The 45872-nt window shown below is 39.0% G+C and carries 45 protein-coding genes and 1 riboswitch; of the genes, 34 read left to right on the forward strand and 11 right to left on the reverse strand.

Annotated features, from left to right (window positions below; translation table 11 throughout):
- Positions 1-243 precede the first annotated feature (243 nt).
- The 5 genes from AC1Q59_RS23230 to AC1Q59_RS23250 all read left to right on the forward strand — a co-directional run bounded on the left by AC1Q59_RS23230 (position 244) and on the right by AC1Q59_RS23250 (position 4249).
- On the forward strand, positions 244-1089 hold the full coding sequence (locus tag AC1Q59_RS23230; RefSeq protein WP_492368251.1) for a VanW family protein: 846 nt from the start codon (positions 244-246) through the stop codon (positions 1087-1089).
- Positions 1090-1156: 67 nt separating this feature from the next.
- On the forward strand, positions 1157-1648 hold the full coding sequence (locus AC1Q59_RS23235) for a sigma-70 family RNA polymerase sigma factor (RefSeq protein ID WP_492368252.1): 492 nt from the start codon (positions 1157-1159) through the stop codon (positions 1646-1648).
- Positions 1641-2666, forward strand: coding sequence for an anti-sigma factor (locus AC1Q59_RS23240; RefSeq protein WP_492368253.1), 1026 nt, complete (start codon positions 1641-1643; stop codon positions 2664-2666). The genes AC1Q59_RS23235 and AC1Q59_RS23240 overlap by 8 nt, the downstream gene beginning before the upstream one ends.
- Positions 2651-2968, forward strand: a complete 318-nt coding sequence (locus AC1Q59_RS23245) for a hypothetical protein (RefSeq protein ID WP_492368254.1) — start codon at positions 2651-2653, stop codon at positions 2966-2968. Before AC1Q59_RS23240 ends, AC1Q59_RS23245 begins: the two co-directional genes overlap by 16 nt.
- A 117-nt stretch (positions 2969-3085) precedes the next feature.
- Positions 3086-4249 carry a DUF4317 domain-containing protein gene (locus AC1Q59_RS23250; RefSeq protein ID WP_492368255.1) on the forward strand — a complete coding sequence of 388 codons (1164 nt, stop codon included), beginning with the start codon at positions 3086-3088 and terminating at the stop codon, positions 4247-4249.
- A gap of 46 nt (positions 4250-4295) precedes the next feature.
- On the opposite strand, the gene AC1Q59_RS23255 is transcribed toward AC1Q59_RS23250, so the two are convergent.
- Positions 4296-5081, reverse strand: coding sequence for a DUF169 domain-containing protein (locus AC1Q59_RS23255; protein WP_492368256.1), 786 nt, complete (start codon positions 5079-5081; stop codon positions 4296-4298).
- 283 nt (positions 5082-5364) lie between these two features.
- On the opposite strand from AC1Q59_RS23255, the gene AC1Q59_RS23260 reads away from it, so the two are divergent.
- Positions 5365-6117, forward strand: a complete 753-nt coding sequence (locus AC1Q59_RS23260) for a TerC family protein (RefSeq protein ID WP_492368294.1) — start codon at positions 5365-5367, stop codon at positions 6115-6117.
- A gap of 35 nt (positions 6118-6152) precedes the next feature.
- Here the strand turns inward: AC1Q59_RS23260 and AC1Q59_RS23265 are convergent, their stop codons facing one another.
- Positions 6153-8204 (reverse strand): molybdopterin-containing oxidoreductase family protein, encoded by a 2052-nt coding sequence (locus tag AC1Q59_RS23265; RefSeq protein ID WP_492368257.1) that lies wholly within the window; start codon positions 8202-8204, stop codon positions 6153-6155.
- Between the two features lie 181 nt (positions 8205-8385).
- On the opposite strand from AC1Q59_RS23265, the gene AC1Q59_RS23270 reads away from it, so the two are divergent.
- The 3 genes from AC1Q59_RS23270 to AC1Q59_RS23280 all read left to right on the forward strand — a co-directional run bounded on the left by AC1Q59_RS23270 (position 8386) and on the right by AC1Q59_RS23280 (position 13137).
- Positions 8386-9750 (forward strand): MATE family efflux transporter, encoded by a 1365-nt coding sequence (locus tag AC1Q59_RS23270; RefSeq protein WP_492368258.1) that lies wholly within the window; start codon positions 8386-8388, stop codon positions 9748-9750.
- Between the two features lie 166 nt (positions 9751-9916).
- Positions 9917-11098: a sensor domain-containing diguanylate cyclase gene (locus tag AC1Q59_RS23275; RefSeq protein ID WP_492368259.1), complete on the forward strand. Its 1182-nt coding sequence runs from the start codon at positions 9917-9919 to the stop codon at positions 11096-11098.
- Positions 11099-11299: 201 nt separating this feature from the next.
- Positions 11300-11406, forward strand: a riboswitch (SAM riboswitch).
- Positions 11407-11640: 234 nt separating this feature from the next.
- Entirely contained in the window at positions 11641-13137 is a 1497-nt protein-coding gene (locus AC1Q59_RS23280) for a sodium:solute symporter family protein (protein ID WP_492368260.1), read from the forward strand.
- Positions 13138-13349: 212 nt separating this feature from the next.
- Here AC1Q59_RS23280 and AC1Q59_RS23285 read toward each other — a convergent pair whose 3' ends face one another.
- A complete protein-coding gene (locus AC1Q59_RS23285; protein WP_492368261.1) occupies positions 13350-13598 on the reverse strand; it encodes a methionine aminopeptidase in 249 nt (82 codons plus the stop codon).
- Positions 13599-13787: 189 nt separating this feature from the next.
- Here AC1Q59_RS23285 and AC1Q59_RS23290 point away from each other — a divergent pair, with 189 nt between their 5' ends.
- From AC1Q59_RS23290 to AC1Q59_RS23310, 5 genes are all read left to right on the forward strand, one after another.
- The gene (locus tag AC1Q59_RS23290; RefSeq protein ID WP_492368262.1) at positions 13788-14348 is read left to right on the forward strand and encodes an NADPH-dependent FMN reductase; all 561 of its coding nucleotides are present in this window, start codon (positions 13788-13790) and stop codon (positions 14346-14348) included.
- Positions 14349-14457: 109 nt separating this feature from the next.
- The gene (locus tag AC1Q59_RS23295) at positions 14458-14844 is read left to right on the forward strand and encodes a GntR family transcriptional regulator (RefSeq protein WP_492368263.1); all 387 of its coding nucleotides are present in this window, start codon (positions 14458-14460) and stop codon (positions 14842-14844) included.
- 30 nt (positions 14845-14874) lie between these two features.
- Positions 14875-15966, forward strand: coding sequence for a DUF1648 domain-containing protein (locus AC1Q59_RS23300; RefSeq protein ID WP_492368264.1), 1092 nt, complete (start codon positions 14875-14877; stop codon positions 15964-15966).
- Between the two features lie 87 nt (positions 15967-16053).
- Entirely contained in the window at positions 16054-16344 is a 291-nt protein-coding gene (locus tag AC1Q59_RS23305; RefSeq protein WP_492368265.1) for a phospholipase A2 family protein, read from the forward strand.
- 319 nt (positions 16345-16663) lie between these two features.
- Positions 16664-18157, forward strand: a complete 1494-nt coding sequence (locus tag AC1Q59_RS23310; RefSeq protein WP_492368266.1) for an amidase — start codon at positions 16664-16666, stop codon at positions 18155-18157.
- A 73-nt stretch (positions 18158-18230) separates the two neighbouring features.
- Here AC1Q59_RS23310 and AC1Q59_RS23315 read toward each other — a convergent pair whose 3' ends face one another.
- Positions 18231-19454, reverse strand: coding sequence for a PLL family lectin (locus AC1Q59_RS23315; protein WP_492368267.1), 1224 nt, complete (start codon positions 19452-19454; stop codon positions 18231-18233).
- 148 nt (positions 19455-19602) lie between these two features.
- Here AC1Q59_RS23315 and AC1Q59_RS23320 point away from each other — a divergent pair, with 148 nt between their 5' ends.
- The 5 genes from AC1Q59_RS23320 (at position 19603) to AC1Q59_RS23340 (ending at position 22385) form a co-directional block, all read left to right on the forward strand.
- Positions 19603-20361, forward strand: a complete 759-nt coding sequence (locus AC1Q59_RS23320; RefSeq protein WP_492368268.1) for a GNAT family N-acetyltransferase — start codon at positions 19603-19605, stop codon at positions 20359-20361.
- Between the two features lie 90 nt (positions 20362-20451).
- Positions 20452-21105 carry a carboxymuconolactone decarboxylase family protein gene (locus AC1Q59_RS23325; protein WP_492368269.1) on the forward strand — a complete coding sequence of 218 codons (654 nt, stop codon included), beginning with the start codon at positions 20452-20454 and terminating at the stop codon, positions 21103-21105.
- A 132-nt stretch (positions 21106-21237) separates the two neighbouring features.
- Positions 21238-21771, forward strand: a complete 534-nt coding sequence (locus tag AC1Q59_RS23330; RefSeq protein WP_492368270.1) for a hypothetical protein — start codon at positions 21238-21240, stop codon at positions 21769-21771.
- Between the two features lie 17 nt (positions 21772-21788).
- On the forward strand, positions 21789-22076 hold the full coding sequence (locus AC1Q59_RS23335; RefSeq protein WP_492368271.1) for a hypothetical protein: 288 nt from the start codon (positions 21789-21791) through the stop codon (positions 22074-22076).
- Between the two features lie 114 nt (positions 22077-22190).
- Positions 22191-22385, forward strand: a complete 195-nt coding sequence (locus tag AC1Q59_RS23340; RefSeq protein ID WP_492368272.1) for an IDEAL domain-containing protein — start codon at positions 22191-22193, stop codon at positions 22383-22385.
- An 85-nt stretch (positions 22386-22470) separates the two neighbouring features.
- Here the strand turns inward: AC1Q59_RS23340 and AC1Q59_RS23345 are convergent, their stop codons facing one another.
- Positions 22471-22692 (reverse strand): hypothetical protein, encoded by a 222-nt coding sequence (locus AC1Q59_RS23345; protein ID WP_492368273.1) that lies wholly within the window; start codon positions 22690-22692, stop codon positions 22471-22473.
- 195 nt (positions 22693-22887) lie between these two features.
- Between AC1Q59_RS23345 and AC1Q59_RS23350 the strand changes: the two genes are divergently transcribed.
- From AC1Q59_RS23350 to AC1Q59_RS23375, 6 genes are all read left to right on the forward strand, one after another.
- The gene (locus AC1Q59_RS23350; protein ID WP_492368274.1) at positions 22888-23703 is read left to right on the forward strand and encodes a squalene/phytoene synthase family protein; all 816 of its coding nucleotides are present in this window, start codon (positions 22888-22890) and stop codon (positions 23701-23703) included.
- 114 nt (positions 23704-23817) lie between these two features.
- Entirely contained in the window at positions 23818-23940 is a 123-nt protein-coding gene (locus tag AC1Q59_RS23355) for a hypothetical protein (RefSeq protein WP_492368275.1), read from the forward strand.
- Positions 23941-23946: 6 nt separating this feature from the next.
- Complete coding sequence (locus AC1Q59_RS23360; RefSeq protein WP_492368276.1) at positions 23947-24108, forward strand: hypothetical protein; 162 nt, start codon at positions 23947-23949, stop codon at positions 24106-24108.
- A gap of 104 nt (positions 24109-24212) precedes the next feature.
- Positions 24213-24692, forward strand: a complete 480-nt coding sequence (locus AC1Q59_RS23365) for a small multi-drug export protein (protein WP_492368277.1) — start codon at positions 24213-24215, stop codon at positions 24690-24692.
- A 572-nt stretch (positions 24693-25264) separates the two neighbouring features.
- Entirely contained in the window at positions 25265-27169 is a 1905-nt protein-coding gene (locus AC1Q59_RS23370) for a CocE/NonD family hydrolase (RefSeq protein ID WP_492368278.1), read from the forward strand.
- Positions 27170-27274: 105 nt separating this feature from the next.
- Positions 27275-27775 carry a pyridoxamine 5'-phosphate oxidase family protein gene (locus AC1Q59_RS23375; protein ID WP_492368279.1) on the forward strand — a complete coding sequence of 167 codons (501 nt, stop codon included), beginning with the start codon at positions 27275-27277 and terminating at the stop codon, positions 27773-27775.
- 243 nt (positions 27776-28018) lie between these two features.
- Here the strand turns inward: AC1Q59_RS23375 and AC1Q59_RS23380 are convergent, their stop codons facing one another.
- Complete coding sequence (locus tag AC1Q59_RS23380; protein WP_492368280.1) at positions 28019-28744, reverse strand: IclR family transcriptional regulator; 726 nt, start codon at positions 28742-28744, stop codon at positions 28019-28021.
- 204 nt (positions 28745-28948) lie between these two features.
- On the opposite strand from AC1Q59_RS23380, the gene AC1Q59_RS23385 reads away from it, so the two are divergent.
- Positions 28949-30736, forward strand: coding sequence for an acyl-CoA dehydrogenase family protein (locus tag AC1Q59_RS23385; RefSeq protein ID WP_492368281.1), 1788 nt, complete (start codon positions 28949-28951; stop codon positions 30734-30736).
- Between the two features lie 39 nt (positions 30737-30775).
- Here AC1Q59_RS23385 and AC1Q59_RS23390 read toward each other — a convergent pair whose 3' ends face one another.
- Together AC1Q59_RS23390 and AC1Q59_RS23395 are read right to left on the reverse strand one after the other, a co-directional pair.
- The gene (locus AC1Q59_RS23390) at positions 30776-31204 is read right to left on the reverse strand and encodes a hypothetical protein (RefSeq protein ID WP_492368282.1); all 429 of its coding nucleotides are present in this window, start codon (positions 31202-31204) and stop codon (positions 30776-30778) included.
- A 33-nt stretch (positions 31205-31237) separates the two neighbouring features.
- Positions 31238-31987: a hypothetical protein gene (locus AC1Q59_RS23395; protein WP_492368283.1), complete on the reverse strand. Its 750-nt coding sequence runs from the start codon at positions 31985-31987 to the stop codon at positions 31238-31240.
- 432 nt (positions 31988-32419) lie between these two features.
- On the opposite strand from AC1Q59_RS23395, the gene AC1Q59_RS23400 reads away from it, so the two are divergent.
- The gene (locus AC1Q59_RS23400) at positions 32420-35572 is read left to right on the forward strand and encodes a DEAD/DEAH box helicase (RefSeq protein WP_492368284.1); all 3153 of its coding nucleotides are present in this window, start codon (positions 32420-32422) and stop codon (positions 35570-35572) included.
- Between the two features lie 101 nt (positions 35573-35673).
- On the opposite strand, the gene AC1Q59_RS23405 is transcribed toward AC1Q59_RS23400, so the two are convergent.
- Positions 35674-36630, reverse strand: a complete 957-nt coding sequence (locus tag AC1Q59_RS23405) for a DMT family transporter (RefSeq protein ID WP_492368285.1) — start codon at positions 36628-36630, stop codon at positions 35674-35676.
- Between the two features lie 338 nt (positions 36631-36968).
- On the opposite strand from AC1Q59_RS23405, the gene AC1Q59_RS23410 reads away from it, so the two are divergent.
- Positions 36969-37481, forward strand: coding sequence for a DUF2269 family protein (locus tag AC1Q59_RS23410; RefSeq protein ID WP_492368286.1), 513 nt, complete (start codon positions 36969-36971; stop codon positions 37479-37481).
- 66 nt (positions 37482-37547) lie between these two features.
- On the opposite strand, the gene AC1Q59_RS23415 is transcribed toward AC1Q59_RS23410, so the two are convergent.
- On the reverse strand, positions 37548-38525 hold the full coding sequence (locus AC1Q59_RS23415) for a GGDEF domain-containing protein (protein ID WP_492368287.1): 978 nt from the start codon (positions 38523-38525) through the stop codon (positions 37548-37550).
- An 18-nt stretch (positions 38526-38543) separates the two neighbouring features.
- Positions 38544-39296 (reverse strand): EAL domain-containing protein, encoded by a 753-nt coding sequence (locus AC1Q59_RS23420; RefSeq protein ID WP_492368288.1) that lies wholly within the window; start codon positions 39294-39296, stop codon positions 38544-38546.
- A 418-nt stretch (positions 39297-39714) separates the two neighbouring features.
- Here AC1Q59_RS23420 and AC1Q59_RS23425 point away from each other — a divergent pair, with 418 nt between their 5' ends.
- From AC1Q59_RS23425 to AC1Q59_RS23450, 6 genes are all read left to right on the forward strand, one after another.
- The gene (locus AC1Q59_RS23425; protein ID WP_492368289.1) at positions 39715-41403 is read left to right on the forward strand and encodes a methyl-accepting chemotaxis protein; all 1689 of its coding nucleotides are present in this window, start codon (positions 39715-39717) and stop codon (positions 41401-41403) included.
- Positions 41404-41568: 165 nt separating this feature from the next.
- Positions 41569-42336, forward strand: a complete 768-nt coding sequence (locus AC1Q59_RS23430) for a TerC family protein (protein WP_492368295.1) — start codon at positions 41569-41571, stop codon at positions 42334-42336.
- Between the two features lie 86 nt (positions 42337-42422).
- A complete protein-coding gene (locus AC1Q59_RS23435) occupies positions 42423-44072 on the forward strand; it encodes a catalase (protein ID WP_492368290.1) in 1650 nt (549 codons plus the stop codon).
- Between the two features lie 380 nt (positions 44073-44452).
- Entirely contained in the window at positions 44453-44686 is a 234-nt protein-coding gene (locus tag AC1Q59_RS23440; protein WP_492368291.1) for an excisionase family DNA-binding protein, read from the forward strand.
- Between the two features lie 14 nt (positions 44687-44700).
- Positions 44701-45096, forward strand: coding sequence for a VOC family protein (locus tag AC1Q59_RS23445; protein ID WP_492368292.1), 396 nt, complete (start codon positions 44701-44703; stop codon positions 45094-45096).
- Between the two features lie 36 nt (positions 45097-45132).
- The gene (locus tag AC1Q59_RS23450; RefSeq protein ID WP_492368293.1) at positions 45133-45699 is read left to right on the forward strand and encodes a GNAT family N-acetyltransferase; all 567 of its coding nucleotides are present in this window, start codon (positions 45133-45135) and stop codon (positions 45697-45699) included.
- Positions 45700-45872 lie beyond the last annotated feature (173 nt).

The raw sequence follows: 45872 nt of genomic DNA on the forward strand, positions 1-45872 counted from the left end.
ATAGACAAAGGAGAATTTGAGTGAACTCAAATTCTCCTTTGTCACTATTTGAAGCTAATTATGTCCCAGCCTCTTTTTGTGTATTATCATTAGTACCTTTAGCCTGCAATCTTTGATTGTAGGCTTTTTTGCTATAAGTGAATGGAAGACTTTAGATTACTTACAAGAAATACTGCAGATTAAATTTATGAAAATCTCAAAAAGGGCATCCGTTATTTTTGTCGAATGTTTGGTTGAGAGCTAATGGCGAAAGGAGAGGGAAATATGTTTTTATTAAAGCCAAAATACAGAAGTCGGCTTAGAATCTATTTTGGAAAAAAGTATTATCGGACCAAGAGATATGCTGAGTGGTTTTTTGGCAAAAAGAAATATGCTTTAAAAAAGAGTGAAACCCTGCTTCCGCATGTTACTTTTACCCATCAAACGATTTTGCTTCGGCAGTTGAAGGATGTTGATATGTGGCTGCAGCATAATAAGGTGAAAAATCTTAAAATCGCCACAGAGCGGCTCCATAAAATCATTATAAAACCTGGGGAGACGTTCTCCTACTGGCGGCTGCTTGGGAATATGACTAGAAGCAAGGGCTATGTCGAGGGAATGGTCCTTCATTATGGAAAGGTGACGGTTGGGGTTGGCGGAGGGTTATGCCAATTGTCAAATCTGATTTATTGGATGACGCTTCATTCACCGTTAACTGTAACCGAAAGATACCGTCATAGCTATGATGTTTTTCCAGATTCCAATCGAAGCCAGCCTTTTGGGAGCGGTGCGACTTGTGCATTTAATTATCTGGATCTGCAAATAAAAAATGAAACCAATCACACTTATCAATTGATTGTGTATTTAAATGACACCCATCTAGTTGGAGAATGGCGGTCTGATGCTCCTGCTACCCGAAGCTATAAAGTATACGAACACGATCATTGGATCACACAGGAGTTTTGGGGAGGATACGTAAGGCACAATACCATTCACCGCAAGGTATTTAATCTTAATAAAGAACAAATCGATGATGAGTTTATCACAGAAAACCATGCGATTATGATGTATGAGCCATTGCTTGAACAGAAAAATTTAACAAAAACATAAAATAATTTTCCTGGATCTGCAACTTTTTCACAGGATGTTTCGTGGTTAGATTGGAGGGGGAAAAGCGGTGGATTTAGACGAGGCGTTTGAAGCATATGTGGATGATCTATATCGATACTTGTTTTCCCTTTCAAAAAACCACCATACCGCGGAGGATTTAGTCCAGGAGACATTTTACCGGGCGTACTTGCAGCTTTCGGAAGATACTATTGATCATATTAAAGCTTGGCTTTTTAAAGTTGCCTATTATGTTTTCATTGATTTTACCAGGAAACATAAGCGGCTTGTGATTAGTGATGAAGTACATAATCGAATCAATATGAAAACACCGGAAAGTGATTTTTTAGAAAAAGAAGGATTTACTGCACTGATGGACGACATCCATTCTTTGAAGGAAAAAGAAATGCATGCACTGCTGTTATGTGACCTGCATGGGCTAAGTTTGAGGGAATCGGCGGACATTCTTCAACTAAACTTGAATACGTTAAAAAGCCATTTATCAAGGGGCAGGAAAAAGGTGGTTGAAAGGGTCAAAGAAAGGAGGAGGCAGGATGGATAAAGAGCAAAACCAAAATGATGATGAACTTTATCAATCGTACTTAAAAGAATCGATGCAAGACTATGAAAAAAGCCATAAAGGAACAGAAAAAAGTCAAAAAAAGTTAGTTAAAGCCGGCAGAAATCATGCACTGCAAACCAATATTATGATCAGTCTGGCTGTTTTACTACTAATAGTCCCTGTACTGACACTAAGCAGCTATTTGTATTATGCGATTGGCGGTAAAGCGAATCATTTAATTGATCTTGCCACAAAAACCATCTATGTAACAGAGCCAAATATGAGCTTAGAAGAGATGGAACTGGAAGAGGATATCGGATTTTTTACAATGAATATTTATTTTGACGTATTTAAGCGGATTGGAAGAGAGGATTATAAAGCTGGGGAATACTCGGTCCGGTTTGCGCTGGATAAGCCGAATTTTCCTGAGCGGGACATGAAGCTTGAAAAGCTCTCTCCTGATATAACAGGGATGGAATCGAGTATGCTGTATCATCCGGATGGGCCACACGGGAAAATGGTCTATTCCGATTGGGATATTCTTGAGCACCTGCCAGATGGAACGGTCGCGGAAATATATCTTTCTTTAAATCAATTACTGAAACCAGATGAGCTTGAAAAACAGCTCGGGAATCATGTTCAGGTAAGATGGGCAGCTGTTGATACTGGGCTTGAAAATAAGAACTTATATGAAGCGGGTTATTCAGTATCACCAATCGGCTATCCGCTGCAGGTCGACACCACCACATGGTCGCCATTTAACGGAAGAGAAAAGACGAATGAAGAGGTTTTTTTAGATATTCTTAAATTCCTTTCCAATGATGAAAAAAAGGCAGCAAAAATCTCACACGCAAAAACGCTAGCGCTAAAGGAACGAATTCCATACATTGAGGAACATGGAATCCAAGTGTATGGCGCAGTCGTCACTGGACCAACTCCCGAATTAAGAAAACTTAAGGATAATCAACTAATCAAAATCATGAAGGTGGGGGAAGTGAAGCTATGGAATTGGAAATGAACAATAAGAACAAGGGAAAACAGCGAAAACTTCCGACGATTTCAGGCTTCCTGTCTTTCCTGATAGCTCTGATTGCGCTTGCGGGGGTTAATGTTGCATTAATCATTGATATTGATGATTTTCCGAAAATGTTTCTTGTCAATCTGCCGATAGCTGGTTTTTTCCTTGGTCTGTTCGGATTGCTTACAGTTAGAAGATCGAGATTATATGCCTTTTGGGGGATTGGCATTAGTTTGTTTATTTTGGTATTTACGTTTTTGATGATTGGGCTATCATGGGCAGCGATCAATCCCAAGCCTTGATTGTTAGTTCTGGAAAAAATAGGCCGGCTGGTAATTGGAAACTTTCAACTTACCTTAACGCAAATATTTGCTATATAATCATTAGTAGACTAAAAACAGCTAGGGGTAGTTATGACGATGAATAAAAAAGATATAGCTAATATTCGCAAGCAGTTCAAACTTGATAATGACTTATTAAAGATTCAGGATATTTTTAATGTGTATATTCGCAAGGAAAGCAGCGAAATATTTTATGAGGCATGCCTTCCTTTTCAAATGCTGGAGCATGAACAGCAGGAATTGTTTTTAAGCAATTTTAAAAAGGTGCTGACCGGTCAGCCTGATGTGAAGCTGTTTGAACTGAAATTTCGGACTCAGGCAGAAAGTCAGGAGATACTTGTTGAGGGACTTCAATCCAGTGAGGTGGAAGACTGGAAAGATCAAATGCTCTTAATGGTTGAAAAAATGTTCAAAGACGTACAATACGATACAGATATGGTCGTCACTTTTATCCGAGGAACGTATTTTAAACCGACAAAGAAATCAAATGAGGAGACAGAAGTCAGCGACCGCGATGAGGTGCTCAACCATCCGTTTATTCTTTGCAGCATCAATAAGACCGTGCAGCCAAAGAAAACGTTATTGTTCGATTATATTGAAAGAGAATTTAAGTCCAATATTGTGGTAGATGCAATTATTAATCTTAGTGCACCAATGGCTGGCTTTTTGTTCCCATGCTTTACGGAACATTTCACGGATGTGAACCATGTTCTTTATTCTGCAGGAAAAGCGAATCAGCCCGATTATCATTTTGTAGAAGAGGTTCTAAATGCTGAAGAACTTATGACGGCCCAGGAGGATAAAATCGTTTTTGAAGAGATTGTCAAAGATGTCGTCGGGGACCAAATGGATGCTTCAACACTTGCTAATGTCTATGAAGAAATTAACCGGATTATGGATGAAGAAGAGCAGGAAGACACACCAACCCTGGATTATAAAGATGTAGAGCGGGTCTTAAAGGTTAGCGGAGTAGAAGATGTGAACCTAGAAAAGGTTGAGCGGGCCTTTGAAAAAGTTATAGATGACAAGCAACATGAGCTAAAGGCTACAAGCATTGTTCCAAAATATAACGCAAAATCTATTAAAATTAACACAAAGGTCGCTAATATCTCTATCAGTCCACAGGACTTAAAATATGTAAAACAAGTCAATTACAACGGCAAGCGCTGTATATTAATCGAAGTGGATGAGGATACTGTCATTGAAGGCTTTAAAATCATTCCAGAAAATCTATTAAGCTAGTCCAAAACGGGACAAGGTGCCGAAGAAACCATGTCCCGTTTTTCTATTATTTTTCAAACATACATTTAAGTTTTTCGTAGGTGTTTGGATACTTGGCTTCGTATTGCAGGTAGGTCGGTACAGGATAGCGGACGCCGCCTTTATGGGTCATCTTAAGTCCTTCAATAAATTCGCTGACATCCTTATATGGGATGGTAAATGCCATTTCATGATCATGTGTCTGACCGAATACGCGATCGCCATAACACGGCAGAATTACCTGTGGCTTATATGATTTCATGGTTTTAATAACGATATCGGCGCAGTCAGCTCTTGCGGTAAAAGAAGAAGTCACTTCGCCGCCAGTCGTGTAAAGTGCTGCCGCGACCATTCTCATGACTTGTGCAGAGTTTCCGTATATGACAATAACTTCCGGCTCGAAGGAGGTGCGTGTTAATGGTGCCATCAGCACAGTGCCTGCTTCATCTTTTGAAAATTTAGGAACAGCTGCTTCGGTAATTGCTCCTAAATCACATGTCTTCGTATACATTCCGTCAGTTAAATTACCTTCCAGATAATATTCCAATTGATCTTCGAAACCAAACGCAATTTTTGCAATCGGACAAGAAAGATCCTCACGATCCATTGCGATGGCCCAGCCATATCTTCTTGCCATCGTGACGCCCTGACAGATGCTAAAGGTTTTTCCAAAATCCCTATAAGGACGCTTCACTCGTTCGGGGACTTCTTCACCCTTTTTCATCACTCGGATCGCAAGCGGCAATGTATCAGGTCTTACGTAGGTTTGAATCGCATTTTCTAGTAATTCTAGTATCTCATCATTTTTCTGCATTCGATCATCCCCCTTTTATATTATTTAAATATTCTATAAATTATATGATCACTTCTGGTGAGTTATATACTTTTAAAAAAATATTCCATTTCGACTATTCCAATCATCTTAATAGAATTTTAATTAATATTGCACTATAATTAAATATATGGATATGAAAACCAATTTTATGGAATCCTTAAGAAAGAAGTGTGATTAAAAAAATTCACCACTACAAATAACTCATAGTAAATAGAAATTCATCATTAAAGGAGTCGTACAAGTGGATATTTTTTATCAATTAATGAACACATATGCTCAATTTTTTGATTGGGATATGTGGGGGAAGGTTTTAACCGATCCCGTTTCTTGGGGATTCATTGGTACACTGGTTATTCTAGAAGGGTTATTGTCAGCAGATAATGCGCTTGTGCTGGCTGTCATGGTTAAGCACCTTCCAAAAAAACAGCAGAAAAAAGCATTGACGTATGGACTGTTTGGCGCTTATTTCTTCCGGTTCATCTTTATCGGGCTAGGCACGATGCTCATCAAATTCTGGTGGATAAAAGTGTTAGGGGCCGCTTACCTTGCATGGCTGGTTGTTAAGCATTTCTGGAAGGGTGAGGAAGACGAAGAGGCGTCCGGAATAAAAAAAGATTCCTGGCTTGTTCGTACACTTGGTGTTTTCTGGGCAACAGTCATTTCCGTTGAATTAATGGACTTAGCCTTTTCTGTCGATAGTATTTTAGCAGCATTTGCCGTATCTGAGGAAGTCTGGATCCTTTTAATCGGAGGCATGCTTGGTATCTTGATGATGCGGACAGTGGCAAGAGTATTCCTAACACTAATTGAAAAAGTACCTGAGCTTGAGAATACAGCTTTTGTACTCATAGGTATTATTGCTGCAAAAATGTTTGCCAGTGTATTTGGTTACGAATTAGGACACATGACTTTCTTTGGCATAATTGTCACTGCATTCGTCATCACATTTATCATTCACTTTATTAACAAGAAAAAACATGGGGAAGACCAGTTAGAAACAGCTGAAGAAAAGTAAAGGAAAAGGTGTCTGCTAGAAGCAGACACCTTTTTTTACGCGTTCATCTTTAATTTTTCAATGCCGACTTTTCCAGAGAAGAAAGTTGCTCCGCCGCCCATGTCTGAAAGCCGATCAGGGGTTAGGGCGTTTACAAGCTGTTTCGTCCCAGGTGCATCAGCCCAAATCCCTTGAGAAACCACAACACCAGGCAAAACATTCTCTCCAACAGCGGCTTTTAGTTCACATTCACCCCTGTGATTCCACACACGGACTTTATCACCGTCTTCAATTCCTAATTCTTTGGCATCCTGTTCATTGATATGAAGCTTTGGTTCTTTTTCTAGTGAAACATGCTTTTCATTATTAGAAAAAGTAGAATTTAAGAAATTATGATTTGGTGCCGGAATGAAATGAAATGGCAAGTTTCCGTCTTCCTGAAGAGGAGCATAGACTGGGAGCGGAAATAAGCCATCTTGTTTCATCTGCTCAGAATAAAGCTCAATTTTCCCGCTAGGTGTCGGGAGTTTCCCCGGAAACAGCGGCTTCACATGAGCTTTTAGAAAATGATTTTCCGCTAGCTTTTCGAATGTAAATCCTTCAATATATGGATTATTTGCTTTAGCAAGAGAATCAGCAATCATTTCTTCTTCCGTTTCATACAGCTCAGGTTCTTCAAAGCCCATTCCGCGGGCTAATAAGCGGAAAACCTCTACATTTGCCTTTGATTCACCATATGGAGGAATCACTGGCTGCTGAAGCTGCATGTAATTATGCCAATAGGATGTATACAAATCAGTATTTTCATAGGACGCAGTAGCTGGCAGTACGATGTCGGCATATTTAGCCGTTTCCGTTAAAAATAAATCATGAACAACTAAAAATAAATCGTCCCTTTTCAGACCTTTGTTCACTTTATTGCTGTCTGGTGCGACAATCGCTGGATTGCTGCTGTAGACATATAAAGCTTTTACTGGAGGATCCAATTCGGTTAAGGCATGGCCAATTTGGTTCATATTGATTAGCCGTGTATTCTTATTTTCAAGCAGCTCAGGTCTTTGCAGACGTGCTGTATTTGGAAGCAGGTAGCCTGAATTTGATTTAATCGCCCCGCCGCCTTTTTCCAGCCATTGCCCAGTTAAGGCTGGAAGGCAGGCAATGGCTCTTGTAGCCATACCGCCGTTATCATGGTGCTGAAACCCGTTGCCAATCCTGATATAGGAAGGGGAAGTTTCGCCATACATTCTCGCAAGCTTATATATATCATCAACTGGCACACCAGTAATATTTGAAACTGTTTCAGGGTCGTACTGGACTACATGTTCTCTTAACTCTTCATGTCCAACCGTATATTCTTTTAAGAATTCTTCATTCACAAGGTTTTCTGCAAATAATATATGCATAATTCCAAGAGCAAGTGCTCCATCTGTACCAGGTAAGATAGGTATGAACCAATCGGCCATTTTACCTGTTTGATTCTTGTGAACATCTATAACAACAAGCTTAGCACCATTTTTTCGAGCTTTTTGGGTCAGGGTTATTTGATGCATATTGGTACTGACAGCATTAACTCCCCAGAAAATCATTAATTTAGAATGAACAGTATCCTCTGGGTCTATACCTAAATTTCCGCCCATCGTGTAACGATAACCAGTGATTCCTGCTGCCTGACAGATTGTGCGGTCAAGAAGTGAAGCGCCCATGCGATGGAAGAATCTTCGGTCCATACCTTCTGCTGTCAGTTTTCCCATGTTTCCATAATAGCTGTACGGGAGAATACTCTCTGGGCCATCAGAGGCGATTAATTCCTTCCAGCGATCGGTGATCGTTTTGATAGCCTCATCCCAGGAGATTGGCTCAAACTTGCCTTCACCTTTTGCTCCCACACGCTTTAAAGGCGTTGTTAGGCGTTTTTCATCATATATCCGTGCAGTCACATTTCTAATTTTATTGCAAATATTCCCTTGGGTAACTGGATGGTCTGGATCACCCTGTACTTTAACAATTTTTCCATCCTTTTTATGCAGAAGCAATCCGCATTGATCGGGGCAGTCAAGTGAACATACAGCCTTGAATACTCCATTTTGCTGGTCGATAACAGAGGTCATATTCCGCTTACCCTCCTATTTAATGATAGATTTTTTTATAATGTTATAATTCTATGACAGTTTGAATGGTGAAGCAAGGATGTTTGCTCTAATTGCCATAATAATATAAATACCATTATATTATTCTAGTTTATTTGCTATGATTGATATTGTTTGAAAATGAGGTAAGGAGTTAACTTGGATGTACCAGACATTTACAGTCAAAGAGAAAGTAAAACAAATCTTTTTTCTTTTGTTTCCTATATTAATTACACAGCTTGGCATGTATTCAATGGTGTTTTTCAATACGATTATGTCCGGAAGGTATGGGTCATCAGATCTTGCTGGGGTGGCTATTGGTTCCTCGATTTGGAGCCCCATTTTTTTAGGGTTAAGCGGTATTCTGCTGGCTGTATCACCAATCTCAGCGCAACTATTCGGTGAAAAAAACCATAAGGAGATTACGCTTACGGTTAAGAACGGGATCTATATCGGGCTTGTTATCGGGCTGCTCGTTATTGTAAGCGGATTTTTCCTATTAGATCCTATATTACATTTAATGAATCTTCCTGAGCGCGTGCAGGAGGTTGCCTTTCAGTACTTAACTGGTTTAAGTCTGGGCATTATCCCGTTATTCGTTTTTAATGTGTTGAGATCGTTTATCTATGCCCTTGGGAAAACGCGGGTTGTCATGGTCATATTAATTTTAGCTTTACCTGTTAGCCTGCTATTTAATTTCGTACTGGTTTTTGGTTATTTCGGTTTTCCAGAGCTCGGCGGTGCAGGGGGAGGTTATGCAACCTCAGTTACCTATTGGGTGATCCTGGCTGTCACAGCCATCATCATTAAGAAGCAGGATCCATTTTCGTCATATGATATTTTTAAAAATTTTATTGATTTTTCTTTCAGTAAATGCAAAGAAATATTGAAAATTGGCGTACCTATGGGTCTATCTAGTTTCTTTGAAACGAGTATGTTTGCCGTTGTCACGCTCTTAATCAGCAGGTATAATGTGACAACCATTGCTGCCTACCAATCTGCTTTAAATATTGTATCTTTTTTATATAATATTCCGATTGCGATTTCTTTGGCGCAAACTGTTCTGGTAGGATTTGAGGCGGGAGCAAAACGATATCAGGACGCAAAAACCTATAGCTGGCTCGGCATTTTTTTAGCGATGATGTTTGCGCTTGTGAGCGGAATCCTAGTAGTGTTCTTCCGTTATGAGGTCGCAGGGCTTTATTCAACGGAAGAAGCGGTGATAAGCTTAACCGCACATTTTCTCATATTTGCTTTGTTTTTCCAGGTAGCGGATTCCATTCAGGTAACAGCGCAGGCTGCTCTAAGGGGTTACAAGGATGTCAATATCTCATTTATTGCAACCCTGATTGCATACTGGCTGATTTGTTTGCCTGCAGGCTATGGTTTGGCTAATTATACAAGCTTAGCTGCAAGAGGATATTGGCTGGGACTGACTTTCGGCCTTCTTGCAGCCGGTGTTTTCTTATCTATGAGACTAATTTTTATCCAGCGGAAATTTAGGGAGCTTTCAACGATTGTGGATTGATAGCTCCCTATTGGGAAGTTTTTGAAATTCACAGAGCTGTCAAAATAATTAGGATTGACGATAGGAACAAAGGACTATATGATAGAAGATATAGGTGTGGAATTATTTGACTTTTTTGAAAAATAGCTTCGTTTTAAAAGAAAACTTTTCAGTGGAAGTGTAGCATATGACGACTCCAAACTTGCAAAATATCCTAAGAATTATTATTGATTTGGTAAAGAAATTAGGTACTGAAAAAGACCTGGTCTCCAAAGAAATTCTTATGGCATTAGAACAAAACTATGTAAATGATCGGGACCGGATGGCTGTACTTCCGTTATTGGAGCAGCTGGAAATCGCTAATGAAAAAATGGAAAATATCAGCTGGCTTAATAAACATTATAAAATTTTAAATGAGTTTGCACAGGTCTGCAGTAAAACTCTAAATGAAGAGATCTTGCTAAAAGAGGCGTACGAAATGGTTTCTCAAGTTATGCCGACGGATTCTTTTTATATTGCTTTATATAATGAAGAAACAGAAAGAATTCATTTTATTATCATGATGGAAGAAGGGAAAGTATATCCTAATCATGATGTTAGCATGGGGGATAACTACACATCAGAGGTGATTAAGAAGAGAAAAATTATTCACCTGCAAAAAGAGGCCCAAGCTTATGAATCAAAGGCACAGTTTGGTGTGAAGGATTCAAGATCCTGTATTTTTGTGCCTATCATTACCGATGATCATGTCAAAGGGGTTATTTCCGCACAAAGCTTTTCAGATTTTGCTTATCGGAAGGAACATGAGGAACTATTGCAGATCATTGGTGCACAGGTAATTAACTCTATCGATACAGCAAGATTGTATAGGCAAATTTATGTGATGGCGAGAATGGATGAACTGACAGGATTGAAGAATCACCGTGCCTTTCATGAGGACTTAAATCAAATGGTAAGAGATAAAGAGTCGAAGGAGTTTTCGCTTCTAATGATTGATTCCGATCAATTAAAGAAGTTAAATGACCGGTTTGGCCATGACATTGGTGATTTGTATTTAAAGGTGCTTGCAGATGGGATAAAAAGTATTTGCCAGAACGGTGCTTTAGGGTATCGATACGCAGGGGATGAGTTTATGATTATTCTTCAGAATGGCTCGTGCTTTGATACTAGTTTTGCAAAGCTGTTAGATTATTACCAGCAGCATCCATTAAGATTCGGTAACCAAAGGGTAACGATATCTATTAGTGCAGGCGCAGCAGCATTTCCAAAACATGGAACAACCGTAGACGAATTGAAAAAATCAGCAGACCGTGCGCTTTATCAGGCAAAGGAACAGGGTGGAAACCAGCTGGTTGTTTTTGAAATCTAGTGTGTCAGCTTGTCTGGAAGGATAAAAATCCTTTTAGACGACTGGCATTTTTTTAATCCTGGTCATGATTTACGCTTAATCTATTTGGGAACTGCCACCAGAATAATGTAATTGGCGAAGAATTTTTTAGAAAATTCCTAATTGACAGATCGACGATTGTTTTGTAAAATTTTATTTATTCTTACTAATTAAATATGTATTTCCTTATCAAGAGTCGGGGGAGGAACCTGGTCCGTAGATCCCGCAGCAACCTTTTACTAATGTAAAAAGGTGCTAAGTCCAGCAAGCGTATGCTTGAACGATGAGGGAGGCTAATATTATGACCTCTTCTTATCAGAAAGAGGTTTTTTGTTTGCTGTTTTATATAAGAGCCAAAAAAATGAGGGGTTCTTTTGTAATATTTCTGATTAAGTGCATAGGAATAATATGTATTGTAGTGAGAATAAAAATATTTAGCGAGGGGGCATTACAGGAACACAAAAACTTTTGAAGTCACGAAAATTCAGATACTATATATTTACTTTTTTTGAAAGGGGAAAATAATGAATAATGTAGCTTTGTATACATGGGTTGGATTTATATTATTTCTATTGATTATGCTTGCCTTGGGGTATGTTGGGACAAAGCAAACGAAAAATATTCGTGACTTTGCAATAGGTGGGGAGAGACTCGGCCCGGTAGTGCTGGGCCTATCCTTTGCAGCTACTTATTTAAGTGCAGCTACATTTCTTGGATATCCGGGCTGGTCCTATGAATGGGGACTGACTAATCTTTGGCTTATTATCGCCATGATCGGTGGTGGTGCTATTGGGGTCCTTATGGTTGCTAAAAAAATAAAGCAATTGAATGCAGAACAAAAATCACTTTCCTTACCTGATTGGCTAGGTGATTATTATCAAAGTGATTTTTTACGTGTCGGTACAGGCTTGATCTTACTATTTAATATTTTTTATATTGCTGCACAGTTTGTAGCGGGGGCAAGGATTTTTGAATATTTACTGGGAATGGATTATACAGCTGGCCTGATTCTTATTACCGCTATTGTCGTATTGTACGTCTTTGGTGGAGGAGCATTTGCTGATATTTACACAGATGCGATTCAAGTGATTTTAATGGCTATTGCAGGTATTGTCGTGTTTGTTTCAGGAATCGTAATTTTTTGGAATGGCGGGGTTACTGAGACATTTTCAGATATCGCCAATAATTTGGCTGCCCAGGATGGAAATCTAGTAAAGGTATTTAATCCTGATTCAGCACATTTTTATTCCATTGGTGCTGTAATTGGCGCAATTACGATTCAATGGGCATTTGCTTCTGCCCCACATCTATTTAATAAAGTGTTAGGTTTAAAGAACGAAAAGGATTTAGGAAAGATGATCCTTACTTATGTTATAACAGCTTCCCTTTGTGTTTTCGTCTTGTTTGGCGGAATTTTTAGCAGGGTGGCGTTGGGACCTTCAGACATAGTTGCAGATTTGGCTTTAATGGAATACATTGCGTGGGCTTTTCCAGCCATTTTTGTGGCATTCTTTGGAGTTGTTATTCTTGCTGCAGCTATGTCAACGACTGATGGGTTGTTTGTATCTATCTCTACCGTATTTGCAAATGATATTTTTCTTAAATTTTTAGTGAAACGTGGCTATGTTCGGGTAGAAGGGGAGAAAGCGGAAAAAATAGCATTGCAGATTAGCAGATTATCGGTGCCAATTGTAGGGCTTGTTGCCTTTTTAATTGTCCTAAAACCACCGATGTATATGGGGGACGTTATGTGGATTGGCATTTCTGGTGTTGCAGCTGGAACACTAGGGCCTATTCTCTATGCAGTTTACGGAAAACATAAAGCATCACCTAGAGCAGCAGAAGCTTCTATGATCATTGGTTTATTTTCTTATTTAATTTTATATTTTGCAGGAATCGTTCCAAGTACGATGACCGCAGGGGCAATATCGACATTCATTGGGATTGTGGCCATGGTCATACTGGCTAATGTCATAAAAGATGGGAAGATAAAGGCAGATGATTTGGCAAAAGCAGAATAATATCTTTTGAGGGGGAATGATTCATGTTTGTGAATGAAATGCTTTCCGTTTGGCTTTACGGATTAATCGCAATTTATGCCATTATTGGTTTCTCACTGTGGAAATGGTATTTTGGTAAAAAGTAGTTATTAAAATAACAAGGATACTTTCACATGAGTATAAATGTCTGATGTACCTTATTGAAAAAAAGGACCGGGCTTTGCCCGGTTTTCCTATTGAAGTTCGTTCCAGTCTGTGTAAAGTCCGCTTCCGTTGCAGCCAGGGCAGTCTAAAGCATTGGATACATAAGCAAATTCGCTTGCGGGATAGGGAATGAAGCCCCGTCCATAGCAGTCTGGGCATTTTCCCATTTCTTGCATTTTAGAAACATGTTTTTCATGCCTGGACGTTCGCCAATCATTAAAGGCATTAAGCAGTCCCAATTGTTTCACCTCGATCGTTTTTTCCTTATTTTTCTTCAAATGATCCTTTTTTATACTAAAAAGAAATATTATTTACTTTCTGAAGTTAGATGCTGCTGTTTTGAGGGTAAATTTATGTTATGTAGTATGAAAAAGGTAAAATAGACAAATAAGTTGTATAATGAATGTAACTGACAAAATACAACTGGCAAGCTTTGCCTCAAAGTGTAACGAAAGGGGATTCATTTCATGAAGATTTTAGGGATTTCAGGGACGATTTTAGGAGGAAAGACAGCAGTGCTTGTCGATACTGTCCTCCAGGAAATTAAGAAAAATCACCCTGAAATTGAAATAGAACTGCTTGATTTAAGAAATTACAATATAGAATTTATGGATGGCAGGCAAACTGAATTATATAATCAGGACACACAGAAAATGATAAAAGCGGTTTCCGAAGCGGATTTTTATTTAGTTGGATTCCCAATATTCAATGGCTCATTTCCTGCTCCATTAAAAAATATTTTCGATATGGTGCCTCCTGCTGCTTTTCGTCATAAGGTAATGGGATTTGTCGCAAACGGAGGGACTTACCAGCATTATCTAGTTGTTGAGAACCAAATGAAACCAATTGCTGGATACCTGCGCTGTTACGTAGCACCAAGCTTTGTCTACGTGAATGGAAGCCATTTTAACGAACATAACGAAATCGCTGATGAAGATGTTCTAAAGCGAATTAAGGAATTGGCAGAAGAGCTTGTCATCATGCATAAAGGGATAACTGTCAAAGAAGAAGTTAAGGGGAAAAACTAAATATATACACCTAAGTCTCTATCGAAAAGGTAGAGACTTTTTTTATTGTTATACAAATAATAGAACAGTTTTGTTATAATAAGGATAGAACAGAAGGGGAGGGGAAAAGATGATTATTCAGGTTGAACCCCAGTCTGAAATCCCGATTTATACGCAGCTGACACACCAAATTATTAAGGGAATTGCCAGAGGGATGCTAAAGCCCGGGGATACCCTACCATCGGTTCGAGCATTTGCGGCCGATTTAGGTGTGAATATGCACACAGTTAATAAAAGCTATCATGAACTGGAGAAAAAAGGCATTATTCAAATTGTACCAAAATCAGGGGCAGTTATTCTCCCTCCGCAAAAAATCATGGTGGGAGATGCCATTCACGCAAGGATCCAAGCAGAATGGACACCTCTTGTTTCAGAAGCACTTGTGATAGGCATGGAAAAAGAACAAATTCTTCAGCTCGTAACAGACATGATCCATGACCTGTATATTAATGAATGAGTGCATAGAAAATAGAAGGGAGGAATTATCGTGACCTTTGCGATATTTCTTATCATCATTATTTTTATGGTGGGAGTTCAAGCATCAATTCCTTTTTTAATGAAGAAAACCGTCGTATTTGGCGTTTCTGTACCGGAAGCACATAGATATGACAATACGCTGATAGGCTATAAAAAAACGTACTCATTTCTGACATTAATGATCTCAATAACATCAGCTGCAGCGTATGTCATATGGTATCTTAATGGGAATCCCGGTGAAGCTCAGCTTGTTCTTTTCGGTTCGCTAATCGAATTTGGCATTATATTTATCAGTATGGCGCTATATTTTTATTTTCACGCAAAAACAACGCAGTTTAAGAGAAACCAAAATTGGGATGAGGATGTAAAGCAAGTAAAGATTATCGATTTAAATGTTCGTACACAAGATGAAATGCTGCCATGGTATGTATATATTTTGCCTATAGCCGTTACTCTTGGGGTGATTGGCTACACACTTGCTAACTATGCTAATCTTCCAGAGCAAATACCGACACATTGGGGCCCTGACGGAAAAGCTGATTCATTTGCGGAGAAAAATCCCTTTTCAGTAATTTCTCTGCCGCTGATTATCCTAATCATTCAGTTCATGTTCTTAGGAATGGTGGAAGCAACTAAACGTTCTGGCATTAAATTAAGTGCAGCAAATACAGAAGGTTCTAAGGTTCGTCAGCTTGCATCCAGAAAATATACAAGCTGGTTCATGTTTATGATGGCGGTTGCCATTACCATGCTGTTTTCGTTTTTGCAATTGAATACTATTCATCCGAATATGTTTAGCCATTCATTGCTGATTGCTGCTCCGCTGATTTTTTTAGGTGTTACATTAATAGGTACCATTATATATGCCGTTAAGGTTGGCAATGCTGGGGAAAAAATAACTGGGCAACCCCTCGGTGGGATGTCTGATTATAATGATGATCAATATTGGAAAGGCGGGCTTTTCTATTTTAATAAAAATGATCCATCCATTTTTGTGGAGAAACGGTTTGGCATAGGCTGGACAATTAATTTTGCTAATCCAAGGGGTTATTTGCTAGTCTTTGTCCCGCTGATTATCATCATACTACTTTCCTTCTTGTAGTAATTTTATTCATCCTAGGTATGTGAACAAGCCCTTATCCCACCCTTCCATATTTTATTAATAGGAGATTAGGAAGGGGGGAATAGGGTGTATTCAAAGAGAAGCAATGATAATTTCTGTGTTTTTCCCGGATATCGCTGGTGCGGTCCGGGCTGCAGGGGACCGGGCTGGCCAACGAATGATGTGGATGCATGCTGCATGAAACATGACCGCTGCTTAAGATCTTGTAAATCAAGATGCCATTGTGATAAACAATTGCTCCGGTGCCTGCGGCCAAAAATAAATGCCAAAACCCGAAAAGGAAAAGAAGCAGCCCTAATGTACGGCTACATGAAACTTCAGACCCGCTTCACATGCAGCTGCAAAAACGGCAAATAACATAGCAATTATAAAGCGAGGCGTCGGGAATTCCCGGCGCTTTATCACGTTAATAAGCTGGGGGACAGGCCCCCATTGCGTTAAAGTGATGAAGAGAATGCCCGTTGCCTTTAAGTTTTAAAACTTGCTGAATAGAAAAGACTTTTGGAAAACACTGTTACATATTTATGAATTTAGTCCCGTTCAATCTTATTTTCTCCCGCAACGCCTATTCATACAGCAGGAAGAATACATTAGAGTAAAGAATACATTGATAAAAGAATGCTGAGCTTCAGCAGATTATTTTCACAGCAGCCAATTCAACTTGGAGGTGCGGCTGATGCAGGGATTAGATTTTAAAGAATATGATGGGTTGGGATTAGCTGAGCTTGTGAAGAAGAAGGAAGTTCATTTAAAGGAACTTATCGAAGAAGCCATTAAACTAATCGAAAAACATAATCCAGCACTGAATGCAGTCATCCATAAAATGTATAAAAAAGGAAGGAAAGAGGCTGAGGCACCTGTGAACGGGACCTTTGCCGGTGTGCCGATGCTCTTAAAAGACATCGCCCAAGAAATAGAAGGCGAACCGCTAGCCATGGGATCAAAAGCGCTAAAGAGCTATCGGTCAAAAAGAGATTCCTGTTATGTCGAAAAATTACGGAAGGCTGGGGCAATTTTTCTCGGACAGACAAATGTTCCCGAATTTGGCTTAGTTGCTGTTACAGAGCCACAGATCTATGGTGCTGCGAAAAATCCGTGGAATACTGATTACACCCCTGGGGGTTCGAGCGGAGGTTCTGCAGCAGCTGTGGCTTGTGGAATGGTTCCGATTGCCGGTGCCAATGACGGAGGAGGATCGATCCGAATTCCCGCAGCCTATTGTGGAATATTTGGTCTAAAGCCAACAAGAGGAAGAACACCGGTTGGGCCGAAAAACGGCCGAAGCTGGCAAGGGGCATCAGTTGACCATGTTCTTACGAGATCGGTCAGAGATAGTGCTGCAATGCTTGATGAGCTGGCGGGTTATGAAAAATCTGCAGCCTTTCAGGCACCTAATTTCCATGGCAGCTATTTAAAAGCATCCCAAACGCCGATCGAAAAGAGCCTGAAAATTGCATTCTCAACAGCTTCACCAATAGGTACTGAAGTGCACGAAGAGTGTAAAGCAGCCGTAATAAAGACCGCTAGAGTACTAGAGTCAATGGGGCATCATCTGGTAGAAGCGAATGCGCCTGTTGATGGGAATAAATTAGCCAAAGCCTATTTAATCATGTATTTTGGTGAGACAGCAGCAGCCATTGCATCCTTAGAGGAGATACTTGGAAGAAAAGCAGCCTTTCATGATGTTGAACCAACTACGTGGCTTCTTGGACTGCTCGGAAAGGCAACATCTGCAGAAGAGTTTGTTCTCAGCATAAAGGAATGGGACCTTGCAGCCTATCAAATGGAAGCCTTCCATGAAACCTATGATTTCTATATTACACCAACAACGGCTTTTCCCCCGCCAAAAATTGGGGAGCTTGCACCCACCTCATCGGAAAAATTCTTAATTAGTACAGTTGGGAAATTGGGTTTAGGAGGACTTCTAAAAAGGGCAGGAGTTGTTGATGAAATTGCTCAGAAAAATTTAATGAGGACGCCATTTACTCAGCTAGCCAACTTGACAGGGCAGCCCGCCATGTCCATTCCGATTCACCAAACCGCAGATGGATTGCCAATTGGCGTCCAAATTATGGCGGCAAGAGGACGTGAGGACCTCTTATTCCAGCTGGCTGGAGAGCTTGAACACATGGAAGAATGGATCGATGTGCAGAAAAATCCAATGTTTTAAAAGACCAACAATGTTTCAAATATCTCGCTCAGTAAAAAAAACAGGGCCCCGTGGCGGGCCCGAAGCTTAAATTTTATCTGCCTTTATACGTGTGAAGAACATTCTCAACGGACCCGCGGGCGAATACATCAATTCGATTTGGTCCCCAGGACACCGCTGCTGGAGCTGAGTAAATATTGCCGTCGAGATTCTGCCAATCAGACCAGCGGGAGCCATTCCATGTTTTCATATAAAGATTACGTCTTGGACTGGCCATAAAGACTTCCAGCCGATTTGGACGTGTCGAAGAAACAGCAGGTGCAGAGCCTAATTGCCCGCCAAGGTTTTCCCACTCATTCCAGCGACGGCCATCCCACCATTTATGATATAAGTTATTGTTGGCTCCCCTAGCAAAAACATCAATCCGATTAGGCCCCCATGACACCGCTGCAGGTTCCGAAGTCAGCTGTCCGCCAAGGTTTTCCCAATCGCTCCAGCGACTGCCGTCCCACCATTTATGGTACAGGCTATTATCTGTTCCTCTTACAAACACATCTAACCGGTTCGATTGCCAAGAAGCAGCAGCAGGACCACTGGTCAGCTGCCCGCCGAGGTTTTCCCAATCGCTCCAGCGGCTGCCGTCCCACCACTTATGATACAGACTATTGTCAGTTCCTCTCCCAAAAACGTCAATCCGGTTAGGTCCCCAGGACACCGCTGCTGGTGCGGAAGTCAGCTGCCCGCCGAGGTTTTCCCAATTGCTCCAGCGGCTGCCGTCCCACCACTTATGATACAAACTATTATCTTGACCTCTAACAAATACATCTAATCGATTAGGCTGCCACGACGCAGCTGCTGGAGCAGAAGGGGTATCACCGCCAAGGTTTTCCCAGCCTGACCAGCCCTGACCTGGCTGTTGTCCTTGACCGCCTTTTTTTATTTCATCAAGTACGACTTCAATCACCTTTGTCAAAACATTGTCAGCCGTATCTAATGGAATCTTCATTTGTCTGAATAATGTCTTAAGCCATGGGACTTGTCTTTGAAATTGTCTGTAAATCTGGCCGGATGATTGGTTCGGATTGGCTTGGTTAAGCGTATAATTGACTGCCAAGGTAAATACGTAATCAACAATTCCCTGATTCATCCCGGCTTTTTCCAATGTTTCATAAAGATTGCTGTGCTGGCCGCGAAGCACCTGCATAATCTCCTGCTGAGTTGGCTTTTGCCGCATGTACATATAAGACTGCGGATATGGATAAACCGGAACATACATTGGTACTTGATATTGCTGATATTGATATGGATATCGATACATATACATACCTCCTCTATTTTACAGGGTCAGTATATGCAAGGATTGCTAAAGAAGGGATTGAAGTGTTTTTTCTTGTAGAAAAAATATATAATGATAGTTACACAGTATTTAAAAAAATCTGCAAAAAGCGTGAGGAGAACCATGAACCATGAATCATATAACATTTGATCATATTCATCATTATGGAAAAACAGTATTTCAAAATGACCAATTTGAACATATACATAATCCGGACTTATTGACAATGTACGACAGCAATTATATCCGCTTCAAAAATGAGGATCTATCACTTGCTGAATTTAAACAGGCTGCGGAATATTTACGTTCTTTTCATTTGAAAAATGGCCAAAAGCATGTAAAATTTCATTTCTCGGACAATAGTAAAATACCAGATGATATACAAATATTTTTAAAAGAATCAGAGTTTATGGTTGGTTTTATAGAACTATACGCAATACAGCCAAAACAATTCCCTCCGGTCAAGGAGGATGCAAAAACTGAGGTAGTTCCTGTTACAGAAGAAATCTTGGAAACTTATCTGCAGATCCAGTTTGAATTTGACCTTAAATACGGAGCGGAATTTGCTGCGCAAAAAAGCGATCAGTATAAAAGGAATTTTCACAGTGATCAAATCCTTCAAGTTATGGCACTTTATGAAGGTAAACCGGCAGGCTCGGTGGATTTAATCATTTCGGAAAATACAGTGGAAATCGATGGTCTGCAAGTGCATGAAAGGTTTCAGAAAAAGGGAATTGGCTCGCGCTTGCAAAAATACGCAATGGACAACTTCCATGATAAAACTGTTATTCTAGTTGCTGACGGGGAAGACACGCCTAGGGAGATGTACCGAAAGCAAAATTATCAATATCTTGGATACAGGTATGAGGCGTTAAAAGTTTATATTTAAAGAATAATCGTGTTATAAGAGAACCAAACAGAAAAAATCTCTCCAATCAAATAGCAAAAATTGGGCAAGCTATTAAAAGGAGGGATGAGTATGTCAACTGACTACTATTCAAAGGAAAACTTAAAGCATTTCTCTAAAATAAAGAATTTAGCGCCAGAACAGCTAAAAGCCATGCTTGTGTTTGATAAGGCTGTTATGAAAGAGGGGGCCTTATCAAAAAAGGAAAAAGAAATTATAGCCCTTGCGATTACCCATGTAACCGAATGTCCCTATTGTATTGACACCCACACAAAAGGGGCAAAAAAAGCAGGGGCCACACTAGAGGAGTTGGCTGAAGCAGTATTTGTTACTGCTGCTGTCGAAGCCGGAGGAGCGATTACTCATAGCACACATGTCATTAATGCGCTAAGCGAGGACGCCTCTGACGTATTGTACGAACGGTCCAATTTAAAAAATGTTAGCCAAATAGGAAAATATGCAGAAGAGGCGTTCAATGGATATAAAGCATTCAGTGATACTGCAGTTAAAGAAGGAAAATTAAGTGCAAAGTTTAAAGAAATCATTGCGGTAGCCGTTGCACACGCTTCACAATGTCCTTACTGCATAGATGTTCATGCTAAAAATGCAAAGCGTCTTGGGGTGACAAATGAGGAGATGGCTGAAGCCATCATGGTTACTGCTCTGCTCCGTACAGGCGGTGCCTATGCACATCTGGCTAATACGATTCAAAGTTACGAGGAATAATGCTGAATACGAGTACTTCTTAAATGGGCCCCCTCCTAAGCGGGGCCTTATTTCATGAATTAGAATCAAATAAACTCATTAGTGGGAATATTTGTTATAATAATAGAAAATGATCATGGAGGACTGTAAGGCATGAAAAAAATTGTTCCAATCCTTATAATCGGGCTTTTTCTAATATCTTCATGCTCTACAGCCACAGATTCCTCAGAACATATTTCAGAAGAAAACACAAAATTAGTCGAGAAACTTAAAGTAAAAGAAAAAAAGATTAAGGAATTAACACAGAGAGTTTCAGAGTGTGAGCACGAAAAAGACCTATTCCCACTTATTAGCAATTTATCAAGGGAATTTGTATATGCACATACAACAGGAGATAAGAAAAGCATACAGCCCTTATTGCATGAGAATATCAGTCTAGAAAAAAGAAATAATGGAATATATGCCATCGTGGATGGAGAGATTGAATGGCTATTATTTTCCGAAGGACGCCATGAACGCTATGTTGACTGGGTTTTACAGGGTTTTGGCTATGATGAAAGTGAACAAACCTATATTGTACATATAAGAGAGTTTTATAAAGACGAAGCACCGCCAACGTTTTTAAATCTAACCTTTAAGAAAATCAATGATAAGTGGAAAATTATTAACCTGAGTTTTGACGTTTAATAGGGGAGGAGATCCTAATGGGTTTGTTTTTCTGGCCGTTTATGATTGCTTCTGTGTTCATATCAATAATAGCCATTGCAGGAAAAAAGCCGAAGATTCTTTACATTTGTGCAGTTCTGCTTTTGCCAATATCTCTGTATTTGGCCGCAACACCCCGGTTTCATGTATGGGGCCTTATTTTTCCGATCTTTTATATAGGGGCGGCAATTTGCCTTACAAAAAATAAAAGAGCAATGTCTGTTTTGCTGGTGATTCCAAATTATCTGCTTATTGGATGGCTTGGTTTAACGGTGTTAACTCAATAGGTAGAAGAGGCTGTGAAGGAATTCACAGTCTTTTTTTATATTTTTTAAATGATTTTATTGAATTATCTAAAAATTACTGTTAAAATAGAAAAAAGGTCAAGGAGTTGATTCACAATGGAAAAACATTTGCTTAATTCACCCCAACAGCCTGGAGAAGAGATGGATTCTATACTTGCGGAGCAATTTTTAAACAACGCCTTGCTTGAGTTTCGGAAAAAGACATTGAAAATGCAAATCGATCAGTCGTTAAGTGAGAGAAATAAAGATGAATTTATGCGCTTAACAGAGGAATTAAACAACCTTTCTTAAATTGTCAAATGTCTAGGATTTGGAAAATATACAAAGTCAGGCAGCGTCCCTCCAGATGGGATAAGCACTGCCTGATTTTTTTGGTTCAGGAAAGCTTTTTTTCGTTTTCCTGCAAAGGAATAAGGGAGCCTTTTTTCAGCCAGTACTGAAAACTATCTGATGGAAAGACACCTCGGCAATCCGGGTTATACATTTCAATCACAACACTGTTTGCAGTGACATCAACAACCTTTAATTTTTGGGACTTGCTAATATTAGGTGTAAAGCAATTTTTCATAGAAAATTCTTTATTAATATAAGAATCCAATGTATTCACAGCCTTTTTATCATATTTTTAATTAATATTTCCATAAAAAGGTACATTATCCATAAAAGAGAAAAAATCAAATTCATGCAAATATTATGCTAATCACAAGAAAAATGTTATCCTATAATAGTGTGATAAATTTAGTCAGATATGAACGATAATAAGTGTAGATATGGTAACGGGAGGGCTTTAAGGGTGACTGAAATGAACAATTCACAGAAAAGCGCGATAGATATACTAAAAGAAACAAGCCGGACTTTTTTTATTCCAATTAGTCTGTTATCCCCTGGATTAAAGGAGGCTGTTGCCTCTGCATACCTTTGCATGAGAGCCATTGACGAGATTGAAGATCACCCAAACCTGCAGCCATCGGTAAAAAATGAGCTTTTACTATCAATCAGTCAAATGCTGAAAAAACCCTTTGATGAAAAAAAATGGAACGACCTTTTCGAGCCATACAAGGGAGAGCTTCCGGAAGTCACATTGCGGTTAAACGACTGGATTGCGTATTGCCCAGAAGGGGTATTAGACCAAATCCTTGATGCGACTGCTGAAATGGCAGAAGGAATGGCAAAGTGGGCTTTAAAGGAATGGAAAATTCAGAGTGAAAATGATTTAGATGAATACACATACTATGTTGCCGGATTAGTAGGTGTTATGCTGACCGATATTTGGAAATGGTATGACAACACGGAGGCCGATAGAGACTTAGCTATTGCCTTTGGACGTGGCTTGCAGTCTGTCAATATTCTTCGCAATATTTCCGAGGACAAGACTCGTGGAGTAAACTTTTTCCCGGAAAATTGGAAGTTTGACGATATGCTGCAGTACGCAATACGTAATCTTGAGCAAGCGAATCGATATGTGAAGGGAATCGACACGAAAACGATTCTTCATTTCTGTCAAATTCCTCTTACTCTTGCATTTGGAACACTGGAAGCGCTGACTACTGGAAAAGAGAAATTAAGCAGAGCTGATGTAACTAAAATGGTCAGTCAAATAGTTGGATAAAAAGCCAAAGCCTGTCTTGTACATATATGTACTATGGACAGGCGTTTTTTTTTTGATGGTAATAGGAAATTTTTAAGTTAAGGTGAATATTTGTGTATAAAAGGAGGCGTGGATATGAAAGAGGTACCAGTTAAACTTACAGCAGATGCGGCATCAAAAATTAAACAAATGCTGCAGGAAACAGATGTCCGCCATAAAAAGATTCGTTTAAAGGCACATCCGAATGGAGGCTGCTGAGGGGGCGTGGATTTCAAATTGTCCCTGGATGGGGCAAACGAAGAAGATATACTGTTTTCTATAGAGGGAATTCCTTTTATCATCGACAAACACTCAAACGTGTTTATTTTTAAAAACTTACATATTTCGTATGATCGAGAAAATGGCTTTGTTATTGAGGACCGCTAAGATTAGAGGATTTTGTACAAATTTACATTTCTTTAAATTACTCCCATGTAAATTATGTTAAAGTATTATTTATATAGACAACATTAGAATAGGGAGAAGATTTAATGAAAGCATTTTGGGGATATGTACTAGTTTTTCTGTTGGCAGCTGCTCCATTTTTCGAAGGATATGGTGTCATACCGATTGCCTCCATTGCCGGTTTATCAGTGTTTCCAGTTATGATCCTTGGCTTAGCCGGGAATATATTAACGGTTTTCCTATTGATCCTTTTTATCAACCAAATTCAGAATTGGCGAAAGAAACGCAAAGAAGGCAAAGAACCTAAAGAGAGCAAACGGTCTGCTAGAGCACACACGCTTTGGAAAAAATACGGATTGCCCGGCCTAGCAATGCTCGGACCATTGCTTGTCGGCAGTCATTTAACAGCCTTGGCCAGTATGACCTTTGGCGGTACAAAAAAAGCTACATTTGCATGGGTATCCGCGAGCATTACAGTTTGGAGTATTGTTTTTACCGTGCTTCTTTTCTTGGGTGTCGACTTTTTAGGCTTAGAGAATCGCGGGATTGTTAGTTATTTTAAATAACAGGTTACTAGAAAAAGGACAGGACGTGGGATTTATCCCGGTTTTGTCCTTTTTGTTGTGGGGTTGTTTTTTATAAGCAGATTGTTTCTTATAAAAGCCCGCTCATGGACAACTTTCTCATTTGCAAGCAGGAACTTGTCCGTAAGAAGCATGTTCATGGACAACTTTGACTCTTGTAAGCAGGAACTTGTCCGTAAGAAGCCCGCTCATGGACAACATTGCCATTTGCAAGCCGGAACTTGTCCATTAGAAGCCCGCTCATGGACAACATTGCCATTTGTTAAGCAGGAAGTTGTCCATTAGAAACCCGCTCATGGACAACATTGCCATTTGCAAGCCGGAACTTGTCCAATAGATCCTTTCTCACATTGACAGTTAAGCAATTTTTATTAAATATTACATACCAACTTCCACATATATCAATAAGGTTTATACTTTATTGATATAGCAACTATAATACTCCGACTAAATACCTATATCCTTTTTCCCGCGAATGTCCTATTTACTTATTTTTCCTATCGATATAATATTAGTTTGAAAATTTGAAAAATAAAGAAAATGGAGGTGTGTGCATGAATAGAAAGAAAAAATTTCTTTCTATGCTGCTGACTGTTCTTTTAGTCACATCATTATTTAGCAGTGTGGCTTTTGGGCAGTCAGAGCAGGAAAAGGCAGAAGAACTTTATCAGTATGAACTTAAGACTGACGTTATGGTAGAAATGCGCGATGGTGTAAAACTGGCTACAGATATTTACCTGCCGGTTGCCAAAACGGAGCAAGAAAAGAAAGATGGTTTTCCTACGCTTGTGTTTCGAACTCCTTACAACAAGGATACATATGGGAAAACTGAAGGTCCTTTCTTTGCAAAAAGAGGCTATGCAGTGGTTGTTCAGGACACACGTGGCCGCTACAAGTCAGAAGGAGAATGGAACTTTGTATTTGATGATGCCAAGGATGGCTATGATTTAATTGAATGGGCTGCAGTTCAGGATTTTAGTACTGGGAAGGTTGGCACAATGGGCCTATCTTACATGGCCTATACCCAGTATGTGTTGGCTGAATCAAAACCGCCTCATCTTGTTACAATGATTCCGCTTGAAGGGATGAGCAATCCTGCTGAAGAAGTCTTTTTTACAGGCGGAGCTATGCAGCTAGACCGCTATTTATCATGGACTTTAGGCCAGGCGGTAGATACAGCAAGACGACTTGACGAAAAGAATGGAAATACTGTTAACCAGGATAAGATTAAAAAAGCGTTAGATGATTATGAGAAGTGGCTTAATCATATGCCAAGATCTAAGGTGGCACCATTAAACCAAATGATTGATTGGTGGAAAGAAGCGATGGATCATCCTGAGTATGACGAGTATTGGAAGAGCATCTCTCCTCAGGAACAACATGATACATGGCCAGTACCAACCTATCATGTTGGGGGATGGTACGATATTTTACTAAACGGAACATCTAAAAACTATATTGGAATTACAGAAAATGGTCCGACAGAAAGATATTTGCCTGCTTTAGAGAAAACCGTAAACATTCAAGACACGCAAAAATTATTAATTGGACCATGGACTCACGGATATCCGCAAACAGCGGTGGGGACGTTTAATTTTCCAAAAGCTGATTTGAGCGATGTGCACAATGCTGGCAATGGGGCAGATAATTGGCGGCTTGAGCAATTACGCTGGTTTGATTACTGGCTAAAAGGAATAGATAACGGAATTATGGATGAAAATCCGGTCAAGCTTTATATTATGAAGGGTGAAAATGATGGCTTCTGGCGCACGGAAAAGGAGTGGCCGATAGCTCGCACCGAATATACAAACTACTATCTTCATGATGGTAAATCTGGAACGATTGATTCATTGAATGATGGCATTCTGAGCACCGAAAAGCCAAAATCTGGTGAAAAAGCTGATTCTTATCTTTATGATCCGAAAAACCCAACGCCGACTGTGGGCGGAAATATTAGCGGAACGACACCAAATGATGAGCGAGGTCCACAAGATCAGCAGGGTATTGAAAAAGATGTGCTTACCTACACAACAGAGGTGCTGAATGAGGATACAGAAGTAACTGGCCCGATTAAGGTGAAGCTTTGGGCATCAACTAACGCTAAGGACACTGACTTTGCTGTTAAATTAACGGATGTCTATCCTGACGGACGTTCCATCATCATTCAAGACAGCATTATCCGCGGCCGATACCATGAATCCCGTGAAAAAGAAACCTTATTAGAGCCACGGAAAATCTATGAATTTACGATTGACCTAGGCTCAACGGCTAATATATTTAAAAAGGGACATAGCATCCGTGTAGATGTTTCCAGCAGTAACTATCCTAGATTCGATAATAACCCGAATACAGGACATAAGTTTGGCAATGATGCCGCTATGAAGACAGCGAAAAATACGATTTATCATGATTCAGAGCATCCGTCACATATTATATTGCCAATTATTCCAAATGAATAATTTCAAGGGGCTGGCTCACGTGCCAGCCCTGTTTTTTTTCAAAAGCTTTTGCAAAATAGGGAAAATTGCTCAATAATAGAATTGTACATAAAGGGGGAATCAGCAATGAGAGGAATTATTCACAACGCAGCACGTGAAATGTCAAAGGAAGATGTGGAAACATTTTTACAACAAGCCGAGGTGGTCCATGTGGCTACAACCGGAAAAGACGGCTACCCATATGTCATTCCTTTGGTGTATGTCTATGAAGGCGGTCCTAAGTTTTATATTCATACAGGCAATCTGAGAGAAAGCCATTTTGAACAGAATATTAAAGAAAATCCTCGAGTGTGTATTGAGGTAGAGCAAATGGGTGATGTGCATCCTGGCAAGCGCTATGCCTGCAACTCTGCACTTGTATATACAAGTGTTGTAGCATTTGGGAAGATTCATCAAGTCAATGAAGAGGACAAAAAAGTGTGGTTCTTCGACCGGCTATGGGGAAAATACGGTGATCCTAATTGGAAATTTGAAAATGAAGGTTATCCAGCAATCGGAAAAATAAATCTTTACGAAATTGACCTTGAAACGGTTACTGGTAAACATAGTGAAGGGAAAAAACACTAAAACACAGCAAGGCAGCCTGAACGGATAGAAGGGCTGCCTTTTTTACTTTTTGGCTCTGTTAAATTTGGACGTTGATTTCCGCTCCAGGCGCTTCGCTTTCCGGGGGGCATTTTGCGAGCCTCCTCGTCACATACGTTCCTGCGGGGTCTCGCTTCAATGCTGATCCCCCAGGAGTCTACGCGCCTTCCGCTGCAATCAACTAAGCGGTTAAACCAACATTAAGCTTTAAGTCACTTTACTTTATTAATATAAAGATTTTGATATTTTTTCAGCTGTTTCTAATAAAAATGGAATGTGTTCTTCCATTGTCTCTTTATTCCAGCGAAAGAAAGGGCCGGATATAGCAATCGCACCGATGACCTTGCCTTTTTGGCCAAATACTGGTGCAGATAATGCAGAGACATTTCTTGTCAATTCCTCTTCGCTTATCGAAAATTTCGTTTTTGATACTAGTTTCAGCTGTTCTGTTAGTTCAATTCTTTCATTCTCCGGAAGAAGGGATAAAACTTTATTTTTTAATTCATCCTCTAAAAAGGCTAGAATCGTTCTTCCGCTGGCTCCGAGCTGAAGCGGGATCCGATTGCCGACTCCTGCTCTTCTGCTAATCTCCTGCTGGCTTGGGTGCTCGATCACACATACCCTTGTTAAGCCGCTCAGCATATAAAATCCAACAGTTTCTTGCGTTCCATCTCTTAACTTAATTAAATCAGAATCTATCATGGCTGGAATGTCTGTAATCAGTTTATTAGCATATTCAATAAAAACGGTGCCAAGCGAATACTTTTTGGAGCCAATATCCTGGAAAACCATTCCGTCCATTTTAAGTGTGGATAGTATGCGATGAGTAACCGTTGTAGAAATGTCCAGGGCTTCGCTGATTTCCTTTATTCCCTTTGGTCCAGCTGAATCTCTCAAAAAGTTTAAAATTTTAATCGCACGAAGTACGGTTGTTGAGATACTAGTATTCATAAAATGATTCCTCCGATAAATAGTGGAAAGCAAGAGTTTTTTATTATTATAGTACATTAAAACAGTTGTTTATGGTTTTCACAAGAGGATATTTGGAACCTTTTAAAATTAATTTAAATATTCTAAATTTTATTGACAAATAAATCGATAATTTCTAAAATTAACAATATAGGAATCTGAATTCCGAAAAGTGAGGGAGGGGCTATGATGAGTGTTGCAGCGAAAACGGCGCAAGCTAATTTGGGTGCCATGCCAGATACAAAAGGGTTAAACTTTTTCGAAGAAGATCAGAATTTGTCTTTCATTCTTAAACGTTATTTATCTCCTGATGAATATGAACGTGCATTGCCTTATTTAACCCAGTTAGGAGAACTAGCAGGGGACCGGTTAGACGAACTTTCCCGCCAAGCGGACAAGAATCCGCCGGTGTTAGTTAACTTCAATAACAAAGGGGAAAGGATAGACGAGGTAGAATATCACCCATCCTATACGGAAATGCGGAGAATCGGTTTCAGTCAATTTGCTCTTGCAGCGATGTCACATAAGCCTGTATTTGGTTTTTCTGAAAAGCTGCCACATGTTCTTAAATATTCGTTTTGGTATCTATTTTCCCAATCAGAGTTTGGTTTATGCTGTCCGATGAGTATGACTGATTCTGCTGCGCGTGTATTAACTAAATATGCAGATCAACAAATGAAGGACAAATATTTACCACATATGACTTCGACCAATCTTAACGACCTATGGATGTGCGCCCAATTTATGACCGAAAAGCAAGGTGGATCAGATGTTGGAGCCAATACATTAACAGCAAAAAAAGCTGGTGATCATTGGGAGCTATATGGCGATAAGTGGTTCTGCTCCAATGTTTCAGCAGAACTAGCCTTAGTTTTGGCCCGGCCAGAAGGAGCTGTCGAGGGAACAAGAGGACTTGGCTTGTTCCTAATGCCAAGAAGGCTGTCCGATGGCTCGCTTAATCGATATAAAATCAATCGGCTGAAGGATAAGATGGGTACGAAGGATTTTGCTTCAGGGGAAATAACCTTTGAAGGGGCCGTAGCCTATGTTGTCGGCGATATTTCAAAGGGCTTTAAGCAAATGATGTCCATGGTCAATTCTTCACGTTTGTCCAATGCTATTCGTGCAAGTGCGATGATGAGAAGAACTTATTTAGAAGCACTAGTTTCAGCGCGAGGCAGAAAGGCATTTGGCAGCTCGATTGCCGAAAAGCCCCTTATGAAAGAAACATTATTTGAATTACTGCTCGATGCAGAAGCAGCACAAGCTAGCTGTTTCTACACAGCTTCCGTTTATGATAAGGCCGATCAGGGCAGTATTTCTAATGATAAGCTCTTACGAATTCTAACGCCTATATTAAAAGGATATATTTGCAAACGCGCAAGATATGCAACCGGCGAAGGGATGGAAGCACGGGGCGGTAATGGATATATTGAGGATTGGGTGGATCCAAAGCTTGTTCGCGATGCTCATTTAGGATCAATTTGGGAAGGAACAACAAATATTATTTCATTAGATATTCTAAGAGCGCTGCAAAAGGATCAGGCTGGCGAGGTGTTTTTTGGTGATATCAAACAGCGAATTAATGAGGTCACAGCCCCGTTAGCAAAGGAAGCAGCGGAAGTGCTTTTACAAATTACCAATAAAATTGAAGCTCAAACGAAAAGAATCATTAGCCTAAATGGCCCGGAAAAAGAATTGCCTTCCAAACAATTACTAAATCGCATGTACCATGTTTTTGCGGCAAGCCTGCTATTAGAGGAAGCAAATGAGCAAATTATTGCTGGTGGTAATTATCGAAAGCTGTACATGACATTGGAATATATCAATCGCTTTATGCTGGCAAATGGGTTAGATGATACTCTTTTATCAAATCCTTCTTTATTAGAATGGTTCGATGCCATTGCAGAGGGAGAGAAACTTCCTGCTTCCGCACTGGAAGGATTGTTAGCAAGGGTCCAAAATACAATATAAATGATAAAGACCGTGACACATGCTCACGGTCTTTATTATTTATCTTCTAGACTCCCAATATAAATCTTCTTCAATTGAACGGAAAGGAATCTCATCATTAACAATTTCAAAAAAACCACTTTTATACTTGGTTTTAATCCAAACATAATTTCCTTCAATAAGTTCAATTCCAAAAACATCTGACGGATACGGTCTTACAGCGTATAAACCATTGCCGCCAACCGTATGGTCAACCTTTTTAAGCTTCATTTTGGAAAAATCTCCGATAATCTTTCTGATCACATCCTTATCAGTTATCGATACCCGAACATCATCCGAATAGCGGTCAATAATCATTCTATCAATTTTAGATAACTCTTTTTCCGGAACAAGGTCTGTAAAAGATGTATATTGAGCCTGATTAAGAATAAATCCGATACTAAAAACAACAATTACGACAGCGACAAAGAATCTAATGATCCTTTTCAAAAGAAACCTCCTTTCGTTAAACTATATGTCCCATTAATTAGGAAAATGATTTGCCCAATTTTGAACAGCTGCAAAAAGAGATTCCTTATTCTGTTCGAATTGTTTTTTTCGATGACCGTTGGCTCCTGATGGATGGGGAAATCCAAAAATGTAAGTGTGATTTGGGATTTTCCCTTCATCCTGTAATTGCTTAATCACATGTTCTACTGTTTTTCCGAGCGGAACCACTAGGGCAGGGGATTGAATTAGATTAAGCTCCTCAGGAAAAATTTTAAAGGCGGAATAATAGAGCATGGCAGATTGATGAATGCGAGGCTGGTGCCCGGTGTAGTTTTTCCCTTGATAAAAAACAGGGTATTTTATGATAGATGTGGTGTGCAACAGTGATCTTTGTTCCCCAAATAAGAAGGAGGCACTTTCAATCCCTAATGCATCAGGAACTCCGCATTGATCCAGCATGTCAACTAGATTGGTGCGAATGGACCCGGCAAGTCCGCCGGCCTTTTTTGCCTCTATTAAAATCTGCTCGGTTTCCTGAGAATTCTCAAGGCTTTTTCGAACCTGCTCAAACGCTGATTTCATCTGCTTCCAACCAGGAGTAATACCTGCAATCACAACCGCAGCTTTACGATTCACATACTCGTTGTGCGGGGCGTAATACATTTCAATCGGGCCTTCCTTGTCCATTAAGAATTTTGCCGTTAGGAGATCTTTTTTAGAATATGGCCCATTGGATTTTAGGTTTTGGATGGCGGGTAGAAACTTATGGAAATGATTATTCATTAGATTGAAGGCCTCACTTTGATTCATATTGATGAAAAATTGTTTTTTCTGGAGCTCCCCTTTTTATAGAAGCGATTTCTTCCTCTGTTACATTGATAATATAGAATTCCGTCCCCCGGTGACTGGTATGAAAAGTTGCTTCAGTCACCCCGTTTGCAAAAAAATAACAGTAAACCATTTAAATGACCGGTTTTGTTAAACTAGTTATTCAATAGAAAGTTATTGAGGCATAGTTTTTACTTCCTTTAAAAAGGGAAATAGTTTCTTGTTTTAACTGATTATTACATCAAAGAGGGATTTAGTCCTGATTAAATGTAATAATTTGATATAATTGGTAAAGATAATTATATATATTTTGGGTGATTTATACTAATAACATAACGAATAATAAGTAATTACCTAAAGCGGAATATGAATGTTAGGAGTAATCTTATGCTCAAACAGGGTATTTATGAGGAAATTATCAATCAAAAACTCAAGAATGAATTAAACCAGCTTTCAGACGAATCCTTCGATGTTGGAAAGGAACAGATTGATGTTGAAGAGGCTAGAAAACTATTATCTTCTTACATTTCATTTGTTACTAGGAAGGCATTGAAATTTGTACGTGAGAATGAAAACGACGACCGCCAAGCATTGATAAATCAAATTCGAACCTGTAATGAAATTATTAACATTTTAAGTGAACATTTGGATGAAGAAGAATTCTCAGAACTTCAGATTGAAGAAGAAGGAGAGGTTCTTACTTCCGTTTATTCACGAATCAATTCTGTTCAAAGTATAAAAAAGGGAGAGGTTCTTCGTCCCATAACACCAATTTCACAAAGTTCATTATTTACAGGTTCTAGCTTTGAGCCAAATATGCTTGGTGAATTAAAAAAAGAGATTTTAACTGCCGACTCCATTGATATGCTTGTTTCTTTTATTAAATGGAGTGGTTTAAGATGCATTATTGAAGAATTAAGGACCTTTACATCAAAACCGAATAATAAACTAAGGGTAATTACAACCTCCTATATGGAGGCCACGGACTATAAGGCAATTCAAGAGCTAAGTCAGTTACCTAATACAGAGATTAAGATCTCTTTTGATGTTGAACGGACAAGGTTGCATGCAAAAGCTTATCTTTTTAAAAGAGAAACAGGCTTTAGCACAGCTTATATCGGCTCGTCAAATCTTTCAAATCCTGCCTTGACTTCTGGTTTGGAATGGAATATTAAAGTGACTGAAAAGGACTCATTTGATATATTAAAAAAATTTGAAGCCACCTTTGAAAGTTATTGGAACGATTATGAATTCAAAGTCTTCCATCAAGAAAATGAGGAAGATCATAAGCTCTTACAACAAGCATTGTCAAAAAATAAAATTCGAGAAAAACCTGAGTCTTATTACATATTTGACGTTCAACCGTATTTTTACCAAAAGGAAATATTAGAAAAGTTACAGGTGGAGCGGGAAGTATTTGGACGTATGAAAAATTTACTTGTGGCCGCAACTGGTGTGGGAAAAACGGTGATATCAGCGTTTGATTACAAACGATTTAAAAATAAAAATCAATCGTCAAAACTATTATTTGTTGCGCACCGTGAGGAAATTTTAAAACAAAGTTTGGAAACCTTCCGAGCCATATTAAAGGACCCTAATTTTGGAGATATGCTTGTAGGAAATATGCAACCACTGTCATTAGAACATCTGTTTGTTAGCATTCAGAGTTTTAACAGTAAAAAGCTTCATGAAATCACTTCAAGTGATTATTATGATTTTATTATTGTTGATGAATTTCACCATGCAGCGGCCGATTCATATCAGAAATTATTAGATCACTATCTTCCTACAATCCTCCTCGGACTAACGGCAACACCAGAGCGGATGGATGGAAAAGATATATTATCTTACTTTGATGATAAAATCTCTGCTGAAATGAGATTAACAGAAGCAATCAATCGGAAATTACTAAGCCCATTCCAATATTTTTGTGTAACTGATACAGTTGATCTTTCTAAATTGAAGTGGAGTAGAAAAGGATATGAAATTAAGGAATTAGAGAAAGTTTATACCTTAAATGACCATAGAAGCAGTTTAATTGTGAAAAGTTTAAATAAATACGTAACTGATATGGAGCAGGTTAGAGGAATTGGATTCTGCGTTTCAATTGAACATGCGAAATATATGGAAGCATTTTTTAATAAGGTCGGGATCCCGTCAGTTGCATTATACGGAAATGTTGATCGCAAAACTAGGAATGAAGCACAACATAAGCTAATTAATGGAGACATGAAATTTATTTTTGTTGTAGACCTTTATAATGAAGGTGTAGATATCCCAGAGGTAAATACTATTTTATTTTTACGTCCAACAGAAAGTTTGACCGTATTTTTGCAGCAGCTGGGTCGAGGATTGCGATTAGCAGAAGGTAAGGAATGTTTGACAGTACTTGATTTTGTGGGTCAAGCTCATAAAAATTATAATTATGAAGAAAAACTTCGTGCTCTTATTGGAAAAACGAAGCACTCTGTACAGCACTATGTAGAAAACGGGTTCTTTAACCTGCCAAAGGGTTGCTTTCTTCAGTTAGAAAAGCAAGCAAAAGAATATATTCTAAGAAATTTAAAGTCAAGTACTAATACCCGTGTAAACCTAGTGGCAAAAATAAAATATTTCGCGGAAGATACTGGTTTGGAGTTAACGTTAGCAAATTTCTTAAGACAAAATCAGTTGACATTATATGATTTATATGGGAAAAATGGGGACCGCAGCTTTTCTCGTCTAAAAGTTGAGGCCGGAGTGACACCTGATTTTATATACAAAAATGAAAAAATGATAATGAAACGATTACCGAGTGTTTTTCATTTGAATTCAAAAAAGCTACTTCTATTTTTACTCCAATATATTGAAAAACGGGATGTAAACTCAGAAGAAGAAAAATCTATGCTGGCAATTTTCTATTATTCCTTTTATCAGTCACATCCAGAAAAAGAGGGGTTTTCAAGTTTGGAGGAGGGAATTCTTCAAATACTCTCGCAATCACAATATAGAGATGAATTAAAGGAAATTCTTCTATACCTTTATGAATCAATCGAAACAATGGAAATTGAAAACGACTTTAATTTTATAAGCCCGTTGGGCGTTCATTGTAACTATACAACTTCTCAGGTTCTTGCGGGGCTAGGTTATTATAATGAATCCAGTAGCCCAGCTTTCCGAGAAGGCGTTAAATATCTTGAAGATAAAAATCTCGATATTTTCTTTATAACTCTAAATAAATCTGAGAAAGATTTTTCTCCATCCACTTTGTATGATGACTATGCAATAAATGAACGTCTTTTTCATTGGCAAACGCAAAGTCGTATAGCTGAAGGAAGTAAAACAGCAGAACGCTATATCAATCATAAGAAGAACAACCATCAAATCGCACTATTTGTTAGGGAATATAAAAAAGAAAATGGCTATACATCGCCGTTTGTTTTCCTTGGAACAGCAGATTATGTGCGCCATTATGGCAGCAGGCCAATGAGCTTTATATGGGGTTTAAAAGAGGAAATGCCTGCTTATCTAGTTCCGAGGGCGAATAAGAATATTCTTTAGTTTATGAAAAGGGTTCTACAGGCATATTTTGCAAATCAGTTTGCCAATGCAGTAATAAGCCATTTAATAAAAAGGGAGACTAGATAACCTAGCCTCCCTTTTTACTGAGCCATCTTTATGTTAGTCAGTTTTGTAGCTTGCTTGTTTAATTTTCTAATATATAAATTGTTTCCGATTAAGCTTGCAATGGTGATTAGGGCTCCGATTAGTTCGAATGCAGATAAATGGTACCCTTGAATAACGGAGATGGCAAAGGTTGTGACAGGAAGCAGGTTCATAAAGAGGATCCCATTTAAAGGGGTGAGTATCTTATTGCCATAATTCCATGTGAAAAGGGCTAATACTCCCGCAATCAAGGAAGTATATATAAGGGCTCCGGAAACATCCTCTATCATAGATACTGTTGGGATTTGCAGCCATCCTGCTAATGTTGCTGCTCCTACAATAATAATAACTGAAAAGATCCCATATAAATTCGTTATGGCGGAATACCTTAATGCTGACCAGGCAGGGAAAGAACTTCCGCCAGAAGTATAAATGACCCAGCATAAAGCACCAATCAGGATTAAAAGATTGGCAAACATATTTCCATCTTCTGAAACGAAGATACGTAAATCGCCTTTTGATATGACCATGACCACACCGATAAATCCCGTAATTATAAACAGAATGGTTCCTAATTTAGGAGCAGTCTTTTTAGTCACCCAATTAACAATGACGCCAAGAAGTGGCTGAATGGCCATCATGACTGCTGCAATAATTGCTCCTGAGGGGCCTGCTAATTTTTGTCCTAAAAATACAAAGAAACTGAAACCTGCAAAACCCATCGCCCCAAAAAACAATATTTTTCCTGTCTGGCGGTCTGTTGATAATTTTCCCTTTCCCTCTATGGCAATGAGTAAAAGCATTAAAATAATAGCCGCAGAACCATATCTTAATAGAGTGAAATAAAAGGGGTCCATGATCATTAGGGCATCACCCATAATCGGAAACATTCCACCCCAAGATATTACGGCAATTAAACACATGATTATACCGGTTAAAAATTTGTCATTCATCCCTGTTTGCTCCTTTTGATGTTTGTTTATGGAGTGCCAAAAAGATTTCCCTTTATGTATCTCTAAATTATATTACATAACCTTTTGATTTTTGTGAAAAATGGGAAAATTTATGTTCAAGCAGCGTATTTTCCTGGCAAGTGGTTAAGTTTAACAGGTTAAACTAGTCACAAGTAATCATCCGATCGAAATATTGAGTTTTGAATAATAGACAAAAAAATAAGACCACAGAAGTAGAAAAAGTTTAGACCACAGGACATGTGAAAACAATTTTATTCCTATTAAACTTAAATAGTATCAATGCTATAGCGGCAATAAACATCTTGGAGGGTAAAGTAGTGAAAAAAATTGGTCCTAAGGGCATGAAGTGGTTGAAAATCATTCACGTTTTTCTAGTAGTTCTTTTTTTCGGAGGAATCCTGAGTTCGTTATCATTAAATCTTTATCTTGATTTTACAAAATTTGATGAAACGTATCTTGGTTATAAGAACATTGTGATTATCAGTGACAATATTGTCAGATGGGGAGCAATTGGCACATTATTAGTGGGCCTTGTATATGGATTTTTCACCAACTGGGGATTTTTTAAGCATAGATGGGTCGGCGTTAAATTTGTGCTATATATTGTCCAAACGATTATTGGTATTTTTGTCATTGATGAGCTGATGGTAACCAATATGGAGTTACTGGAAACACAAAAGGAATTAGCCTTAAGCAATCCTGAATTCATTCAAAATCATGAGATTCGGCAATATGCGGTTTACTTTCAGGTAGCGGTTACGATTTTCATCTTTATTATTTCTTATTTAAAACCGTGGAAAAAGAAAAAAATCCAGGCCAAATCAGTTTGAATCATGATAGACGCATATAAGGATGCGAGGACTGTTGCTTTTCCAATAGTTCTCGCATCCTTATTTTCATTTTAGTAATACACCATCCTCAACCTTACCCATCATTTCTCTATCAACGAAACAGCAGCTTCCCTGAATTAATTTACATTGTTTTTTAATGACAGCAATGTTTAAAGATAATTCATCAATGTGAGAATAGTGCTGATGCCTATTTGTTAAAACAGCAATTGATAATGATAGGAGGGGAGCCTTTGTTTTTTTGCCAGAGCGATTTTCTGCGATTACATATTGCTGTGTTAAATGTTCGTCCTCATAGTATTGTTTAATCATGTTTTGGAAGTCTGCAACGATCATTCGGCAAACAGGTTCGACGTCGTAGTTTTTAATAATAGCCATAAAATCATCGCCGCCAATATGCCCTAAAAAATTAACATTTGAAAGATGTTTTTTAAGCAGATCACTAAACGTTTGGAGAAGGTCATCTCCTTTTTTAAATCCATATGTATCATTGTATGCTTTAAAATGATCTAAATCGAAGTAGAGAATACTGTATTGCTTTTCAGTTAAAACAGATTTGAGCTGGCTTTCAATCATATAGTTTCCCGGCAGCTTGGTGAGCGGATTTAAATAACTGGCAAATTCAACTTGAACCTCTACTAGTTTCATCAGCAATTTTTGAATGCTTACGATTCCTGCATAGTGACCGTCTTTTGTCACAATCACATAATCATAGAGATCTTCTTCTTTTCTATTCATAGATAATTTACTTACTTCGGTAATAGGCTCATTGAAATCAACGATGAGAGGGTCAGTTTTTGCTACAAGTTCGATTTCTCGTCCCATATAAAGATTGTAGCCATATAAAGAACCAATTTTTTGATAAAAATGCGATCTTGGCAAAAGGGCAATTGGTTTTTCACCATTTACAACAACAATTCCTTGTAAACTTGAATCCTCACCAAAAAGCTGATCTGCTTTTTTCCCTTTTTCGTGCTGGGTCATACATGGTACCGATTCTATAATTTCACCGATATTTATCATCATATGTTCACCCTCTAATGATCACTCAGTTGGCATTATCCCTAATTTAATATTTCTATCCGGACGTCCTAAAGCATAACCCTGGGCGTAATCTACACCTATTTTACGGATATATTCAAGCTCTTCCACACGTTCAATGCCTTCGCCGATAATTTTAATATGGGATTGTTTGGCATACTCTGCGATTAATGTTACTAATCTTTGCTGCTGCGGCTGTTGATCGATGTGGTCAATCAATGACCGATCCAGTTTAATAAATTCCGGTTTTAGATAGATGAGTGTTTTCAGGCTGTTATAGCCGGAGCCAACATCGTCAACAGCAATCCGAAACCCTTGCTTACGATAATGGGACAGCACTTTTTCAAATTGGGCAAAGTCGGTTACTGCACTTTTTTCGGTTATTTCAAAAACTACCTGACACGGTTCGATATTAAATTCTTTTAAGAGCTGCAGTGTTTCCCCGCTATGATAGTTGGTATCCATTAAAACATGCGGATGGATGTTTAGAAATAACATAAAGTTCTGCTTACTATCTTTATCGTTCAAGCGTTCAATAAATCGTTTAAGGGAAATGTTTCTGCAAAAGCATTCAAACAAAAATACCTGATCGGTTTGGCCAACAAAATCATAAAAGTTTTCCGTATTGGGAAACAAATATGAAGACGGGGGCCGATTGAGAGCCTCATAGCCGATAGTCCTCTCAGATGAAAGGTCTACAATTGGCTGGTAAAAAGTATCTAATGAATTTTGTTCGATAATTTCTTGTAAGCACATGAACCTTCGATAATATAAAAATTCTTGTTTTCTACGCTTGTTTAGAAGTTTTAAATAAGAGAAAAGTTTGTTTGATCTGGAACTTGATGACTTCTGCTGAATAATAAAATTCACCTTCTTCAATGATTGTCCTATTCATTGTAAGGCAGAAATATTAAATCTTAGTAAATACAAGGTTAATATTTGGTAAAGGAAAGATATATTGGAAAAGTGGTTAGGAACGCCTTACGGGAAGTGAAGCGCTTTTCGCAGCAATCAAGCTGAAGATTTAACATATCCTTATTTATAAAGACTAATTATCTAGTAAAATTAGCACAGTCTAATATATTTTCTATGTTAAAATAGTAAAGGTTAATTCTGATAAAATATATAAAAAGTACCATCAAAAATAATAACGCATCGCAGAAAGAGGATATTTATGAAGATTAAAACAAAACTAATTCTACTAGTTTCATTCCTGGTGCTCAGTTTATTTATTACTGGGTTTTTAGCTGTTTTTCAATCGGCTCAGACGGATAAAATCTATCGCGACATCGAAAATCAACAAAGTTTGCAGCTGACACTCAAATCAATCCAATATCGTTTTACAGGAATTTCTAATGACGAGAGAGGTTACCTTCTTACAGGTGATAAAGAATTTCTGTCCGGAATTGATAGTAAGATCAAAGACATAGAGCATTATTTTTCGGAGGCAAATAACCTTCAGCTTAATCCTTCAGATAAAAAGGCATTAGAGAACATTAATAACAGCCTTCAAACCTATTTTGAAAAAAATAAACAAATGGCAGATGCTTACCAAGACGGGGACGTCAGTAAAGCACAGGAAATACATATGTTAGAACAAAGGGATCTAAGAAAAGGGTTAGTAGATCCAAGTGTGGAGAATGTAATCGATCAAGTAACCAAAACAATTGATGAGGATACGAATTTACTTGAAAAGACTCAACAAATCAGTTCGGCAATCTTATATCTGACAATAGCCCTATCTGTTATTGGCGGAATGATTGTTTCATCCCTTATTATTCGGTCAATAAATAAGCCAATTAAAAAAATGAATGTCCGTTTGAAAGAAATTGCCGAGGGTGAGGGTGACCTTACACAAGGAATCTTTATTAAAACACGTGATGAATTAGGTGAAATGGCTTCCTCTTTTAACCTTATGGTTGGAAAGCTAAGGGAATTAATTAGGTCTGTAGCATCTAGTGCAGAGCAAGTGGCGGCAGCATCTGAACAGTTATCTGCGAGTGCAGAAGAAACAACGAAATCAACAGAATTAATAGCTTCAACAGTTCAAGAGGTTGCTGCCGGGGCGGACAAGCAAGTTCAAAATTTAAATGAAACGAATGTAACTGTTACTCATTTAACTTCGTTAGTAAATCAAGTGGTTGAAAGGGCCGAGATCGTTTCTAGTACATCGGTCCAAGCTTCTGATAAGGCTGTTGACGGTAATCAATCAATCAGCAATATTATTTATCATATGGATGAAATTAACGTAACTGTTAATCGTCTTGCTGATAAAGTGAGGACCCTGGGAGACCGTTCTAGTCAAATTAATCAAATCATTGGCGTCATTACAGGTATTGCTAACCAAACCAATCTTTTAGCCTTAAATGCAGCGATTGAAGCAGCCAGGGCAGGAGAGCATGGAAAAGGATTTGCTGTTGTTGCTGATGAAGTTAGAAAGCTTGCGGAGCAATCATCCAACTCTGCGCAACAAATTGCAGCACTGATTTCGGACATCGAAACGGATACAGCCGAAACAGTCTACACCATGAATGATACAACAAATAAAGTCTCAGATGGAATTGGACTTATTCAAGAGGCTGGAAGTGCCTTTCAGCTAATTGAAAAAGCTGTGCAAGAAGTTAGTTTTCAAATACAAGAAGTCAAATCTGCGATACATGAGCTATCTGCAGGCTCGGCACAGGTGGAAAAAGGGGTGGAAATTGTTGCTGCCATATCAAATGTGACAGCAGGCGGGACGCAAAGTATTTCAGCTTCTGCCGAGGAACAGCTGGCGGCCATGGAAGAAATCACAGCCTCTTCTACTTCATTAACTAGAATGGCTGAGGAATTACAGGATTTAATTAAAAAATTTAAATATTAAAGGCAGCTGAAATGGCTGCCTTTTTATATTTTCTCCTTCTAAAAAGGCTTATTTTAACATAGTTTCAGTTGAGCGAATAAAAACTGAAACTACTAGTAGAGACATCCATGCCAAGGTTTTAGAAAAAATATGCTTGAGATTTATCTATTTGAAAGAAGTGAAGAGATGGCTGAGACAATATGGATACAATATGCCTGGGCTTTGTTTATTTTAATTGGACTAGAAGGATTATTATCTGCTGACAATGCCCTCGTATTGGCAGTTATAGCTAAACATTTACCTAAAAGTCAAAAAAGTAAGGCGATAAATTATGGAATAATCATGGGGTTTGGATTCCGGTTTGCTGCACTGTTTGCGATTTCTTTTATTGCAAATGTCTGGCAGGTACAGGCGATAGGGGCAGCATATCTTCTTTACCTGGGTTTAAAACATGTTATTCAAGCAAGATTTGGAAAAGAGAATGAAAACATTCAAAAGAAAGCAGCTGGTAGAGGGTTTTGGCCCACAGCAGGAAAGGTTGCCATAGCTGATCTTGTATTTGCCATTGATTCCATTCTTGCTGCTGTTGCTCTCGCCCTTGGTCTTCCAGATTCGCCACTTAATGATTTCGGCGGAATGGATGGTGGGCAATTTATAATTGTACTGCTTGGCGGGACTGCTGGCTTAATATTAATTAAATATGCGGCAGCATGGTTTGTACAGCTTCTTGATAAACGTCCAGCTTTGGAAACAACAGCCTATGAAATTGTTGCCTGGGTCGGTGTCAAACTTGCAGTCATTGCTCTTGCCCATGAGGATATTGGTATCTTAGATCATGATTTTCCCCATAGTCCAGCTTGGACTCTCATTTTCTATGGGGTATTAGTTGCTATTGCTCTCATCGGCTGGTTCGGATCGGGCAGGAATTCTAAGAGATTAATTCCTAATAGGTGACGGTAATACTACATTAAAATACCTTATGATGGGAATGAATAAATTGAATTTCTAAGAAAAAATGGTATTAAAAGGAGGTTAACATTTTGGCAGCGAACAAAGATATCGATTCTTCAAATGGACAAGACGTGAAGCGGGAGACGCTGACAACACGTCAGGGCCATCCTGTTCCGGACAACCAAAACATCCGTACAATTGGAAATCGTGGACCGGCTACGCTTGAGAATTACCATTTCATTGAAAAAATTTCTCATTTTGACCGTGAAGAAATACCGGAGCGTGTCGTTCATGCACGTGGAGCGGGGGCATTTGGATATTTTGAAACATACGGAAAAGTTGGAGATGAACCAGTAGAGAAATATACTCGCGCGAAGGTATTTTCGGGTGCAGAAAAGAAAACACCGCTAATGGTTCGTTTTTCCACAGTGGCTGGAGCAAAAGATTCGCCGGAAACAGCCCGGGACCCTCGTGGTTTTGCGGTAAAAATGTATACCGAAGATGGAAACTGGGATCTGGTTGGGAACAACCTGAAAATTTTCTTTATCCGTGATGCGATGAAGTTTCCTGATATGATACACGCGTTTAAAGCAGATCCAGCTTCTAATGTGCCAAATCCACAGCGGATGTTTGATTTCGTCTCCCGTACACCAGAGGCAACACATATGATCACACTCCTTTTCTCGCCATGGGGCATTCCAGCTACTTACCGCCACATGCAGGGATCTGGTGTAAACACCTATAAATGGGTAAATGACAAAGGCGAGGCAGTATTAGTGAAGTATCATTGGGAGCCGAAGCAAGGGATACGGAACTTAACACAAGAAGAAGCAAATGAGATTCAGGCGAAAAATGTCGGTCATGCCACACAAGACTTATATGAAGCGATTGAACGAGGAGATTATCCGGAATGGGAGCTTTATGTGCAAATCATGGAAGATGATTACCACCCTGAACTCGATTTTGATCCGCTCGATGATACGAAAATATGGCCAGAGGATAAGTTCCCATGGCTGCCAGTGGGTCGGATGGTCCTTGATCGCAATCCAGTAGATTATCATGCTGAGATTGAGCAAGCAGCCTTTGGTACAGGGGTTCTAGTAGATGGAATGGATTTTTCGGACGATAAAATGCTGCAAGGACGTACCTTCTCTTACTCTGATACACAGCGCTATCGTATAGGTGCGAACTATTTGCAATTGCCTGTGAATGCACCGAAAGCACCTGTTCGTACAAACCAGCATCGAGGACAAATGGATATGCGTGATCCGAAGGAGTCTGGAGAGAATCCACATATTAACTATGAGCCATCAATGCTCGGCGGCTACGAGGAAGCAAGTAAAGGTGTTCTCCCGCCGCACCGTCCAAAGTACAATGCAGAAGCAATGAGTGCACCTATTGATCGCCCTAACAACTATGGTCAAGCTGGAAATACATACAGGGAGTTTGAGGAATGGGAGCGCGAAGAATTAATCAAGAACCTTGCTGACGCACTTGCGGTATGTGATAAGCGAATTCAAGATGCGATGATTGCCCACTTCACAAAGGCAGATGAAGAATATGGTCGTCGTGTAAAGGAAGCAATTGAACAAAAAATGAAAGAATTACAAGAAATGGAGAAGGGAAATAAAGTTCCGGGCCGTGAATCAGGTCAATCGAAATTTGGTCAAGGTTCATTAGCCGCCAACGAAGCAACAAAAGATGCTGTGAAAAAAAGCCATGAAGCTGATCCTTATTAAGGATGAAAGCTGCATAAGGACAACCGAAAAGCTGCTAAAAGCAAAAAGCCGAGGAAAACGCGATGGGTTTACTCGGTTCTTTGATGTGTTAACCGCTTAGTTGATTGGATCGGAAGGCGCGTAGACTCCTGGGGGATCAGCGTTGAAGCGAGCCCCCGCAGGAGCAAGGCGACGAGGAGGCTTGCAAAAAGCCCCCCGGAAAGCGAAGCGCCTGGAGAGGAAATCAACGGCAAAAATAACAGAGAGCCATATGTTAAAAAAATACATAGATCTACATATGCTTTTTTAAATTTCACTATGTTTTGATTAGCAGTTTCGCCTGAGGAAAGGTTATTATTAGGTATGAAGATGCTAAAATGAAACATGGGGTGAAATGGTGAGTGTATTTAACTATTGAAGAAACGGCTGAATATTTATCTGTGTCAGAACAGTATGTAAAGAATTTAATTCTGCAGGGAAAAATACGATTTCTCCAAGACGGTGAAGGCGCGATATTAATTTTTAAAGACCAGTTCAAAACACATTTTGAACAGCTTGAGAGATATAAAGATTTAGTTAAGGAATTGGCGAATGAACCCATTCCGGAAGATAGAGATATAAAAGATGAAGACTAAGGGAGCGAATACATATGCAAAAGGTAACACCGTTTTTAATGTTTCAAGGCGGCAAGGCAGAGGAAGCAATGAATTTCTATACATCTCTTATTGAGGACTCTGAAATTACCAGTATCGTTCGATATGGTGCTGACGGCCCTGGGGATGAAGGAACCGTCATGCAAGCCCTTTTTACCTTAAAAGGCCAGGAATTTATGTGCATCGACAGTAATATTAAACATCAATTTGACTTTACTCCATCATTTTCCATCTTTCTTACTTGTGATACGGAAGAAGAACTCGACCGTCTTTATGAGACACTTATGGAAGGCGGACAAGCCCTGATGCCATTAGGCAACTACGGCTTCAGCAAAAAATTCGGCTGGGTGAATGATAAATTTGGGGTTTCTTGGCAACTTAATCTGCTTTAAAAAGAATTTTTGAACGTGTGGAGAGGGGACTGGCAGATGATAGAATTAAAATATTTTGACCACTCAGATTTTAAACAGCTCATAGACTGGATTGAATCACCACAATTCCTGCTTCAATGGTCAGGACCCTTCTTTGAATTTCCTCTAACAGCTAATCAGCTGGAAAAATACATAGAGAAGGCCAATCGTGACGACTCTGAAACGCTAGCTTTTAAAGTAATCGATCAAGAAAGCGGTAAAACGATTGGCCATATTTCCTTAGGGAGGATCGACCGGAAAAATCAGTCGGCAAGAGTTGGAAAAGTATTAGTTGGCGATCAAGCGGTGAGAGGAAAGGGAATAGGCCTGCAAATGATCAAAGAAATTCTTAAAATTGCTTTTGATGAACTTCACTTGCATAGAGTGAGCCTAGGCGTTTTTGAATTTAATCATTCGGCCATTGCCTGCTATGAAAAAGCCGGATTCCAAAAAGAAGGGCTGCTTCGCGATGAAAGAAAATTTGGAAATGAATACTGGGGATTATGGGAAATGAGCATTTTGGAGCATGAATGGGAAAAATTAAAAAGTTTTCCTATTTCTCAAGTCGAAAGAGGCTGCAATTGAAGTGTCCACAATTCCTAATCATAAAAGAGTTAAAACTTGAAGCATTTCTTTAGAGAAGTGCTTTTTTCTGTGAAAATAATTTCTAGTTTAAAATTTATAACGATTGTTAAAACTAATTAACAATTGAATTTTAACAATAGGAAAGCAGAGCTACCGTAATTTACGGTTTCTCG

The organism is Cytobacillus sp. MT66 (assembly GCF_058792595.1).

What these genes read in the sequence shown, in the direction of transcription:
- AC1Q59_RS23230 (WP_492368251.1), top strand. Translation starts at nt 244, where the DNA reads ATGGCGAAAGGAGAGGGAAATATGTTTTTATTAAAGCCAAAATACAGA.
- AC1Q59_RS23240 (WP_492368253.1), top strand. Translation starts at nt 1,641, where the DNA reads ATGGATAAAGAGCAAAACCAAAATGATGATGAACTTTATCAATCGTAC.
- AC1Q59_RS23245 (WP_492368254.1), top strand. Translation starts at nt 2,651, where the DNA reads ATGGAATTGGAAATGAACAATAAGAACAAGGGAAAACAGCGAAAACTT.
- AC1Q59_RS23250 (WP_492368255.1), top strand. Translation starts at nt 3,086, where the DNA reads ATGAATAAAAAAGATATAGCTAATATTCGCAAGCAGTTCAAACTTGAT.
- AC1Q59_RS23255 (WP_492368256.1), bottom strand. Translation starts at nt 5,081, where the DNA reads ATGCAGAAAAATGATGAGATACTAGAATTACTAGAAAATGCGATTCAA.
- AC1Q59_RS23260 (WP_492368294.1), top strand. Translation starts at nt 5,365, where the DNA reads ATGAACACATATGCTCAATTTTTTGATTGGGATATGTGGGGGAAGGTT.
- AC1Q59_RS23265 (WP_492368257.1), bottom strand. Translation starts at nt 8,204, where the DNA reads ATGACCTCTGTTATCGACCAGCAAAATGGAGTATTCAAGGCTGTATGT.
- AC1Q59_RS23270 (WP_492368258.1), top strand. Translation starts at nt 8,386, where the DNA reads ATGTACCAGACATTTACAGTCAAAGAGAAAGTAAAACAAATCTTTTTT.
- AC1Q59_RS23275 (WP_492368259.1), top strand. Translation starts at nt 9,917, where the DNA reads ATGACGACTCCAAACTTGCAAAATATCCTAAGAATTATTATTGATTTG.
- AC1Q59_RS23280 (WP_492368260.1), top strand. Translation starts at nt 11,641, where the DNA reads ATGAATAATGTAGCTTTGTATACATGGGTTGGATTTATATTATTTCTA.
- AC1Q59_RS23290 (WP_492368262.1), top strand. Translation starts at nt 13,788, where the DNA reads ATGAAGATTTTAGGGATTTCAGGGACGATTTTAGGAGGAAAGACAGCA.
- AC1Q59_RS23295 (WP_492368263.1), top strand. Translation starts at nt 14,458, where the DNA reads ATGATTATTCAGGTTGAACCCCAGTCTGAAATCCCGATTTATACGCAG.
- AC1Q59_RS23310 (WP_492368266.1), top strand. Translation starts at nt 16,664, where the DNA reads ATGCAGGGATTAGATTTTAAAGAATATGATGGGTTGGGATTAGCTGAG.
- AC1Q59_RS23315 (WP_492368267.1), bottom strand. Translation starts at nt 19,454, where the DNA reads ATGTATCGATATCCATATCAATATCAGCAATATCAAGTACCAATGTAT.
- AC1Q59_RS23320 (WP_492368268.1), top strand. Translation starts at nt 19,603, where the DNA reads ATGAATCATATAACATTTGATCATATTCATCATTATGGAAAAACAGTA.
- AC1Q59_RS23325 (WP_492368269.1), top strand. Translation starts at nt 20,452, where the DNA reads ATGTCAACTGACTACTATTCAAAGGAAAACTTAAAGCATTTCTCTAAA.
- AC1Q59_RS23330 (WP_492368270.1), top strand. Translation starts at nt 21,238, where the DNA reads ATGAAAAAAATTGTTCCAATCCTTATAATCGGGCTTTTTCTAATATCT.
- AC1Q59_RS23335 (WP_492368271.1), top strand. Translation starts at nt 21,789, where the DNA reads ATGGGTTTGTTTTTCTGGCCGTTTATGATTGCTTCTGTGTTCATATCA.
- AC1Q59_RS23340 (WP_492368272.1), top strand. Translation starts at nt 22,191, where the DNA reads ATGGAAAAACATTTGCTTAATTCACCCCAACAGCCTGGAGAAGAGATG.
- AC1Q59_RS23355 (WP_492368275.1), top strand. Translation starts at nt 23,818, where the DNA reads ATGAAAGAGGTACCAGTTAAACTTACAGCAGATGCGGCATCAAAAATT.
- AC1Q59_RS23365 (WP_492368277.1), top strand. Translation starts at nt 24,213, where the DNA reads ATGAAAGCATTTTGGGGATATGTACTAGTTTTTCTGTTGGCAGCTGCT.
- AC1Q59_RS23370 (WP_492368278.1), top strand. Translation starts at nt 25,265, where the DNA reads ATGAATAGAAAGAAAAAATTTCTTTCTATGCTGCTGACTGTTCTTTTA.
- AC1Q59_RS23375 (WP_492368279.1), top strand. Translation starts at nt 27,275, where the DNA reads ATGAGAGGAATTATTCACAACGCAGCACGTGAAATGTCAAAGGAAGAT.
- AC1Q59_RS23380 (WP_492368280.1), bottom strand. Translation starts at nt 28,744, where the DNA reads ATGAATACTAGTATCTCAACAACCGTACTTCGTGCGATTAAAATTTTA.
- AC1Q59_RS23385 (WP_492368281.1), top strand. Translation starts at nt 28,949, where the DNA reads ATGATGAGTGTTGCAGCGAAAACGGCGCAAGCTAATTTGGGTGCCATG.
- AC1Q59_RS23395 (WP_492368283.1), bottom strand. Translation starts at nt 31,987, where the DNA reads ATGAATAATCATTTCCATAAGTTTCTACCCGCCATCCAAAACCTAAAA.
- AC1Q59_RS23400 (WP_492368284.1), top strand. Translation starts at nt 32,420, where the DNA reads ATGCTCAAACAGGGTATTTATGAGGAAATTATCAATCAAAAACTCAAG.
- AC1Q59_RS23405 (WP_492368285.1), bottom strand. Translation starts at nt 36,630, where the DNA reads ATGAATGACAAATTTTTAACCGGTATAATCATGTGTTTAATTGCCGTA.
- AC1Q59_RS23415 (WP_492368287.1), bottom strand. Translation starts at nt 38,525, where the DNA reads ATGATGATAAATATCGGTGAAATTATAGAATCGGTACCATGTATGACC.
- AC1Q59_RS23420 (WP_492368288.1), bottom strand. Translation starts at nt 39,296, where the DNA reads ATGTGCTTACAAGAAATTATCGAACAAAATTCATTAGATACTTTTTAC.
- AC1Q59_RS23425 (WP_492368289.1), top strand. Translation starts at nt 39,715, where the DNA reads ATGAAGATTAAAACAAAACTAATTCTACTAGTTTCATTCCTGGTGCTC.
- AC1Q59_RS23430 (WP_492368295.1), top strand. Translation starts at nt 41,569, where the DNA reads ATGGCTGAGACAATATGGATACAATATGCCTGGGCTTTGTTTATTTTA.
- AC1Q59_RS23445 (WP_492368292.1), top strand. Translation starts at nt 44,701, where the DNA reads ATGCAAAAGGTAACACCGTTTTTAATGTTTCAAGGCGGCAAGGCAGAG.
- AC1Q59_RS23450 (WP_492368293.1), top strand. Translation starts at nt 45,133, where the DNA reads ATGATAGAATTAAAATATTTTGACCACTCAGATTTTAAACAGCTCATA.